Below are 56,691 nucleotides of genomic sequence, written 5' to 3' on the forward strand. Positions count from 1 at the left end.
TTGTACCCAGATAAACTTAAATTACGCTTGCCATATTGGAGATAGCACGAGCGGTCGTCGTCTAGCCTGGTTAGGACACAAGCCTTCCAAGCTTGCGATCACGGGTTCGAATCCCGTCGGCCGCACCAATTCTGCCCCAAAATCTCTTGCTGTTTGTACAGTTGCAGTTAGCTTGGTGTTAAATGGTGTGTCTGTTTTTGTGGGTGTTCATCTTTGTTGCATTTGTTTTTTGCGTAGGTCTCTGAATTTGTTGTAGTAGTCTATGGGTTGGAATACTGGCGCAAATGTTAATTGCTGCTCTAAGCCGCAAGCGCAGACAACGAAGACTTCTTGCTTTTTGTTGTCGGTTAAAATTTGTAGGCGCTCTTTGCGGCATTCAGGACAAAAATAAGGACCATTTATCATTTGTTTGGCTTCTTTTACAAGGATTTTGATGCTGGTGTTGCGGACTTTGCGGGTGGGCTTTGCGGGACACATTTTGTTTTCAACCTGATTTGCCTGTTTTAGGCGAGGCATAACTTGACTTGTGTTCCAGATATATTCTTCCCTTGTGGCAACTGTTTTCTAACATGTAACTTGCCTTTAGAGCCTGATTTGGCGGTAGTTGGAGCTGTTTGGTGAGGCTTTGGGTTATGCGGAGGGGTTGGCTGCTTGTTTTTATGAATAAATTTAGATACGTTGTAGTGTATATGGTGTGTTGGTGTGATGGGTATAGAGGATTTTCCTTCTGTAGTGTTTAGGGTTAGTCGTGGGGAAGCAAAAAGCGATCAGGAATGGCTTAAGAAGAAACTGGATTCTTTTGCAAAGTTGTGGCGTAAAGAGTCTCCAAGGCTTATGGGGAGAATTGAGGAGGGCTGCGGAGAGGTTTTCACTAACACCGCCAAAGCTGAGGGCATAACTGTGTTATGGTGCAAGAAAAACCAGGAAACCTCAAACGGCGCCGTACAAGAAGACGAACCACTAAAAATCAGCCTTTACCTGACAAAAACCGACACCTTAACCTCCATAAAAGAATCCCTCGTACACCTGCTTGTACACTCGCTAATATACCAGAAATACCAGTTCCACTTCAGGCTACGCGAACAAACCCTCTTTGAGGACATATTAGCCGACGAATTTCTCGCTTCAGTGGTTACCCTGATGGTTTTAGGCAAAAAATTCGGAAGAAAAACCTGTGAAGCCGCGTTAGACCAAGCCGTTCAAGAAACCGCGCAGCGTTTATCCCAGAAGAAAACCCGTAGCAAACTATTAAACGAGCTATACAACTTCACCGAAGGCTATACACGCAGCATCAAAAACAGAAAAACCGACATACTCACAGAAAGAGAAAAACTCATAGTGAACCTGCTCTCTTTGTTGCCTGAAACCGTATACTGCGAAAATCCCTAACTCCCTTTGAACTGCCCAAAAGATAGTTTGCGTCTGCCTTGGGTTGTTGCCTATAAAAGATGGCTGTATGGCGAAGAAAAATCGGTTCTTGGTTTAAAGTCCAAGTTCGATTAGTTTGGGCAGGTTGTTAATTTCGATGGCTTTTGTTCCCGTGAATATGCGGGAAAACTTTGAGCTAGCTTTGGATCCCATTGTGACAACTAAGTCGCCTTCATAGGATAAGGTAATTGTTATTCCTGCTTTTTTTAGGTCTTCAGCGATTTCGTCTAAAACTCCGCGCATTTCCCCAATGGATTTAATGCTTTTGGCTCCTTGGGCTATGGTTTTGGCTAAACCGTTTGTATCTTTGCCTTCTCTTAAGCTTGAAAGTACGTCTTTGATGAATGCCTTGTTTTTCGCGTTTACGTCAATTCTTTTGTTGCTTGCTGTTATTTCTATGTCTTCTTTGTTTTTAGTTGATACTGTGACTTTTCCTGATTCTATTATTTCTCCTAGTATCGTCACCAGTTGCATGTAGCGTCTGCCTGCCTGCTGCTTGCCTGGCTTTTAGCGGCTAACGTTTTACTTCTTTAGAATAAACAATATCTAAAACAATTGCTCCGTTCAACTTGGCTTTTACCACGCCAAGGTCCAAGCTTAAGTCTTCAAAGCTGAGTTTTATGTCAGATTCTCTGCCTGCAAGTTTATCCACCAATGCCAAAATCGTATCTGCCATGTCGTGGGCGGTTTTTTCCATATTACTAGTAGCTTTTTCAACGTTACTTTTTTCCATAAAAGACACCAAAGAACATTACGGGCGAGCACTAATATAGATTTGTGTTAACCTTTGAACATAAAATTTTATTCAAAAAACACAAAAACTTGGCTATATTTCAAGAACCAAATACGTGTTAACTGCATCGTACTCTTTACTTCAAAAACTGCTGCCAGCTTGCTTTGCGAAACCTTTTCTAACTGCCCCGTAGCTTTTCAGGTGAGGTTTAAGTTATGAACGACTGGGTATGTGTTAAGGTTCCTCATCACAAAGATGTTGCTCAAACAATCAAAGACCATGAAGCCTCTGGCTGGCGGCTTCACACCTACACTTGCGCCCAAGCAGGCATGGGAGAAATGATAAATCATTACCTGCTCTTCACAAAAGAACCCGCTAACAGCAAAGCATACGAAAAATCACAGCCTATATAATAACCCAAACTTTTTTCTTGAGCCGTAACGTGTTTTTGCTGTTTAGAAGGTTTCTATTAAATGGGGCTTTAGCTTTTTGAATGCCTCGGCTTGCTTGGTGATTTCTTCTTCTGTTTTTTCAGGGTCAAAATCTGCGGTTTCTTTTATGAACGCAGCTAGCCGTCCTGTCCATAGAATTCGCAGTGCATCAATTAGGATTTCTCTTTTTTCTTTGGGTGCTTTGTGGAAAGCTGTGATGAAGTCGTAAACGGTTTTTGCCCACAGCTCTCTTGGGAACGAATACGCCGACATGGTTTCAAGATCTTTGAGGTGTTCAAAAACTTCTAAGTCTTCAGGCTCCAAGATGGTTTTGTAGGTGGGTAGGTATTCGTTGAAGTTGCTACGGTACGTGTTTATCATGTTTGGCAGGTCAATGGGGATGGGTTTTTGCGAGTTAACGTATTTTTCTTCGCCTACTCCTTCCACTTCTGAGTAACCTTTCGCTTTTTTCCACACCGCTTCGTATTGTTCTAGACACGTAAACATTGTGCCTACTACCTGCCTAAACATCGGCGCCAAATGTTTGGTGGGGTCTTTTGCGTCATGGTCTTTAATGCCCAAGAATGCCTGTTTTATTTTGAATCCTTCTGCCAAGGCGGTGTGGGTTTCGAATATGTCTATGCCAAAGCTGCGGACTTCACGTATCTTCCACAGCGGGGACTTTAACAGTTTATCCACAAGTTCCATGGATAACCCGAAATCTCCGCCTATGGGTTGCCTGATGTTTTTGCCGTAAAGGCTTGCGGTGACTGGGTAGCACAGAAAGTTTGTTATGGTGCCGTCGTATTTGCGGCGGTTGTAGAATGGGACTACAAGTCCTGTGTCGTTTGACATTACGGGTGAGAGCAGCAGGTTCATCCATTCTGGGGTTATGCTGCGTAAATCTGAATCTACAAGGGCAACTGCTTTGACGCCTAAGAACTTGGCCGCTTCAAAAACCGCTTTGATTGCTGTTCCTTTACCTGAAATTCCCACATAAACAGCGGGTACAAGGTTCAGGTTGAAAGGTTGCCCTTGGGAGGGGAAATTAACTGTTTTCACAGACGTTAAGGTTCCGTCCACAGAGTTTCCGTCTGAAACAAAAATAACCGAGCTCATCTGGGGAAAATAAGTTTCAAGCCCTATAATTACTTGGGATATGACATAGCTTGCGGTAAGTACGTTGTTGTATGAGGGAATTCCAACTAATATGTCTGCTTTACCAATTCTTTGTAAATGACTGCACGCTTCACTTGACAGGGCAGAATCAATATCTCTTTGCACACAAAACCTCCAGCTGAACTTACTATATTTTCTAAACGGCTCTTTTTATGCGTTATCACACTAAAATTCACAAACTTTAAAGGTGACCTGCAGAACGAAAAAGTGAAAAGCAACGTTATGGTTGAACATAGTGCAGGTGCAATTGAATGAGTGAAGAAATGGACGTAGCAACCGTGCAGTTAAACGGCGAAAAACAAAATTTCCTACTTAGCAAAAAAGATTTCAAAACAGGAAGCAGAGGCTACCACTCCCAAGGAAAAATGATGGCTGGCGGCAAAAACTACCAAATCAACATTTTGTGCGTAGAAATCGGCTCCAAACCAAAAGAACCCAAAAAATCAGAGTAGCCCCTGATTCGGAGCCTTCTTTGGCTCTTGCCTAATTCTTTTTTAAAACCTGAAAAATAAAGAAAAGAGAGAAAGTTTAGGACACTATGGTTGCTCTGATCAAGGTGATTTCTTCAACTGGCTGGCTAAGTTCTCCTGTGTATGGGTTTGTAGTGACTTGCGCGTTGGCTATTGCGTCAACGACATTCATTCCCGAGATGACTTCGCCAAAAACCGTGTAAACCTCATCAAACAGTGTGCCTTGATTGTCTATGACGTTGTTTCCGTTGTCAACGACGTTTATGAAGAACTGGCTGGTTGCGGAATCGGGGTCATTAGTTTTTGCCATAGCTATGGTGCCTCTTGTGTTTCTGTTGTTGGTGCCTATTTCGTCGGGTATGGTGTCAATGTTTCCGTTGATTGCTCCGCCTTGAATCATGAAGCCCGCGATGATTCTGTGGAATATGGTGCCGTCGTATTTTCCTTGCTCAACTAGTTCTTTGAAGTTTGTTGAAGTTATTGGTTTGTCTTCCCGTAGCTCAACAGTAAAGTTGCCCATGCTTGTTTCAACCAAAACATCAATTGGTCCTTCCATGGGTGATGCAGATGGGCTGGGTGAAACACTTGCTGATGGGCTTGGACTTGTATCATTTCCCGAACTTGGAACAACGTCATTATTTGCAGAATTACCTAACATGATAAATGCCACAACCACAATGACCGCCACGACTGCTATAACGCTTACTATAGCTATCCTCTTGTTCCTGTTACGTGCCCTAATAGTTGAAGGTTTAACCTTACGGCTTGGACTCATGCCTCAAGTATCAAAGCTTTTTTATTTAAACTTTTCAAGCAACCCCACAAAACCCGCCAACACCAGATAAGACCAGACCAGCAAACAAAAACAGCCAACCCACAATAGACCTTGCGTCAACTTAAGCTTTCTTGACGCAAAATAAAAAGAAAAAGAGCTGTTTTGAAGTTTACTCTGTTGGGGTGGGGGTGTAGCGGGAGAGGTAGCCTTTGGTTATTTTGGGCGGTTTGGGTTTCCATGTTTGTAGGCGGCTGCTGATTTCCTGCTCAGATAAGTCCACGCTTAAGACGCGGTTGGGTATGTCTACGGTTATGACGTCGCCGTTTTGGATTACTGCTATGGGTCCGCCTTCTGCTGCTTCGGGGGCAACGTGTCCGATGCATCCGCCTCGGGTGGCTCCTGAGAATCTGCCGTCGGTTATGAGTGCGACGCTTTCGCTTAAGCCCATGCCGCTTATGGTTGCTGTTGGCAGCAGCATCTCGGGCATGCCTGGTCCGCCTATGGGGCCTTCGTAGCGTATGACGACCACGTCGCCTGAGGTTATTTCTTGGCGTTTCATGGCTTGGATTGCGTCTTTTTCGGATTCGTAGACTTTGGCGGGACCTGTATGCTTGAGCATTTTGGGTGAGACCGCTACGGCTTTGACGACGCTGCCTTTTGGCGCCAAGTTGCCCTTGAGTATGGCTATGCCGCCTTCTTTGTGCACGGGGTTGTTTATGGGGCGGATAACTTCCGAGTCGAGAATTTGGGCGGTTTGGATGTTCTCCGCCACGGTTTTGGTGGTCACGGTCAAAGCGTCTTGGTGTAGGAACTGTTTGAGCTGTTTTAGTATTGCTGGGATGCCGCCTGCAGTGTCAAGCTCTTCCATATCGTGAGGTCCGCTGGGAACCATGCTTGCGATATGGGGCACCTTGCGGCTGATGTCATCAAACGTCATAATCGGCAACGAAACCCCTGCCTCCTTTGCTATAGCTGACAGGTGCAGCACCGTGTTGGTTGAGCCTCCCAGAGCAGTGTCCGCAACAACTGCGTTCTCAAATGCCTCTTTAGTTAAAATCTTGGAGGTTTTCACGTCTTTGGCGACGAGTTCAACGATTTTTTCGCCTGTTTCTTTGGCTATGCTGGTTTTTTTGGCGCTGGTTGCCAAGGCGGTTGCACAGTAAGGTAAAGACATGCCTAACGCTTCAGTCATGCAAGCCATCGTGTTTGCGGTGAACATGCCATTACACGAGCCGCAGCCTGGGCACGCGACTGCTTCAAGCTCTGCAAGTTCTTGCTCTGAAATTTTGGAGGAAAACGCTTTGCCAACTGCTTCAAAAACTTGGTCAACACCCACTTTTTTTGTGCCCAGCTTGCCCGACGCCATGGGTCCACCCGTAACGGCTATTGCGGGTATGTCCAACCTGGCGGCTGCCATGAGCATGCCTGGGGTGACTTTGTCGCAGTTAGAAACCAAAACAACGCCGTCTAATCGGTGGGCTTGCACCATAACTTCTACAGAGTCAGCGATTAGCTCGCGTGAAGGCAAGGAGTAGCGCATGCCTGCGTGTCCCATGGCTATGCCGTCGCATACGGCTATAGTGTTGAATTCAAAGGGGGTGCCGCCTGCCGCTAAGATGCCTTCTTTCACGGCTTGTCCGATTCTTTGCAGATGAATATGCCCTGGAACTATGGAAGTGTAACTGTTTGCTATGCCAATAAACGGTTTAGTGAAATCTTTTTTTGTTAAACCCAATGCGGTAAGCAGTGCCCTGTGAGCTGCTCTCTCTACACCTTGCTTAACTTCGTCACTTCTCAACATGTAAACCTCACGACAACTATATGCGTAGCAGATTATGGCGGCAAGCAACTGTTAAGTCTTTTGCGAACCAAAACCCCACACAAAAACAAAAAACAAAAGAAAAAAGAAGAGCCGCATGCTTGGACGGGGTTAGGTTTGGGTTTTTTTGACGAGCTGTTTTGCCCAGTCATAAATCTCTCTGATGTTTCGTGTGTCATAGACGCCTGATGGGTTTTCCTTGAACGCTGCGGCGATTTTTGGTCTTTCGGCTTCCATGAACTTTTTCATTATCCAGGACATGTTGTTGTAGTCGTAGATGCCTCCAAAGAAACCCAGCGCGATGGGTTGTAGGTTGTATTTGGCGGCTTTTTCATCCAAGTATCGGTGTCTGGCTTTTTCTATTTCTTGGGGGTCTTTGTTGGCATCGTATGTTGCCGCAGAGCCACAGCAGACGAAGAGTGCCACCTTTTTTTGGGCGAGCTCTTTTTGAAATTTCTTGAGGAACTTTTCAGGCTCGCCAGTCCATTTGTTGATTTGAATGCCGCTGCCTACAACGACCAAATCGTACTGCGCGATGCTGTCTGTTTTCTCTTTTTTCGCATCCGCTACTTTTGCTTCAAGCCCCTCCTGACGCAGCGTCTGAGCAATATCCTCTGCCGTAGCCCTTGTTGAACCTGACCGCGTACCATAAACAATCAAAGCCTTAACCATAACCAATTCACCTGAAGTTGTATTGTTCATCCCTGCTTATAGCTTCTTACGCGGGTCTTAGCGGGCTACATCTTGACTTAGTGGATGGAAGTGTTTTAACCACAATTTTTATATGAACGCTCTATCCTCTTGAGAAGATTGAGAGATGTAAAATGGGGTATCGCTTTATCCAACCCTAATTGTTTCCCAGAAAAAGTGAAAATTTTAGACACCACCCTTCGTGATGGTGAACAAACTCCCGGGGTCTCGTTGACTCCTGAGAACAAGTTAAGAATTGCTAAACGCCTAGATGAGCTTGGAGTGGACATTATAGAGGCTGGTTTTGCCGCGGTTTCTCAAGGTGAACTTGAAAGTGTTGCGCTCATAGCCAAAGAAGGCTTAAAAGCGGAAATCTGCAGCTGCTCACGCGGTGTCATAGGCGACGTTGACGCAGTAGCCAAAGCCCAAGCCGACAGCATCCACCTCGTAATCCCAACCAGCGACTTACACATAGGCTCAAAACTCAAAAAAACCCGCCAGCAAGTCCTCGAAATCACCCAAAAATGCGTAAAACACGCCAAAGACCTCGGATTAGTCGTGGAACTCTCCGCAGAAGACGCCACACGAAGCGACAAAGACTACCTCAAGCAGGTTTTCACCACAGGCATTGAAGCTGGCGCAGACCGCGTAGTAGCCTGCGACACCGTAGGCGTCCTAACACCCGAGAAATCCTACGAGTTCTACCATGACCTTGCCTCATGCTTGACAGTTCCAGTAAGCGTTCACTGCCACGACGACTTTGGCATGGCCGTAGCCAACTCTGTCTCAGCACTTAGGGCAGGCTGTAGCGAAGTTCACTGCACCATAAACGGTCTGGGTGAACGCGCAGGAAACGCCTCGCTAGAAGAGATTGTGGTTGCGCTCAAATCCCTCTACAACGTCGACACCGCCATCAAAACCGAGATGCTCTTTAGCACCTCCCAACTGGTTTCTAGGCTCTCAGGCATACCCGTGCAGCCCAACAAAGCCATAGTTGGAGCCAACGCATTCACCCACGAATCAGGCATCCATACCCAAGGCTTACTTGAGAATCCCTCCACCTATGAATCCATCGACCCAAGCATGGTCGGAGTCTCCCGCCGCATTGCCCCCGGCAAACACAGCGGAACCCACGCCATACGCGCCTCCGTCGAATCCTTGGGCATAAAACCCACCGAAGAGCAACTCAAAGAAATCTGGCTCCGCGTCAAAACCGTCGGTGATAAGGGCAAGACTGTTTCAGATGCGGATTTGATGGCAATTGCCGAAGCGGTCACAGGATTAGCTAAACCCAAACCCATACAGCTTCAAGAATTCACCATAGTTAGCGGCAACAACGTCACCCCAACCGCGTCGGTGCGCCTTAGCCTTAACAAAACTGAGCTAACCGAAGCTGCCACAGGTGTTGGACCCGTAGACGCGGTCATAAACGCGGTCAAAAAAGCCGTTCTCTCCACCGAACCTATAACTCTTGAGCAGTACCACGTAAAATCCATCACAGGCGGAACAGATGCCATGGTTGAAGTAGTCGTGCGCATGCGCAAAGGAGACAAAACCGCCACCGCCACAGGAGTTCGCGAAGACATAGTCATGGCAAGCATGGACGCCGTACTCGCAGGCATGAACGTGCTCACCGCCTTAAACGGCAACAACAAAACCGCCGCTGAAAAGAAACCATAGCTCCATTTCTTTTTCTTTTTTGTTTTGTAGCGTTTTTGTTTGTGTGATGAAATAGATTATTAGTTTCTATGGTGTTTGTTGCTTTGTGTGTTGACTTGATTAGTAGAGTCCTGACTGGTTGCAGTTGTCTAGACGCCAAGTTGGATGGTGCGATTGCTCCTGAAACGGTTACTTTGATTTATGGGGAGCCTGAAACAGGGAAGTCGACGTTGGCTTTGCAGTGCGCCGTGAATTGTGCCCTGCAGGGTTATAAGACCTTGTTTGTGGACTGCGACAACACATTTTCTACAGAGCGCCTCATGCACCTTGCTCAGGACAGCTTCAACGACGTCGCACAAAGCATAATTCTCATGAAACCCGCAGATTTCGCTGAGCAAACCGCCGTTATCGACACCCTGCCTGATTGCATATCCCAAAATTTTGGTTTGGTCATATTTGACACGTTTAATTCGCTCTACCGCGCCAAGATGTGTGATGTTTCTACGCGGGCTTCGTTTGGCGTTAACCGCGAATTGAATCGGCAACTGGCAGTGATAGCAGAAACCGCGAAAACCCAGCATATACCCATTATTATAACCAGCCAAGTCACCAGCGTATTCAAAAAAACCCACGTAAGCATCGCCCCCGTAGCCACCCGCGTGTTACAGTTCTGGGCAAACAACACCATAGCCCTCAAACCCACCGAAAACCCCACCGTAATCAAAGCCTCCGTAGAAAAAAACCGCAAACCTCAAGAACCAACATGCTATTTGACAATAACAAACGCTGGCATAAACGACTGCCAAACCCCAAACCGCAGGTAAACAAGCATGGATATAGCCGCCATAATAATTCAAGCCTTAAAATTCATTTTTCCCGCGTACTGCGCAAACGCAGCTCCAGTGCTGGGCGGCGGCGGAAAACCCATGGATTTTGGAAAAAACTTTTTCGATGGCAACCGCGTCTTTGGCGCAAACAAAACCTTCCGCGGCTTCTTCGTGGGCTTAACCCTAGGCACAGCCATAGGCATCGTGGAATGTCTGCTTTTTGGGTATCCTTGGCTCTTTAGTGTACTCACTCCGCTGGGCGCGTTGCTGGGCGACTTAACAGGCGCTTTCCTAAAACGGCGGCTTGGAATTGCCCCTGGCGGTTTGCTCCCCATTGTTGACCAGATTGATTTTGTGGTGGGCGCTTTGGTTTTTGCGTTGCCCGTCATGACTATAAACGTAGAGTTAGCCCTGACTGTGCTGTTGCTTACGCCCCCGATTCACTTGGCAACAAACTTTGTAGCTTACAAGCTAAAACTCAAAAAGCACCCCTGGTAACCCGTAACAGAAACAGTTTGCTTCAAAAGCAAAATTGTTGTGAGAACTGCAGAAAATAGGAAAAAGTTTTGGTGTTGTTATACGCCTGCGATTTTTATTTGCATGACGTATTCGAGGAGTATGTATGCGATGAAGAGTAGTGATACGCCTATGGTGAAGGTCATGTATGCTTGTCTGGGTGTGCTGGTTTGTTTTGCGCTTCGGTACATGGCTAGCATCCCGATTAGTCCTGCGCCGTAGAGTATGACTGCTACGACGGTGTCGAACACGAACTGGTAACCTAAGCCGAGCGGGTTTAGGAAGTAAAAGCGGGTTCCTGAGTAGACTGCTGGTGGAGGCTGCAGGATAATGTCGTAGAGTCCTCCGCCGAAAAGAAACAGGGCTAAACCTAAAACAGCTGCGGTGATTACTACGTTAGGCGGTTTTGCGGTTGAAATTTTTTCGAACCAACTGCTAACTGAGAAGGACATAGACGAATCCTGCTGCTGTTTCTTACCTTTTTTAGTCATTTGACGCTTCCTCATTTTCAACCAGGTACTTGGCTACTTCTTTAACCCAGTCTCCTGCTAAAGTATGCTTAGCAATCTGACTTAAATATTCTTTCCAAGAACTCTCCAACGCCAGCACCCAAACCCTATAGCTACCAACCAAATTCTCATACGCCCCAAAATGCCGCCTGCAAAACCCCTCCACCAACGCTTCATGCTCACAGATTCTCCAATCCGTTTTTGCCGTGTTTCTTTTGCTTTTAGTGTGCTTCTCGTAATCCTTTAGTTATTGACTGGTCTTTTTTCTCGAAGGGAAGTTTTTGCTCTTTACTGTATTTCTCATATGTTTCTCGTAGAAAATCATGCCCTTCCCGTAAATACAATTGGCAAATTCTGTTCGCTTTTTCTTCTTGCCCAAATTCATACAATTTATTGACAATTTCTATGATCTGTTCTTTTTTATGCCATATGAAATGTTTTTCTGTTGTCAATTTATAGAGTATTTCCCCTACGGCTTCGGGTGTTTTTGTTGTGTGTTGCAAAAGATATTCTGGCATTGAAAATAGATGTTGTTCCTTTAGATGAGGGAGTGAAATCATTACTAAATTTAGAATCTCCTTATCTATCTTATCAACTAAAGAAAGCCACCATGCCAATTCAGCACGTATATAATCGTATTTTCTGTTTTTTTGTTCACTTTCTAGGAAATCTACTATTTTTTTCCAAAGAGGTTTGATTTTTTTTATTTTGTCTTTATTTAGTTTTTTTCTTAATCTCCATATGAACCTTACAGTCTCCGCAAGATACTCTGTATTTTCGGTCTGAATTAGTTTAGCTACTAGACTGTTTTTGTCCAATGATTCCAAATCGTTCAAGTAAGCGATGCATATTAGTTGAGGTAACTTAGCTGCTGAATTTTCGGGGAACTTGGCTTTTAATGCATATTCATAATGATTGTTTTCCCTGAGCAGGTGATACAAAGGTTTAGATAAATTGCTTGTGTAAAAAAGATAGCTTGAAAATCCGTCAATCCACTGTTGGCTGTTTTCCTGTGGAAATATCTTGTTGATGTTTTGGCTTAACCAATATTTATCTAAATAAGCAATTGTTGTGAGATGCTTTCCTAAGGTTATATTGAATTCGGTTGTCCTGTTGTTTAATAGGTGGTCATCAAAATATTTCCGTATCTCTTTTGGCCATTTTTGATCTGAATTTGTTTTGGCTAATGACGCGTATTTATATGAATAAGCTATCATAGCCGAATATGTAACTCCTAACGCTGAATTCAAAACTCTGTTGATTATGTCTGATTCATTTCCACTTACTTCAGTCTTTACGTTTTTTCCAAGCAGTAATAAAATTTTTTCACATTTTTCCAACTGCTTGATGTCTAGTGTGTGCTCTTCATTGGTAATGTGACTTAGTATTAAATCGCCAACAATATATGCGATTTTATTTTTGTACGAGTTTGTTTCTCCTTTTTCTCCCAAAAAAGACTGTTTCGATATGAGTTTAAATATGAAATCAAGTATTTCCCGCCATGAAAGCTTTTCTCCCTTCTTGGTTATTTCATATATTCCCCATAGAAGTCCGTACTGAAATTGTGGTGGAACATTTAAAAATGGACTTAAATCTGTGGCTAAGCTCTGATAATTCTCTATTACCGTTTTTCTAAAACTGCCTGCTGGACCTCCATACCCATCAAAAACCTCTTTGTCCTGCGGTGTCAATGTTCTTAAATAGTCTGCTATCTGATTGTTTGATCCATTGGTCACTTCTTTTGGCAAGGGTTTTGAGTCATCAACTGTTTCAATCACTGCGCCTGAAGACCAATAAAGATACCCAGGGTGTTCGATTGGTGTAGAATCAATCTGTGTGTACTCTTCATAGAGTTTTTTTATTTTTGGTTTATTTGATTCGATAACAGCTGTTAACCAAAACCTTTTTTCATGTACCCTATTTTTTTCCCCATCAGAGGAAACATTGTCTTCGGGTGGCTTGATTTTCTCTATCCATTCTATTAGTTTTTCGAATTCTTCAGTTGAAAAAAATTTGTAATTCGTTTTGAATAGCTCATAAACTTCGTGGGTTAACCCATGTTCGTCAAGGGGGTTGCCCTTCCATGACCACAATAAATGTCCTAGCTGTTTGTAGTGGTAATTTATTGTGTATATTCCTATTCTTTTTAGAATCTGTTGATGGCTTTTAATTAAATCTTTTGTGATGGCTTCTACTTTGGCAGGGGCTGCTTGTTCCAAAGCCGTCCTTAATACATATACTATTTGATCTCTGTAGCTATCTTCATCTGTTTGTGAACTCTTCTCAATTGTGTTGACCCAAAAGTCGTGGTTTTTGTTTCTGGCGTTGATTGCTTCAATTTGTTTTAGAATGACTTGTGCAATTTCTAATCCGCATATGTTAACTATTTTTTCTGTATATTTGTTAATTGCTTCTGATAGCCAATATTTTTCCATTAGTGGTTTTTCTTGAAAGAAAAAATCTGTTTCATCCTTTGGTTTTATTATTATTTCAATAAGTTTTAGCAATAAAACCTTGTTTTTCGCTTCAATAAGGCGTGGAATTATTGATTCGTATATCTCGGATGAAATAGGGATGTGGTTAGCAAATTTGCTTGATAACGCTGTTTCTATAAATTGAATATACTTTTCTGAAATATGTTCAACAGGTAACCTGAAAACTGTTCTAATAACCATCCAATCTGTGTATGGATTTTGTACCCTCTGGCCCGTTTTTTCGTCTCTAAAATCGATGATTGAATTAATGGTCTGAATTAATTGATGTAAAATGCCTTGGTTGAAGTCTTTTTCAATATGTTTCGCTACATTTTCTAAATAACCTAGGGCTGCCCAATAAGGATATGTATAGCTGTTGGTCTTTAGTTCGGGGGCTTTGTTGTTATTTGGTTCTAGATATTTACGTTTTTGTAACTCTTTAAACCATGGAAATGGATTATCTGTCTCAGCAAGTTTTTTAAAAAACCTCCTTTTAAACGCGGGGTCTCTGGACACATTGAGAAAAATTCTTTCTACCTTGTCAGTCATTCTAAGGTATCCACCGTTTCTTCCATCTCTTTAATATCTTCGTAAATAATTGGTGAAAGCTCCCTGAACTCTGTTTGCCATTTTTTAATCACTTTATGCAATTGTTTGTATCCTTCCTGGTCCTTTTTATAGCCAATAACGTTAATACCCATTGAATTGAAATAGGCTCTATCATATTTCAACAAATATTTTTCATCATTATAGTACGGTAAAAGAATCCAATGCTTTCTTTCTAAGTGTTCTTCTTCACTATATTTTTCAAGTAAAAAGTCAAGAACTTCATATTCATCCAAACCATACCCAATAAAAACAACAGAATATTCACTAAAAATTTTCTTGAGAAATTCTCTAAACGCTTTATTTCTATATCTTCTAAAATATTCAGGCAATGTGAGCACTATTGATTTTTCATCGTCAATTGTTCCATGTATTTTGTATAATTTATCCCGAACTATATTTTCAGGTGTGAATTCCTTATGGGTAATTCTTCCATCGAAAGTAGAATCAAAATATTTGTCTATATTCGTAGTTAAATAAACAGCTGAGATGCCTGCTAATTCATTATATACGTTACAGCTTGTAAGAAGGTCTTGTTTTGCTTCTAGTGCCCTCTCGATCTCTACAATGAATTCTCTCAAGTTCCCCTCGTTTTCTACAAAAATGTTTCTACATATGGTTATGGTCTTTTTAGGATTATTTATTCGTAAGATACTCTCTTTCTCTTTGTACGTGATAATATTCGTTTTCGAAGCATTTTTCAACTAATTTCTTGGCTAAAGTATCCCATCCTGCGCACCCAATTAACATTGATACTCCTGACCCTAAGAAAAAAGCTGCTTTCTTATCGTTTATTTTATCCCTTAATTCTGGAGGAATATCTGGTAGCTCTGGGATATCCACGCTTTCATTAGTCAAAGGGCTACACGTTTTTCATAATCTTATCCTTTATTTTAATTTTACTTATGGTGGATAGTGCCTTTTGAATTCGTTGTCTTCTTTGGGTTGCAGTCAGGATTGATGCATAGGTTCCATGGGCGTTTTCCGCGTAGCCAGACATGTACAGTTGACCAGCCGCAGTTTTTGCAGGTTTTACCCGAGGGTTTTACGGTTCCTTTTTGGGGCAACGCAAACGAAGTCGTGCAGGTTCCTTGGAAATAGTTGGTGCATCCCGCAAACCGTTTTTTAGTTTTCTTCGAATGCAAAATCACCAGTTTTCCATCCGCGCAGGTGGGGCATTTGCCTATTACTTTCTCCTCCAATTTGGCTTGCACTACCGCTTGGCTAAGCTGCTCCCCTATCGCCTTCTCATTTTCCTTCAACGCCGCCGTCACAGGCTTAAGTGCCTCCACAGCATCCGCAACAACCCCCCCTTTAGATTCTTCCCCACGCTGAATCCTCTCCATCCTCTCCTCCAACGTCCGCGTAAACTCTAACGAAACCACCGACGGACAATACTTCCCCAAAACCTCTGTTACTTCAAACCCCAAATCCGTCACCGCGATTTTGTCGCTGGCAATGTAGTTTCGGTCATACAATGTTTGGATGATGCCTGCGCGTGTGGCTTTGGTTCCTATGTTGCCCTGCTCCATTTTGCGAAGGATACTGCCTGGGTTGTATCTGGCTGGTGGCTTGGTGAACTCGTTTTTAACCGAGATTCTCTTTACCCCTACGTTTTCGCCTTTGCTCATAGGCGGCAGCATCGTGTCTTGCAAACGCATAAACGGTTGATAAAAAACCAGCCAGCCCTCCTCCACCGTCTGCTTACCCTCCGCCACAAACCGCTCCCCCGCAACATCAAACGTCGCCTTAACGCTTAGGCGCACCGCGGGCTCGCCAAAAACCGCAAAAAACCTGTGCACCACCAAATTCCAAATGTTCTTCTCCATGGCTGTTAGGGGCTTTTTGGGAAGTTTGCCTGTGGGGTAGATGGCGGGGTGGGCGGGGTCTTGCTTTTTTCCCTGCGTGGGCTTTAGTGTTGGTTTGGATAAGAGAGTTCCTGCAAGGTTTGTGTACTCGCGTACGGCTGAGAGCTTTTGCAGAATTTTCTTGTAGCCTATGCTTGGGGGGAGTTTTTGGCTGCTGGTTCGCGGATACGAAATCAACGCGTCCAAGTAGAGCCTTTGGGCAATGCTTAACGTACGCATAGGAGTGTACCTAAAAAATTTGTACGCTTCAGATTGCAAAGCCCCTAAATCAAACGGCACAGGCGGCATCTGCAAAACCCTGCTGGACTCCACTGCTTCAACTTCGCCGCTTTTCCCCCTGCACTTATCTGCTACTGCTTTGGCATACTTTTTCACTTCAAAAACCTTCGTGGCGTGCTCTGCAACTGTAGTTTCTTCGCCGATTTGCAGCTTCGCGTGTATGCTCCAGTACGGCGTGGGCACAAAACAGCTTATTGCTTTTTCGCGTGTGGCTAAGAATTTTAGGGTGGGTCCTTGTACGCGTCCTGTGCTTAGGGTGGCGTAGTGGTTGCTGTAGTTTTTTGCGGCTGTGGTTAGGGCGCGTGAGAGGTTTATGCCGTAGAGCCAATCTATTTCGTGGCGTGCTAACCCTGCTTCTATTAACGCAAAATCTAGGTGCGGAAGCAAGTTTTCGTAGGCGCTTTGCAGTTCTTCTTTTGTTAAGGTGGAATATTTCATGCGTTTTGCCGATTGGTCTTTGCCGTTGCAGGTGTACTTTAGTATGCAGTACCCGATTATGCTGCCTTCTATATCATAGTCGCAGGCATCAACAAATTCATCCGCGTTTTGCGCAAGGACCGATATCGCCTGCAGCCAACCCCTAACCCTCTGAGCTTTACGTTCCACCTCATAACGCGGTGCCCACTTCAAATCAAAAACAGGGTACCTGCTGCGTTTCTTTTGGCTAGTCACCGTGTAAAGGTGCCCTAACGCGGGAACAACCACGACTTTTTTGTCTCTTTGCGCTTCATAGTATGGCACGCCGTTTTGCTGCATCCGCCTTGGGTGCCCCTGAATATCTATAGCAGAAGCTATCTGGCTGGCTGCATCTGGTTTTTCCGTGACAATAAGCGTGTACTTTTGCACTTGCCCCACTACATCCTTAACTCAATACTTGCTGCTCAAATAAGACTTCTCAGCTAAACCCGCAGGCACTCCAAACCTGTTTTCGTACAGAACCCTTCTTGCCTGCAATAGTTTGCATCTGAACGCCAAGCAAGCCTTTGAAATGTAGCAACTGATAAATACGTTGTAGCGCTTCTTTCCATAAATCGCGAGGAAAACAAGATGCCGCAACGTGTCATATGCAATGATTGTAGCTTCTTGCTATACGAAGGTCCCGAGTTAAAACCTCCAGATGAAATAATCCACAAACACGGCGGCAAATGCCCCAGATGCGGCAAAAAGCTGTCTTTGCTGCCCATAAACGTTGAAGTGAAACCCTCGAAATAACGCTTTATTCTTGTAAAACGCTTCTTTTTTGCTTCTTTTGCGGCTTGCTGCTAACAATGTTTTGCTGCGCTGTTTTCTTTTTCTTTGGCTGTTTTTGCTGTTTTCTCTATCTTTGCGTTTGCAGAGTCTATTGTGATTTCTTGGAAAAGGCATATATGACTGGCATTGTGATATAACCCAATAACCGTAAAAATAATAAACTTCGCAACTAATCTGTGAGAAGAGATGGCATATATGGGGATGAAGCAGTCGCTTTCGAGAAGTTTCAAGGGTTTAGGGAAATTGCAGGCAAACAACGGTGCAATTCTGACCTTTACCGCGTTGATTTTGATTGTACTTATCGCTTTTACTGTACGCGCTTTACCTATTCGTTGGGAGATTCCTTCGGGTACGCTGGGGCTTAACGAGTTTGACCCCTACTACCAGTACTCATTAACCAACCACATGGTAAACGACGGTTTGCTCTCCCCATACTATCCTGAGCCATGGGTTAACTATCAGCAGATGCATCCGTTTGGACTGGACATGTCTCGTTCCCTGCCTTCTTTACCCATGACAGCTGCTGTACTGTACAGTGTTGTCTCGGGGTTAGGCGTAAATGTTGATTTAATGTCGTTCTGTGCACTTCTGGCGCCGATTCTTGGTGCTCTTGCCGTGTTCATCTTATACTTTGTCGGAAAAGACATGGGCGGAAAAACTGTTGGTTTGCTCTCTGCCCTTGTTTTAGCCCTAAGCCCCTCCGTTATCCAGCGGTCTTCCTTGGGCTTTTTCGATACAGAAACTGTTGGCATAGTTTCTCTTTTGCTGTTCATATTCTTCTTTTTGAGGGCAATTGAGCATAAGCGTTCGCTGCGTTCTATGATGCTTTACTCCGTGGGCGCAGCTTTAGCCTTAGCCTACTTCGCAGCTGGCTGGGGCGCAGCTTACTTCCTAATTGACCTCGTCGCGCTCTTCGTATTCATGATGCTTTTGCTTAAACGCTACAGCCAAAGACTCCTGCTCTCATACAGCATAACCTTCGGTTTGGGACTTTTCCTAGCCATCAACGTTCCCCTGCTCTCCCCCACTTACCTAACAACCGCAACTATCCTGCCCGTAGCAGGCGTTTTTGCTCTGCTTTGCTTAGCCGAAGTTATGCGCTCACAAATAGCTCCTAAAACCAAAACCATGATAACCGCCGCCTTTTTGGTGGTTTTGGTCGCTGGCTTTGTTGCCCTTATCGGCTTGGGCACAACTGACATAGCCGGCAAATTCCTCTCCGTACTTGATCCCTTCGAGCGTGCAAGCCAGCCCCTAATCGAATCCGTAGCAGAACACCGAATCACTGCCTGGGGCTCAATGTACTACGAACTAGGCATAAGCATCCTGTTCTTCCTAACCGGCATGTACTTCACCGTAAAGAACCCCACAAACCGAAACGTGTTCCTAATCCTCTTTGGCTTGACAACTCTGTACTTCGCTAGCTCCATGGTGCGTTTGCTTGTCTTGCTTGCTCCTGCCTTCGCGCTGTTGCTCGCTGTGGGAGTTGTTGGCATGCTAAAACCCTTCAGTGCTACCCTCAAGGAATCCGCAGTACGCGCCAGCGTAAAATCCAAACGCAGCATCAAACGCGTAAGCAAAGAATACGGCGCACTGGCAATCCTCATAATCTTCTTCCTGCTCATGTCCAACTACGCATTCACCATAACCAACGGCGGCACCCCCAGAGTTTACAACGCAGTCTACACCCCCATCACATTAAGCTCCGCAAGCCTCCCCCTCATCCCAAACGAACCCCTCCCAGAATGGGTAAACATGCTAAGCTACACCCGAACCAACCTAGACTCCACTTCCGTTGTCAGCAGCTGGTGGGACTACGGCTACTGGCTGGGAATCTTTGGCAACGTAACCACACTTTGCGATAACTCTACTGTAAACGCCACACAAATCGAAAACGTAGGCTACAGCATGATGGCAAACGAAAACCATTCCCTGCAGATGCTTGAAACTTACGACGCCGAATACGTCCTCGTGTTCACTACTTTGCAGTTGCAAGTTACAAACGACGGCACCTTAGCAGGCGTGCAGTTTGCAGGTTATGGCGACGAAGGCAAATGGGTCTGGATGGCAGACATTTCAGGCAACGCTAAAGACCGCTTTATAGACGCGGGCTTTATGACTGATGATTATCAGTGGTCAAGCAAGGTCGATTTTGGCTACAACGAAACCAGCGGTGTGAGCGAATGGAACGATATGGGTTTGAACTCGACAATCTATAAGCTGATGAGCTACGCTGAAAGCCAGTGGGCAGAAGAGTACGGTGTAACTACAGCTGAAACAGTTTCCATTCCCGAATACTTCACCCCCACATACATCTCCGGCTTAGAAATAACCCCCGAAGAAGCCTACCAGCAATACGGCTGGCTAATCCCGCTGGTTTGCCTCTACCACATTGACTGGGACGCCTACTACGCCGCAAACCCCGCAACCACCAGCCCATAGAGTGACACAAACGTGTGGCCCAAGGTTCCCGACCAACACAAACCCGGAAACCCACTTGTACCGTGGGGTCTAGGCGTGGTCTACGTCCTATTCGCCACCGTCTACATTTTTCTTATTTATTTTCTTGACCCTACAACCGCTAATGGCGTCTCTGCGCCCCTAACCTTAGCTGTATGCATCTTGTTTGGCGGCTTCATGGGCATGCTAGATGACTGGGTGGATTTGAAATGGCGCTACAAAACCTTCATGCCGCTCATCGCCGCGTTGCCGCTGATGTATTTTGTCATGGAAAACCCTGCCATGCGAACCTCCATAACCCTCCCCTTCATGGGCATGGTACAGTTTGGCGAACTATACTACTTCCTAATAATACCCCTGCTGGTCATGGTAATAACCAACACCATAAACATGCTCGGCGGACTCAACGGACTAGAAACCATCTGCCCCGCAATAATTCTCATCGGGCTCATGGCTTTGTCCACGCCTGATTTCCAGATACTCATGATTGGACCCCTAATTGTCTGGCTCATTTTGGGTGTCCTTAACTTCCAAGGCAAACTCTTTGTGGGCAACACAGGCTCTTTTGCCATTGGTTTGACCATAGCCGCGTTTGCCGTGCTAACCGACCTTAAATCCAGTCTGCTCATATCCATCCTGCCCTACGTCTTCAACTCCTCACTCATCCTGCTAACTGTTTTCATAACTCGCAAAAAAGCCGTAGTCAAATTCGACGGCAAAAAATTAGAAGCCAACCACAGACGCAGCCTAGTCACCCTCATCACCTACAAACGCCCCCTCACCGAAAAACAAGTCGTCATCATAATCAGCGCAATCATCGCAGTCTTCACAGCAATAACCCTCATCATCACCTAACAACACCAAACCCGAAAAACACGAACGCCACGCTTTTTACAGCAACAAACAAAAGCACTAAACTGGCAACTTGACGTATGCGTGTTAGATGAGAAGCTTTATTATTCTAAACCTCTGATTGACCTGAAAAGGAAGTAAAAACATGAAGGACCTCTCCACTGAAACTTTCTGGGAAGAAGCGGCAAGAACAAAGATGGGCAGTTACCTAACCAAGATAGAAACCGATTTTTTCAAAGAAGCCATCAGCAACTCAGATTACAAACTGGTCTGTGATGTCGGAACTGGCGCAGGGAAGTTTACGTTAATTGCCGTTGAAAAAAACTTGGAGACTGTTTCTTTGGATATTGATTTGCATGGCCTGAAACGGTTAAGGTTGTACACTAAAAAATCTCATTTGATTCAGGCTGACGCAAAAGCTTTGCCGTTAAAACCAGGAGTTTTTGACGCCGTTTTTTCAATGGAAGTTTTAGATTACATTCCTGAAACAGACAAAGTCTTAAACGAATTTCGCACCATTTCAAAAGATGGGGCAGGGCTCTTCTTTTCTTTTGGAAACCAGTCAAGCATAAAATCTAAAATCAGGAACATGCAAGGCAAAAACTACATGCACTCTTACGGCGAAGTTGCTGCTGGACTTGAAAAGGCAGGCTACAAAGTTTTAGGAAAAACAGGTTTTAACTGGATGCTCTTCAACCGAAGCTCTGAGAACAGCCTTATTCCTTTGCTGGGCAAACTTGAAAGAATAATTGGACTGCGCAAAATCGTAAGTTACAGCCCATGGGTACTAATAAAAGCAAAACTAAACAAACAAAACAGCTAACCACATTTTCTTTTGCCCCTTAACCGCTAAGAAAACAGAAGCAATTATTTCATTCCAAGTTTTGCTGCAATAGTTTTAATAGCGCTGTTTCCCTTTTTTGGGTTGGCGGGTAGGTGGACCTCCACCCGTTCCGCTAAGTTTAGAAATCCCGGTGTAGGAGGCAAAAAAGAGTGAAGTTTGATAGTAGAGATGTGACTTTAACTGCGGTTTTCGCAGCTTTGTACGTGGTTATTAATGTGGTGGAGTCGTTTGCGGTTGGCAGCCCCATTTTGGTTTATGGGCCTATTCAGCTGCGTGTTGCTGATTGTTTGATTGCTTTGGCGGTTCTGTTTGGTTGGCCTGTCGTGGGCGGCGTAACCTTGGGTTGCTTGGCAGCTAACGCGTATTACTTCTTGGGTACGCCTGATGTGATTTTGGGTCCTATTGCAAATCTGGTTGCAGCTAGTGTTGTGTTGTTTTTGCGCAAACACCGTTTAGTTGCCTGCGTTGCTGGAGCCCTGCCTGTAGGCGTCATAGTTGGCAGTTACTTGTGGTTCTTCTTCCCGTTCCTCTCGCCGCCTGAAATGCTTGGTTTTCTTCCCGCATGGGCAGCCATGATCCTAAGCCTAACCATAAGCAGCATACTCGCCATAGCCGTCATAGGCTACCTGTTACTTGCGGTGCTTAGCCGCCCAAACATACTCAAGCCTCTAAAATCCCGCGGACTAAAAACTATAGACCCCTAAGCTGCCCCGCTTAAGCAAGGAACCTCTCCAGCTTAGTTAAGCCGATGATTTCGTCAAAGCTCAGTCCCAGTGCGTCGAGAACCTGATCAAAAGTGCTGTGCAGGTACGCGATGTACTTGTCTACGTCTACGTCGTTTTTCGTGGCGAGCTCTACGGGTTTTACGTGGTCGCCGCTGCTGGTTTTTACGAAGCGTATGAGGTCGCCTGCGCGCATTTCTACGCCGCTTTCGTTTAGGATTTTTGCTGCTTTGACGTGTTGCGGGGTGGTTTTGGTGTATTTGTGCAGGTCCTCGCCTAACACGACGCTAAAAGCTAAGTCGTTGATGTCTGTCCATTCACGACGTTTAAGGCACATGTAGCGTCCGCGTACGATGCCTGCGATGTCTTTTTTGGCTTTCTCGAAATCCGCGGGGCTACGTACCTGCGCTAGACGCTGCTTCATCTGGTTAAACGCGTCCTTGATGAAAAGCGGTATGTGCTTTTTCTTGCCCGTTAAGCCCTTCACGTCCACGGTGCCGTCATCGAGTACGCCTAAGTAATTCTTTTTGCGGCTGCTAAAAACTGCGTAACGATACACCTTCTCTACGTCAATAGTCATTTTTAGTTGCTGCTCGGTCCAGTCTGCTAAACCTTTGATTTGCTCTTTGGATGGGTTTTTGAGAAACAAGCTGTCGGTGTCGCCGTAAAGCACTTGGATGCCTAGGTCTTCGGCGTGGCTGCGGATTTTAGTGATGGAGTGTCTGCCAATTGCGGCGGTGGCTTCTGCGACAGGTGGGCAGTACAAGTCGAAGCTTTCGGCTCCGAAAACGCCGTAGCTGGCGTTCAAGATGACTTTGAGGGCTCCTTGTCCGACGTTGTACCAACTGCGTTGCTCCGCCGATAAGCTTTGGTCTTTGGCTCTGGATTTGTACCAGTGAACCCTCAAATCACGCAGCGAACCAATCAGCAAGCTTTCCATGCCACGTTTTTTGGTGCACACCCAATGTGGCGTATTTGGGATTATGTTGCTGCGGCATTCAGGATGCGGACACAAAATGCTCTGGTACCCCAAATTCCACACCTTGATAATTGAGGGGTACAGGCTGGGGAAGTCCATGACAGCTACGTTGAAGTGTACGCCTGGGACGGGTTCGACGACTATGGCGCCTTGGTATTTTTTGCCTTTAATGATGGCTTTGGTGGAGATTTGTCCTTTGTTGGCGAGTATGTCTTGGCTGTTGGGTATTAGCATGTTTTTGTGGCGGTGTTCGCGGTGCATGAAATTGCGTATCCAGCGTGAGACGCCTTGGCGGCTGACGTCTTCCATGGGCATGCTGCTTATGCGCGTTAGGACCAAGATTAGTTTCATGGCGAGTTCGTCTTGGTAGCTGGTTAGTTTGTAAGTGATTTCCGAGTCCCTGAAGCAGTACGCTGCCAATTCAGTGTAGCTTTGCTCGCCTATGGCTTTATCCGACGTAAGCTTCTCCAACCCCAAAACGCCCTTGCCCACATCGTTTAGGGTGATGTCTCGGTAGCGGTAGCCGTAAGCGTAAATTTGGATGGCGCGGTTGAAGAAGAACTTGTAGAGGTCGATGTGTATGCCCGTTTTTAGAAGGCAAACTCGTCTGCCTATGTCGATGGGGACTTCTTTTTTGGGTATGCCAAGGTTTGCTGCGCGGTGCGAGAGATAGCGCAAATCGAAGTCGTCGCCGTTAAACGTTAAAACAAACGGGTACTCCCAAAGCACCTCAAAGATGGCTCTGAGCAGTTGCTCTTCGGTTTCAAAATAGTCCAAGTCCATGTCGGGTTCCAAAGGCGCGTTTCCTTGTTGCATACCTTTGCGTTTGAGCATCAACACTTTCTTTTGTCCATCCGACGAATACACCGAACAGCACACCACAGGATACACGGCTTCGCGTGAATCAGGCACCCGCGACGACAACGGCGCATAAACTTCAATGTCTATGGCAACTCGGCGAAACTTGGGCGCAGGATACTCAGTGAGCTTTGCCCACTCCACCAAGTACCCAAGCTCCTCAGCAGTAACTATCTTCGAGAATTTTTCTTTGAGCTTGCCAATTGCCTCTTCGGCTTCCCTGTCAACATACGGGGTCAAGTTGCCGTTTTTCACTTCAAAAATCATGCCCGGCAAAAACCGCGTATCGTAAATGTAGCTCTGGTAATACTTGATTTTGGCTTCCCAAACTTCGGCTTCTTTTTGCTGGGCGGAGAGTTCGGTGACGGTTTGGGGGTAGTCTTCGGGGATTATGTCGCGTATGCTTCCGTTCGGTTTGCCTCCAATTGCGAGGGGGTCGTTTGTTACGACCTTGGTTACCTTGACTTGTTTATCCGCCAACGCATCCAGCAACTCTATTTCTTCTGGATGGTCAAAGCCTTCATGCTCCACTACCCGCGGCATCTTTTCTAGCTCTTGCGGCGTCACGTTCGTTAAGCAGTACGGCTTGTGCCCCGTGTTGTCATACCAGAAATAGATTTTGCCCTCCTCAGGCTCGTAGAGTTTCACAACCGCCTTTTTTTGGCGACCATCATACGAAGCAGAAACAAAATACGACGGCGGCAGATTTTCAGGTGCCACAGGCGGATAAACGTGTTCACTACGGGTTTTTTTCTTGGCTGGTTCCATCGGTTTTTGAGGCTGCTGCTTTTTGACGGGTTCTGGCGCAGGCTCAACCGACGGCTTCTGCTCAGGTTTCTCCACTTCAACCTTTGTCGGCTCAGGTTTTTTCTGCGGCGAACCAAAATCAAACAAGCTTTTTTGCTTAGGCATCCTCTTTTGACCTTGTATTCTTCTATTAGCGTGGAACTAAAATCTTTAACGGAAAACCCCAACCACCTCTCCCCTAACGTTTTCTTCTAAAACTGGCTGGCACAACAAACACGCAAATATATTGTATATATAGAATATTGGTGGAATTTTTATTTGCCTGATTGCCTCTCTATAGATTTGTGCCAGCTAGGGTTCGTCCTCGAGTCGGAGCAACTTTGGCGAGCCACCTGTTGACGTGGGATATCTGTCCTTTGCCCCCGCATACTCGTTGACATGGTTCGCCAAAGTATTTGCCTCCTTTGCTGTTTTGGATTTGGTTTGTTTGTTTTGGTGCTGCTTGCTGTTTGTTGCTTGGTTTGTTTGGTTTCTTGCAGATCGTTTGTTCTATATATTTTAGGTTTGAAGCTATAGCCTTGGGAGACGCCTATAGATTACATCGAGAACCAATATGTGCCCTAAACCGCGTTTTTCTAGAACTTGACCAAGCCAGCCCAATTTGGTTTTGGTCGCAAGCACATATGGGTGAAAAAATGGAAAATAAATATCGAATCTTGGTTGCTACAATATTTGTGGCTGTTATTGCCGTGTCTATGATTGCCGTTCCCGCTTTTTCTGCAAATGCGGGGTTTGGTGCCAACAACAGGACAAAAAACGTAATTGTTATGATACCTGATGGCTGTTCTCAAAGCATAGAGACTTTGACTCGCTGGTACAATGGCGGCGGATTATACCTTGACACCATAGTCACTGGAACCGTTGCAACCTACATGTCCGATTCTGTAATTACGGATTCTGCTTCTGCTGGAACCGCTTTTGCTACTGGACACAAAACAACCGATGGCTTCATTAGCGTAGGACCTCGAACTGAAGACCTTCTCACTGGATTCATACCAACCGCTGACCCCTACGAACCCTTAGCCACCGTTCTTGAAGGCGCCCAGCTTGAAGGCAAAGCCACTGGCTTAATTGCCACTAGCCGAATAACCCATGCTACCCCAGCAGTGTACGCAGCTCACATCAACGACCGCAACAACGAAAACGAAATCATGGAGCAACTAGTCTACCATGATGTGGATGTGGTTTTGGGCGGCGGTTTCCGTCATCTGATTAACTCCACTGACAGCTACACAACCAGCTTTGGCGAAACATGGAATGGCAAACGTACTGACAGCGACAACCTCTACCAAACAATACTTGACCGCGGCTATCAATTTGTTGACAACAAAGACGACCTGCTAAGCGTTGATTCGGGTAAACTCTTTGGCATGTTTGCTGAAAGCCACATGGAAGCCGATATAGACCGTGCAGATTTTGCTGCTTATCAGCCTTCAATTGCCGAGATGACAAAGAAAGCAATTGACCTGCTATCCCAAGACAAAGATGGCTTTTTCCTCATGGTTGAAGGCAGCCAAGTAGACTGGGCAGGACACGCTAATGACCCCATACACATGGTTACTGACTTCTTAGCTTTTGATGAAGCTGTAGGTGTTGCCCTTGAATTTGCCGCGCAGGATAAGCAGACTCTTGTTTTGGCTTTCCCTGACCACAACACTGGAGGCTTAACCATAGGCAGCTACTACCAAGACAGCAACGCCATCGGACACGGCTACACCGACCTAACCGTTGAAGACATCGTAAATCCCCTGCTGGGCATGGAAATCACCTCTACAGGTCTGGTACGTGAACTCGCAGGCGTCACAGGTGATAATGATGCTGTCCGCGCAGTCTTTGAAGACCGCTGGAACATATCCGTAACCGACGATGACATAGCCGCTATGGACTTGACTGATTCCTACTCAATTTCTGAATACATAAGCCAAGCATACACTCCCTTTGGCTGGACCACCCACGGACACACTGGCGACGACGTTCCCCTCTGGGCTTACAGTCCATCAATACTAACCACCCCCATTGGACACTACGACAACACCGCGCTAGCTGAAATCTGCGCCGACGCATTAGGCTTTAGACTGGACCAAACAACCAATCAATTGTACGTTAACGTAGCCAGTATCTTTAGCGAAGACCAATGGAACCTAAACTTCACTGACCCACAAAACCCCGTTTTGGAAATCACTACAAACAACTGCTATGCAGAACTCCCCGTAAGCAAAGACAGCCTAACCATAACATCCAACAACGGTCATGTCCGCACATTTGAGTTAGAAGGCGTAGTAGTCTATGCTCCTATGAACGGAGACGTCTACCTCCCCTTCCAAGCAGCCCACCTCATACGATAGCCCTTCAACCTCCCCTTTCTCTTTATTTTTTTAGAATCTGCTTTTTGTTGCTTTATGCGCGGTTTGTTTTCTTTATTCTTATAAATGCCGCCATGCTGTGTTATGGCTGTGTATAGACTTTGCTAAGAGATGCTTGGACGCTTGCCATTGAAACCCTAAGCTGGATTGAACTGCAAAAACTCAGCGAACACATGGCATTTGCCAAAACCGTAAAACAACTATGCATAAACGACCCCGACGCAACTCGACTGGGATATGGCTTAGTTGTGGAGACGGTTAGACGAAAAAACCTCATCGACAAATTCATCAACAGCCAACTAAAAGACAAAACCCTTGACGAGTTCGACATGGGAATACAGGCGTTTTTGCGTTTGTACGTTTACCAGACCCGCATAACCCGCAACTGGGAAGGGTTTGACCTCAAAGAAGCTGAACACATAGCCAAATTAGCCCGTTCGATTCTGGGGTGGCAAGCCATGCGCCAAGTTGAATACGCCCTAGGTTTCTTGCTCACCCAACCCGTTCAGCCCCTCATAGACGCAGCAAAAGACCACGAAAAAGTCGCCCTGCAAACTTACCACCCCGCATGGTTTGTCAAATACTGCTTTGACTTGCTAGGCAAAGAAGAAGCCACTGCTTTTCTGCAAGCTAACCTGCAAGCTCTTCCTGTTTACCTGCGCCTAAACACGCTGCGCGGCACATCTGATGAGTTGCTGCAAAAACTCTGCGCCGACGGCATAACCGCAGAAAAAACCCCGCAACTACAGCACACTTACCGCCTAATCGAATCCAAAAAACCCCTAACCAAGACCGATAGTTTTCGCCTTGGACTCTTCTATATCCAAGACAAAGCCAGCTGCTTCGCCGCCCAAGCCGCAAACCCCAAACCCGACATGGCCGTCTTAGACGTCTGCGCTGCTCCTGGTGCCAAAACCACGTATCTTGCCCAGCTAATGCAAAACAAAGGCGTAATCTGCTCTGTGGATTACTCGCGAAGAAGACTAGCCGCTTGGCGTCAAGAAACCGCGCGGATGTGGATAGAAAACGCTCATCCCCTAATCGCAGACGCCTGCTTCCCGCTGCCGTTGGGCGTAGAAGCTGATGTGGTGATTTTAGACCCGCCCTGCACCAGCACAGGAGTCTTCGCAAAGCTGCCCGCAGCCAAATGGCGACTAACCCCAAAATCCCTAGAGAAAATGACGCAGATTCAATGGGCAATGATTTGCAACTGCGCAAACCACGTCAAATCTGGCGGCATCCTAACCTACAGCACCTGCAGCATAACCCTTGAAGAAAACGAACAAATCATACAACGCTTCCTAAACGAGCACCAAAACTTCCACCTAACCGACATCGACCCGCAGATAGGCGTGTCTGGACTTCAAGGTTTAGACAAATGCCAACGCCTCTACCCCCACCTGCACCAAAGCAACGGCTTCTTCATAGCCAAACTACAAAAACAATAAACCCTTCCTCCTTGGCTTTTCACCTTTTACCTGCAAAGCTGCTTGAACACAGAATTTGGCATCCTTAATAACCTATTTAGCGTCTATTTGGATGCTATTTTTTAATTGTATGCAGAAAAGGGGGGAGGGGGTCTAGTTTTTTGGGTTTTTTTGTTGTTTGGCTTGAAAAATGTGGTGTTGGTTTGTATTTGTTTTGGGTTTGTGGATATTTAGGTTACATATTTTCCAACTTTTTCTATGCGATACGTTTTATAGTTACGGTTGGGATTGCTCTCTAAAATAGTGGGGGATGTAAGTAAATGAGTGCGAGATGGAGAAGAAGTAAGAAACATCTTAAATGGTTGGATCTTAAGAACTTTCGCTTTAGCCCCAAGGACTCCAGCGGTAAACCCCCTCGGATAGAGACCGTTAAAGCGCAAAAGAAGACGTATCCCCCAAAGTATCGGTTGCCCAAAAAGTTTGGCAGAGACAAATGGCGTGCGCCTAAACCTCTTATTGACATGTTCCAGGATAACAATTGGGTAACTATAGTCGCCGAAGTTGCGGGTTTCAATCAGGAAACCGTGAAAGTCAACATCAAAAACCAAAAACTCATACTGTCTGCGAAGGCGACTGACCGTAAATACTATAAAAGTTTAAATCTTCCGAAGGTAGTGATTCCAAACGTCGCGCATAAGAATCTCAAGAACGGCGTGATTGAAATCAAGCTGAAAAAAGCGCAAAAGCAACAAACTCTAAAACAACAAGAAGCAGGTTTAAACGATGCCACATAAACTCAGAAACACCCGCAAAAAACGCGGTTCCCGAACACAAGGATACGGTAGGATAGGGCAGCACAGGGATGCAGGTTCGCGCCCGTACCGTAAAGTAGGCTTCCACAAACACCGATGGAGCTACATGCTAAAGAAGTTTCCAAATTACTTTGGCAAACACGGCTTTACTTCTCCGCAAAGCCTCAAACTAAAAGAGAACGTTATCAACCTAACCAAGCTTTGTGACATTGCCGCGGCATCTTCAGAGACCGAAATTGACCTTACCAGCATGGGTTACACCAAGCTTTTAGGCACAGGCAACATCAAGCAGCCCCTAACCATCACCGTCCCCCAATCCTCTGCTAAAGCCAAAGAAAAAGTAGAAGCTGCTGGCGGAAAAGTCATAACCACAGACGAAGACGAATTCGAAGAAGACGCCGAATTCGAAGAAGTTGCAAAGTAAGGTCGTTAACACATGGCAGGTAGATTCCTTAACCTCTTCAAACCCATCGGACGCATACTGCCCGAAATCAAGGTTCCCGAACGAAAGGTTAAGTTCAACGAAAAAATCTTTTGGACAGCCCTTGTCCTCATAATCTTCCTTGTCATGTCTGAAGTTCCCCTCTACGGCATATCCAGCCAAAGCTCACTTGACTTTAGTGCGCTTCGAGTAATTTTTGCTTCAAACCGCGGAACCCTCATGGAGCTGGGCATTGGTCCCATAGTCACCGCTGGGCTGATTCTCCAACTCTTGGCAGGTTCCCAAATCATAAACTGCGACATGTCCAAACCTGAAGACCGCGGACTCTTCACAGTCGCCAGCAAAGTCTTCTCCATTGGACTCACAGGCATACAAGCAGGCGCCTACCTCATCAGCGGCATGTACGGCTCCATAAACGACTTAGGCGTAGCCGCAGTGGTCATATTTGTTCAGCTTGTAGCCGCAGGCATAGTCGTTCTGTTACTTGACGAACTAGTCCAGAAAGGCTGGGGTCTAGGAAGCGGAATCAGCCTCTTCATCATGGCTGGAGTCGCACAGCAAATCCTGTGGTCATGCTTCTCGCCCTCCAACGGCTTGTTCGTCGGCACCCTACAACAGCTACTAGCAGGAAACATCACAATCGTAGACTGGATAGTAGGAGTAGGCGTCTACCCCTCACTCATCGGCTTAATCGCCACCGTAGGCACCTTCCTAGTAATCATATACCTCAACGGCTTCCGCATAGAGTTGCCCATATCCTACGCAGGCTACAAAGGCTTCCGCAGCAAATACCCCATCAAACTACTCTACGTCAGCAACCTCCCCGTCATCTTCGCCTCTGCACTGTTTGCCAACGTATACTTCTTTAGCCAGCTCCTATGGAGCACCCAAGGACAACCCGCCCCTGGACAAAACTTCTGGCTAGACATCGTAGGCAGCTACGGTTTCCCAAACAACGCCACCACCGCCCAACCCGTAGGCGGACTAGCATACTACCTCACTGCTCCACACAACGTTCAAACAGTCGCCGGCGACCCCCTGCGTGCACTGGCTTACCTTGGCGTACTCGTAGCTTTCTGTGCCGTGTTCTCGCTAATATGGCTTGAAGTCGGCGGTTTAGGACCCAACAAAGTTGCCAAACAACTAATGGACAGCGGAATGCAAATCCCCGGTTACCGGCGCTCTGCTAAACCCATCGAAGTCGTGCTTAAACGCTACATCCCAGTCGTCGCCGTGCTAGGCGGCATCATCGTTGCGCTCATCGCGGGTGTTGCGGACTTCTTTGGCACGTTTGGTTCAGGAGTAGGTATCCTGCTCGCTGTAGGCATCATCTACCAATACTACGAGTTGCTGATGCGCGAACGCGCCGCTGAAATGTACCCTGCCTTCAGAAGAATCCTGGGCGAATCCTAAACCCCTCCCTCTTTCCTTATTTATTCTAAAACGAAAAAGCAAAAATGGTTATATTCCAGCGTGATATTATTAGCTAAATCGCGTGCTAAGGACTGAAAAACAATGGACATTTCTATAATCCCCATCGCAACTTTGGTCATTCTGGGTATATCCGTTGCCCTTTCATTCATGAACATGACCCTCAACCGTGTGCTTATCTCACGTTTAATCGGCTGGAACGAATATCGTTCAATGCAAAAAGAACTCGCCGAATACAATTCCCAACGAATGACCGCCATGCGCGCAAACGACACCAAAACCCTCGAAAAACTAAAGAAAAAAGAGTCCCAAATGAACTCCATGCAAGCCAAAATGTTCAAGCCCCAAATGTTCCTGCTCCCCATAACCGCCATATACTTTGTCATCTGGCCCATACTAATTGGCTTCTTCCCTGGTAACGTCGTGTATATTCCTGGGCTTGGAGCGCAACCATTCTTTGCATGGTACATGATTTGTGCGTTCTTCTTTGGAACTATAGCTTCGCGTGTACTTGGTACAACTCCAATCCAATAGTTAAGAGGTCTTCGCTGTGAATGGTGCTGAGCAGACTGCAAATCCTGTAGCTAAGCGACTTGTTATTTGTATCTCTGGCATGGCTGGCACAGGAAAAAGCACCCTATCAAAACGGCTCGCAAAAAAGTACGGTTTACGATACTATTCGGGGGGCGATGCGCTGCGTGATTTGGCTTCTGCTCAAGGCTACGATTCCTCTGTTAATGGCTGGTGGGAAAGCCCCGAAGGTCTGCGGTTCTTGGAAAAACGCAAGGACAACCCTGCTTTTGACAAAGAAGTCGACTGCAAACTTTTGGATTACGCCCGTGAAGGCAACGTTTTGCTCGACAGCTGGACTATGCCTTGGCTAGCCAAAGACGCTTTCAAAATCTGGCTGTCCGCCTCAGCAGAAAAACAAGCCCAACGAATCGCCCAACGCGACCAAATGACCGCCAACGCCGCCATGCAAGCCCTAAAAGAAAAAGAAGCAAAAACCAAAGCCATCTACAAATCCCTCTACGGCTTCTCCCTAGGAGAAGATTTTGATCCTTTCGATTTGATTTTGGATACAGATGCCCTTTCCGCCGAAGCAGTCTTTCAGGTTCTGTGCAACGTCATAGATAATATTGTTCTCAAAACAAAATGAGCCTTCTCTAATTTTTTTTAACTATTTCCTTTGTGCAGCAGTTTTGGTTAACTGTGGCTGTTTTGCTTGTTTGCACTTACAGTTGACTTAAAAGCCTATCGCAAATTTTAAGAGCGCATTCTGTTGTAGATTCGGATTTAGAATTTAACTTAGGAAGAAAGGGGTGGGCAAAGCTGAAGTATAAAGGTGACCGTTTGTTTGTGCTTTTCCTTGCTGAGGTTATTACGTTGTGCCTGCTGGTTTCTTTTCGCCACATTAATGCCGCGTCTACGGTTACGCTTTTGATTTTTAACTTCCTCTTTGTTTCTCTCATTTTTCAGTTGCGTGGCTCGCGGCGTCTCAAACTTATCTTGTTGACTGTAGGAAACATTTTAGGTGTGTTTTGGAATTTTGTTTTCTTCTATTTTTCCGCAGCGGGAATTGAGCAGTTTGGAATGGGCTTTAACGTTTTTTATACTCTGGCTTTTCCTGTTTTGAATTTGATGTGGATTGTGCCGTTTTGGTCGATAAGCCTAGGTGTTCTTCCTAATCTGCCCACGGATAGTTTGGAGGTATGCGAAGGTACTAGTTGAGTTATCGCAGGCTATTTTCGTCTCCTGCACCTTGCTTATCATAGTTTACCTCATCCGCCACTACGTATTCACTTTCTCGATTCTGCGATGCCACAAGCATCCCAGCAAACCCGCGCCTACCAACATTATGTATGAGCCGACGGTTTCAATTCTTGTTCCTGCACATAACGAAGACCAAGTAATTGGTCCCTTGCTGCATAGGCTCTCTAGCTTAACTTATCCCCAGCGCAAGTTAGACGTTATAGTAATAGATGATGCCTCTTCTGATGAAACTGGCGTAATAGCCGATGAATACTCAAAACGTTTTCGTTTCATAACTGCGCTGCACAGAAACAAAAACAGCGGGGGCAAAGGAAAATCTGGCGCTATGAACGAGGGGTTAAAGCATGCTACGGGCGAAATTGTGCTTTGTTTTGACGCTGACTATTTTCCGCCTCCAAACATTGTCGAAAAACTCGTGAAGGATTTTGCTGACCCTCAAGTTGGTGCCGTGCAGGGACGCCCTGTTGTGGTGAATGAGCCTCAAAATCTTATTACCCGTTTGGTTGCGATGGAACGCATGGGCGGTTATGGGGTGGATCAGCCTGCGCGGGATGGGTTGGGTCTTATTCCGCAGTTTGGGGGCACTGTTGGCGGTTTTAGGCGCAGTGTACTAAACTGTATTGACGGGTTTGACGAGAACATGTTAACGGAGGATACTGATTTGACTTTCCAGATTTACTTGGCAGGCTACAAGATTCGCTACGTAAGAGATGCTGAATGCTATGAGGAAGCGGTGGCTAGTTGGGGAGCTTACTGGAGGCAACGTTACCGTTGGGCTAAAGGTCACATGCAGGTTTGCTTCAAACATTCCTTTAACGTTTTGAAAAGCACAAAGCTGAACTGGAAAGAAAAACTCGACGGAATGCTGCTTCTTAACGTGTACTTCATGCCCGTTCTCGCCCTGCTCTCTCTTATCTCAAGCGCCTTTCTAGTAATGAATCACTCTGTATACCCCATAGAGATACTGTGGTTTTTTGTACCCTTAGCCTTCTACAGTTGCGTGGGAAACTTTGCTCCCTTCTTCGAAGTGGGAATAGGCGCACACTTAGATGGGCGAACAAGAACCCAATGGCTCATGCCCCTTTTGCTCTTTGCCTTTCTCTACAACATACCCATATGCGCAAAAGCCCTAGCTGACGTTGTAGTCTCCAAACTTCTTCGACGGCAATCTGACTGGGGAAAAACAACCCACACAGGCAACAGCTACATGGACAACCTAAACTTGCGAGGAAAAAACAATGGCCTCTGAAGTATCGCTGCTGGTAACTTTGGGCGTTTTGCTGACTCCTTTTCTGCTTACCTTAATGTTTGTGCCCACTTTTTTGGAGTGGAAAAGACCCAAAGATGCAGGTCCACGTGTTATTGTGTCTGCTGCTGTTTTGGCTATGCCTAAAATGGTGGATATTGAGGAGCCTTATGAGTTGGATGTTTTGTTGGTTCCTTTGATTGATGATGCGCTTAGCTGTTTGCCCCGTCTGGATTAGCCGTTTGCTGTTAGATGAGGAGTTTTGCGTTTTTCCATTGTTCTTTGGCGAGTTCTATGTTTCCGTATGGTCCGCTGTGCAGGGAATAGAAGATGTAGCACAGGTATGTGCATTGGGTGCAGTCGTGGTAGACTTTGCGTAGGTCTTTGAATTCTTTGCTGTTCCATTTTTGGGGTAAGTCAAAGATTGATCCTGCAAAGTTGTGGCTGTGGCAGCCTCCGATTCGTCCCATGTGGTCTATGATGAAGAAGTCTTTGAGGGCTTGGCAGTTCCATGTGCGTTTTTCTTCTGCGTAGAGGTTGCGTAGGGCTTTTAGCAGCTTGTTGGTCATGAGTATGAGTTTGTTGTGCTTTTTCATCTCCATTAACTGGTCGCACAAATCAACCATAGCCTGCTTATCTTTTATGATAAACTCGTCTTTGGGTTTGCCAATCCTGAAAAGCTGCTTCTCATCTACGGACGTGTCATACGAGTAAAGGCAGTACCACACCGGAACACCCCTGCTGGTGAAGTGGTTGGTTATGTCCACGATTTCGTGTATGTTTTGCTGCGAGATAGTGGGGGTTACGCTAACGTTTATGCCCTCTTCTTGCAGTGTGTCCACTGAATGTAACGCTTTATCCAAAGAGCCCTTCACGCCCTTGATGTAATCCATCTTTTGCGGGTCCAAACTGTCAATGGATATAGCCGCAAAATCCACGTTGCGCAACGCATCAACCTTCTTTGCCGCCATGCTGCCGTTATCGTAAACCGTCGTTACAAAATAACGTGACGCATACTCGATAATCTCCTGCGCGTCCTCACGCAACAAGGGGTCACCGCCAGAAAAAACAATCTCTACAATACCCAAATCCCTAAGGATGTCCAAGCCACGTTTAATCTCCGCAGCTGATAACTCTTCCTTGTTCTGTTCGTTCCAAACATTACAGCCCCTGCAACGGTAATTACATTTCCTAGTGAGCAACCACTGTGCATGATGAGGCTTGTTTGGAGAAAGCGAACGTATAGCCACATTCGCGGCTTTACCCAAATTCAAACAAATGCTCCCTTTGAAGTCCTTTTGACACACAGTATCCCAGCAGACCTATAAAAACCATAACATCCCCCACCCAAACTTTCCATCCACTCCCCACAGCTAAATCCGCCACCAACCAAACTTTACCAACTTCTATAGACCCCCTCCCCCTATGGTTTCTGCATACAATTAAAATTAGCATCCTAATAGGTTGGTGTTTGCGGCTGGTTGATGGGCTTTTTGGGTGTTGTGCGGGGAAATGTTTATACCGCTTTTATAACAGTGTTATATTATGGTTGGGGTTTAGGAGTCGCTGGTTTGAAACTGTCTCTTTGACGGTTTTAGCTAACTGCTCTTGCCTCAGCGAATATAAGTATAGTGAAGGTGATATGTGTGCAAAAATGGAAAACCTTTGCAGTCTTGGCAACCATTGCAGCGCTAACTATAACACTAGTTGGCTTTGCATCTGCCTACGTCGCTGCTCCAGTACAAGACCCAAACGCGCCTCGCCCCGTCGCTTCAGATGACGGTTTTTGGGGCTGGATTGGGAACTGCTTTGGATTTAACAGTGGTCACCCGCACGGCTATGGCTATGTGTATCAAACAGGAAATGGCACCGTTGTAACCCCAAGCTACCCAAGCCAAGACGGCTACTACCCCTACGGACACGGCTGCTGGGGCGGCTGGTAAAACCACTCTTAAACCGTGCTTCCCATATTTTGTTTAACCTCTCTTTTTCGTGTTTGTCTTGCGTGGTTGTTTTTTATCGTCAGGTTTTTAGGTTTGAATTGTGAGAAGCATAGCGCAGTGTTTGCGAGACGAGTTTATGGAATCTGTAGATGTTGTGCTGTTGACTCTTAACAGCGACCGTATGCTAGAACCCTGTGTTGAATCAATTTACAGAAACGTCCCCGTAAACCAGCTCATAGTTGTGGACGGCTTCTCAACTGACAACACCCTAAGCATACTGAAAAAGTTCCAGCGCAAACACCACAACATCAAAATAGTCTTCGACAAAGGCACCCGCGCCACCTCCCGCCAAAAAGGCATAGAAAACGTCTCCTCTGAATGGTTCTTGTTTGTTGACAGCGACGTGGTTTTGTGCAAGGACTGGTACAAAAAAGCCTCGCGGTGCATGGGTTCTGATGTGGGGGCAGTGTGGGGCATCGAAGTTTGGTCCACCATCAAGAAACCCTCTGCGCTTAAGATGTTCTTGTGGGTTACCATGAAGATTTTTGAGTTGCGTGGCGGAACGCATGATACGTTGATTCGAACTCGCGCTGTTAGGGATATTAGAATTCCTGCCGGGTTGCATGTGTTTGAGGACGCGTACATTAAGGATTGGATAACCAGCAAGGGCTACCGAGTTGTGGCATGTTATGACCCTTACTGTGTCCATTACCGCCCCAAGACTGTGTGGACGTTTAGAGGCAGCTTAGGCTTGATTGCTGATGCCGTGCGCTGTGGCAGCGTCAAGCTTTTAGTCAAACTGGTTTTCGCCTACGGCTTCTATACCGCCTACTCCATATCCCAAATGCTCTCACGCCCAAGCAACACCAAAACATAGCTCCATCCGATTCGTCGTCTATGGCTTGAGCCAAATAAGTTATTATGCAAAGAGGTCTCAATACATCTATATACGTTAACCACATGAGCTTCCACCACGAGCTTGAGGCGCAAAGATGCAGGAAATCGACGTTGTCATGCTCACTAAAAACAGCGAGCACCTTCTACGCAAATGCTTATCAAGCATCTACCAGAACGTCCCCGTAAAACGCCTCATAATCATCGACGGCTTCTCAACCGACAGCACCCTCCAAATCCTAAAAAAATTCAACGCGAAATACGGCAACATCAAAATCCTAACCGTTGCGGGTTCACGTGCTAAAGCTCGCGAAGAAGGCATTGCCCAAGTACAAACCCCCTGGTTCTTGTTTGTTGACAGCGACGTGGTACTGTGCAAAAACTGGTATTTGCGTGCCCAAAAAAGCATCCGCGACGACGTAGGCGCAGTTTGGGGCGTAAACATTGACGTGATACCCAACATGCATGACCGCCGCGTGCTGCACCTGCAAACCGTAGTCGCCAAACAATGCTTTGAACTAAGGGGCGGAACCCATGACACCCTCTTGCGCACTGACCTTGTTCGTGACATCAAAATCCCAGAGCACCTACACACCTACGAAGACGCCTACATCATAAAACACCTCAAAAACAAAGGCTACCAAGCCGTCATAGGCGACGACATCTACTGCCTACACTTCAAACCCCCCGCAAACTGGAACCTGAAAAACGCCGCCACAGAAGCCATCCTAGAACTACGATGCGGCCTGCTGGGGTCAAGAAACTTTTCCTACGTCATATACTACCCGTTCTTCATATCCTACTGGATACTACAGCTCGCTTTGAAGGGCATGAAAAGCTTCACTGGCGGGATAGCGCCGCCCAAAGATGATCTGAAGAAGGACGAGGCAAAACCGTCTCTTTGCCACCTGCGCAAATAAGCTTCCTCTCCGCTGGGTTCTCCACGAATTCTCCTATGACCGCGGCTTTCACGCCAATACCGTTTAAGCTCGCTATGACCTGTGGTGCCTCTTGAGGTTGAGCAGAGACAAGCAACGCACCTGAACTAATCAACTGCAGCGGGTCAACACCAAAAAACCCGCAGATTTTTGAGGTTTCCTCCTCTACAAAGATTTTGTCTGCAGCGACTTTGACGCCTAAGCCTGCGGCATCTGCCATTTCGTGGATTCCTCCTGCAACGCCGCCTTCGGTTGGATCATGCATGGCGTGAACCGCTCCTGTCTTGTATGCGGTTAGGGCTTCTTTGACGATGCTTATGCGACTGTAAAAGCCTTTGGCGCTTTGAAGCCCCGCGAAAGTCAAAGCCTGTTTGAGTTCGGCTTCTCGGTCCCACGCCAGGATGGCTGTTCCTTCGATGCCTGCGCTTTTTGCCAAAATCAGGGCATCTTTGGCTTTCGCGTTTGCCGCCGTAACATACTTGCCCTTGGCTGTTGTGCCAACTGCGCAGCAAACCACTATGGGGTTTTGCAGTTTAGGCGTGGATTCGCAGTGTCCTCCCACAATTGCCATTCCCAACTCTTTTGCGGCGCTGCCCATCTGCGAACTAATCGCCTCCACCATAGTCTTATCCGCGCCCTGGGGCAGCATCAAACACGAAAACAAAAACGCAGGCTCCACCCCAAACGTCGCCACATCATTCGCGTTCACGTTCACAGCCAACCAGCCAATACGCTCCACTGCCCCTGTAATTGGGTCCATAGAAACAACCACCGACTTTTCGCCTAAATCCAAAACTGCACCGTCCACACCAGCCGCGGGACCCAACACAACTTCCTCTCTGCTTGCACCTAGATTCTTGAAAACAACGTCTTTGAGGATGTCTACGGGAATTTTTCCAGACGGCAACTTCATTTTTGACAAGTCTCCTTTTTAGTTTTTGAGTTGGGGAAATACTTTGGTAACTGTGTGTACTATGGGGATTGCTATGATTAACCCAACGGTCATCTGCACCAAGCTAAAGGGCACTTCGACGGCGGCAACTGCAACAGGGTACCCCAACACCACTACTTCATACACAAAGTAACCTGCAACCATCTCCAGTCCACCCGCAACGGTGGCTATAACTGCGCATACGCTGCGGTTTTGGATGTGGCTTCGCAGTTTTTTGTACAAAAACCCCACTATGGCGCCTTCAATTAGTTTTATGCCCAAGGTTCCAGGTGCGAAGTGTCCGTACCCCAGCAGCATGTCCGCGGTCATGGCGCCTATGCCTCCTGAAAGCGCACCTGTTAGGGGTCCAAAGAGCAGGGCTGCGACGTAGATTATGCTTTCTCCAAGGTTGAAGTAGCCGCTTGTAGAGGGTATGTTTACAGTAAAGGAGTACGTTGCGACGAAGACTAACGAGGCGAAGACTGCGGCGGCGGCAAGCTGAAGCGTCGCGGACAACTTTTTCTGCTCAGACATCTTTTGGCACCAAGCTACACGCTATATCTTAAGACGGTTGCTTTTAACCCTATTTTGTCTTTCTTCTCTACCTGCCCAAAGAGGGGATAAATCTAAAAGCGTGCCCTGCGGTATTTTTGTATACTGTTGTGATGTTGATGAGCGAGAAAAACGTGAAAGAAGACCCCATTAAAATGCACAAGGACGCTAATGCCCTAATGGATGATGGCAAATACGAAGAAGCCAAAGACCTGTTCGTAAAAGCCGCCGAGCTCTACTATAAAGGACAAAACTACTTCGGCGCCGCCGAGATGTACTACAAAGCAGGCGAATCCTGTTTTGCCAGCAAAAAACCCAAAGAAGCTCTTGAGTTCTTCACCAAATCCTCAGAAATCTCCTTTGACAAAGGCTACGACCGCTACGGCATGAGCGCATTAGACTACGCCCGCGACTGCCAAAAAGCATTAGGCAACACCAAAGAAGTCGAAGAACTCACCAAAAAAATCAAAGAACTCAAAGAAAAACTCGACAGCGCATTCTAAACGCGCCACCCCCTTTCATCTAACCTGTTTTGCTGCGCCGCCCATAAAAAGCACATATAAGCCAGTTATATCCCTACATTGTTTGAGGGCGCCGATGTGAATTTACCTGATGAAGCAGCGTTTGCCAAGGATTTTTACAGCCGCCAAGTCACCCTAAAAGAACTCGGGCAAGTAGGGCAAGACCGGCTCTGCAAATCCAAAGTCGCCGTCGTAGGCGTAGGCGGTTTAGGCACCGTATCCTCCATGTACCTCGCCCTAGCAGGCGTAGGCTATTTGCGGCTTATAGACCAAGATGTGGTTGAAACCAAAAACCTGCACAGGCAAATCCTCTACAGCCCTGACGATGTGAACTATCCCAAAGCCGAAATGGCTGCACAGAGGCTGCAAAAACTTAACCCCTTGGTAAACGCCCAAGCGGTTTGCGAGAATATCCACGCAGAAAATGTTGAACGATTGTTGTCGGGTGTGGATTTGGTGGTGGACGGCTTAGACAACATGGCAACCCGCTACCTTGTGAACCGCGCCTGCGTGAAACTCGAAATTCCCTATGTTTTTGGAGCTGCCATCGGATTAGAAGGCAACCTGTCTGTGTTTGCGCCGCCCCAAGCTCCCTGCCTAGAATGCGTTCTTCCAAACATCTCTGATAACGACATGCTAAAATGCAGCAGCCGCGGCGTCTTAGGCGCAACCCCTGGCATAATAGGAGCCATGCAAGCCCTCGAAGCCATCAAAGTTCTCTCAGGCACAGGAACCCCCCTAAAAGGCAAACTCATGATTTGCGACTTCACCGACATGTCCTTCACCACCATAGATGTCTTCAAACGCGACAACTGCCCCGCCTGCACCAAAACCCCGCCATCCACAAAAACACAACAACGCATCGCTTGGCTTTGCGGAAAAAACACCGCCAACATAAACCCCCAAACCGCTCTGACGCTAAACCTCGATTTAATTTGCGATGCCTTGGAACGGCTAGGTTTTCCTGTCAAGCTGCGGTCACGGCTGGCTCTACTATTTAACTACAAAGGCTTAGACGTTAGCTTATTCAACAATGGGCGCATGCTCATCAAAAACGTCCCCGACGAACAAGTTGCCCTAACTGCGTACCAAGAAATCGCCAAAACCCTGGGCTTAACAGGTGCGCAAACTTAGCGAATTGCCTCTATTAGGGCTTTGACCTGCTCTATCCACTGCGAAATCTTCTCTACGTTTTCTCGTTGTTTTTGCGAAATCTTGCCCAACCCTTGAATCTCTGTACGCTGATGCTCATAATAACTTGCCAACGCCTCCAAAGGTTCAACATAGCTTGCCGCCGCCAAGTTCAGCTCAAGCTTATTACCCAAACCATCCAACGCCGAAAGCATCTCCTCCACTCCCATCTGCGTGTTCTTCTTAAAATCCTGCATCAACCACTGACGATGAATCAAATTCCGCTTCTTCCAATCAGACGTCTGCTCCGTAAACGTCCTAAACACCCCCTCATAAAGCCCCCACACCTGACTATCCCCTGCAACTTGACCCGCCACAGCCACCGCAGCTACAGGAACAACCATGCCACTTTGAGCCTCAGGGGGAACTTGGCAGTTCAGCTCCGTGGAAACCATAACGCTTGCCGAAAGCCTAAACGGCGCATCCAACGCCCCCCAAAGCCTGCTCAACTCATCCAACCCCAACAAATCCAGCCGCAACACAAAACCCGCTTTTCCCGCCTCATCACCAGAAACAACAGGGTTCGCCAAAGCCGCCTGAATCAGCTTCCCCAGCAGCAGATGGTCTTTTTCCTCGCTTCCAGTGCAAGGCACCACAAGATAACGCAAAACAAAAGGCACCTGCGCTATTGAAGCTCCTTCGGGATTCGCCTTGGCGGGTGTGTTTTTTGGGGTGGCTTGTGGGGTTATGCTGTAGAGGAAAAGCAGTAGTTTCTTGCTTGCGGGGGCATCTTTGGGTGAGGTGACTGCGATTTGCGTTTTACTGGTTATGACGCTCTTGGCTGCCGCGTCGTTTTTTAGTTGTTCCCAAATAAAATCGGTCAATGCCCTGTCCATATCCACCACGAAGGCGTAATCACTCATCATAATCCCCAGATTACTTTTCGCAGCCCCCTAAAAGACTTTTAGCTAAACCCCTTTGCCGTTTGGGCGTGGCTGTTTTTGCTGAGTTTGTTTTTTGAAATTACATTTTAGGTGCGAGCTAAAGGTATAAATTTCGTGCAGAGGGATAGAAGAGAGGAACGGGGTGCAATGAGAAAATCTGTTTTTCTCAAGTTAGGCGTTCTTTTGTTTTGTATGCTGATTTTTTCAGCGCCCTCCAACGTAGGCAACCACGCTGTTGAAGACGCCAGTTACACGGCTGTTTATGATGACCTCTACGTGGTAGTGCACCTCAACGATGATTTGGAGCCCGAGTTGATCCATCAGATGCTTGATGAGTTAGAAGTAGTCACGGGTGTGCAGCTTTGCGTTTGGGTTGGTGACAACAACACAGGTGCTATATGGGACGCAAAAGGACGCTTGGAACGTTGGCTGCCTGAATTTACCCAATACAAAGTTGTCATACAGTGTGATTACGCGTTTGAACAAAAATACGGTTACTATGAGCGTCCGTTTTGGAAGTACAACAGCACCGCAACTTTGAGCCCGCAGTGGTACCAAAACTGGTATGGCAACCTAAGCCAAACCTTGGGCAACTACAGCAACGTTGTCTTAATGGTGGGTTTTAACGAACCCTACAACCACTTCACCACCAAAGCCCTAGCCCAGCAAGTGCTTAAAACTGAATACCAAACCTGGAAAAACCTCAGCAGCATCCCGTTTAGCACCGAATTTCTAATGCCCTACAAGTACTGGGCAGACCACTGGAACTTCCCCCTTGACCCCTCCACCGAAAACGACTGCGTCCCCTACTGGGCAAACTACTCCGACTACATCGGCATAAACCTGTGGGTAGACAACGTCCCCCCGCAGTACCAACAAACCCCCGGCGCATACCAACGCATGCAAGCCGTCATAAACATGTGCGAATACTACTCAAACCTGCTAGACAAACCCATACACGTCAACGAATTCCCCGCATGGGACCCCCAAACCCTAGCATACCTTGCCAACAAAACCATGCAAAGCCCCAACATCGGACAAATCTACCAGCTCTGGTACTGGAGCAACCAAGAAGACCCCCACATAGACGGCTGGTCATACGGACTCTACACCATAAACCCCAACACCCACCAAACAACCCCAACCCAAATCTCCTACGACACCTTCAAACAAACCCTCAACCCCCACCCAAACCCATAGCTCTACTAAGAATATTTTTATGCCAGACCCCACTAAGGTACCTAACCCGCAATACAAGCTGGGGTGGCCGAACGGTTCAGGCGGTAGCCTGCAGAGCTGCTCTATATGGGTTCAATTCCCATCCCCAGCTCCAATTTTGCCTTTTGCGTGTTGACAATGTTCTTATCAGCTTGTCCTCTCATATGCTCTTGGGGTTGAGTTGCGTGACTAAAATTGTTGTAGTTTATGATTCGCAAACGGGTAATACTCAGGTGATGGCAGATGCTGTTGCCAAAGGTGCAAAGAAAGCTGGAGACGTTGAAGTTGTCCTAAAGAAAGTCTCTGAATCCACTAAATCTGATTTGCTTGATGCTGACGGGGTGATACTGGGGTCGCCAACGCATTACGGGTTAATGTCTACAAACATGAAGGCTTTCATTGATCATGGAGCGGTTTGGCAGCAGCTTGCGGGGAAAGTTGGTGGAGCGTTTACTAATTCCGCGGGGGTAGCTTCAGGCGGAGAAACCACTTTGCAATCTTTGGTTATCGCTATGTTTATTCATGGCATGATAGTTCCGGGCAGAGCTGATGATATGCATTATGGCGTAGCTTTAACTGGGGCACCTGATGAAAACGGGCTTGCCCACTGTGAAGAACTAGGAAAAATTGTTGCCTCTTTAACACTTAAACTCCATACTAAATAGAAAATAGTCCGAGATTTTTCCCTTATTATTTGCTGTCGCGAAAGCGTGTGGTATTTGCGGGTTTGGGTTAGCTAGTAGAAAGCAATAACTTGTTTTGGGTTATGTAGGATGCGTGTTTGGAGTGGTTGGCGTGGGGTTTGGGACGGTTATTAATTGTATTGATGGGCGGGTGCAGTTGCCTGTCCTTGTTTACTTGAAAAGCAGATTCAGTGTTGATTTTGTTGACGTTATCACTGAGCCTGCTCCTGTGAAAATCATTTCTGAAGCCAAAGACGCAGCTAAACTGGATTCTATCTGGGAGCGTCTAAAGATTTCGCAGGAAAAACACGGTTCACGCTGCTTGGCTGTTGTTGCTAACTACGATTGTGCCGCAAACCCCGTTAGCAAAAACACGCAGCTAAAACAACTCCAAAAATCCCTATCAACACTTCGCCAGCAGGGCTTTAATGGGCACCTTTTGGGCTTGTGGGTTGATGAGAACTGGACAGTTCATGAAGTACCACAAAACCAAAAATAAGCATCAAACATCACACGCGTTTAACGCAAATCAACAACTTGGGCTCTTCCAAACCAAAAACCAATTTGCCTTGGCATCCTCAAAACCACGCACAACCCAAACGCCGCAACTCTGCCTCTAAAACATCTAACAAAGATTTGCAGGGGATTTGGTAGACCCTCCCCCTATAGGTTTCTGCATAGAATTGCTATTTGCCATCTATTAGGCTGTTAATAGGTTAATAGGTTGGTGTGGTGTTATTCCAGTTTTTTTCTTGTTTCTTCTTGGTCTTCTTCGATCATTTTGATGGCGTGTTTAGCTTTTGATTTGGCTAACTCAATCTTTTTGAGTGCTTCTTCCAAGTTGTCGGTCATGTTCATTACACCTTCCTTCACTTATTTTCTTGTTTCTGTTTAATATCTCCTTCTGCATCTTCTATGATTTTTAGTACTTCTTTGAATTGGTCTTTGTATGCGCAGAGTTTTTGGTTTACATTTGCTATTTCTTTGAGTTTTTCTTTTTCAGTTTTGTCTCTTTGCGCTCTTGCTGTTTCCGCTGCGGCTTCGGCTCTTTGCGTTGCGGTCTCTGCTACTGCTTCAGCTTTCTCCGCAGCTTTCTCAGCAGGTATCCTCCCAAAATAGTACCCTATTACAACTCCACCCCAACCGCCTAAAACAGCAAAAATCGCCTGTGCACTAGTCGCATCCGCAGGAGAAGCCAAAAGAGCAGGCGCAAGAAAAACCAGTATAGCCACAATAATAATTATTGCCAGTGACGCTGCTACGCCCTCTTTTAACCAAATTATTCCCGAGGTCGTTTTTTCTTTCTTTGCATTTTCAGAAGAACTCATTAACTGTCACATCTTCCCTTCTCTTTGCGTTGCGTATATAAGGTTTTCAATTAAAAGGTTTTACCTGATGCCTTAATGTTATGTTTTGGCGTTTATCATTCAATGACCTGTGGATTTGCCCTTGTGTGATGCTACCGTTTGTGGCGAGCGCCTGCGGGAAGGCTAATTAGCGTTTGCGTGTACTGTTGGGTATGACTGATGTGTTTTCTGCGGATTTGGTTGCGCCATGCGGCATGAACTGCGGCGTCTGCAAAGCATATCTTGCGTATTCACGCAAAGTGCCCTACCAGAAGGGCTTGGTGTCGCATTGCAGCGGCTGTTTGGAGCGAAACAAAAACTGCGCGTTCATCAAAAAGGGCTGCGTGAAAATCCGCAAAAACCAGCTGCGCTTCTGCTACCAATGCCCCGACATGCCCTGCGAAAACCTCTCCAAAATCGACGCACACTACCAAGCCCGCTACGGCATGAGCATGATACAAAACCAAAAAGACATCCGCGACAAAGGCATGGACGCATTCCTAAAAACCCAAGCCCAACGGTACCGCTGCCCCAACTGCGGCGACATAACCTCCGTGCACGACGGCAAATGCTACAAATGCAACTACCAAGCAGCCAAACCCAAAGGCACCAACCCCAAACACCGCTGGGTACCAAACAAAAAATAGCCTTTCACCGACTGTTGTTTATATCCTAAACTGTTAATAGTTGGTTGGTAGATGGAGCGGTGGTGGTTGCTTTGGTTGTTGAAGTGGTTTTGTCGGGTTTTCTGTTCTGGTTCATTATAGTTACTAACGTTGCGAGCGGCAGGTTTGGCTATGAGACCTTTAGCAGTTTAGATGCGCAGGCGCAACTGCAAAAAATCGCTTCTGACCAAAGGTGCTTTAAAACCGCAACTGCTCTAATCCTCGCCGAACACATGGGTATACTTGCTTTGGCGCTCTCGCTGTTCTTAGCTTTTAACGTCTACAGCTTACTGCTTGCCGCCCTCTGGGTTATTTTCCGTAGCACCGAAGCCGCAATCCAAATCTACAACAAAAAAAGCTACTACCAACTCCACAAACTCGCACGCCAACACCAAACCGCAGACAAAACCCAACAACATATCCTCAGCAGCCAAGCCCACGGCATACTCAAAACCAAAAACCACGTTTTCCTACTCGCCCAACTTCTCTTCTCCGCTGGCACCCTCGCCTACTCTGCCCTCTTTGTTGTATACGCCACTTTGGTGCCGCCGCTTATTGGCTGGTTTGGAATCGCCGCAAGCATCACCTACGCCATAGGCAACGCAGCTGCCCTTGCAAAGCCCCACGTCAAAGCTCCTTGGAATTTTGGTGCCTTGCTAATTTTGGTTTTTGAAGTAATCTTGGGTACTTGGTTGCTGCTGTCTTTTTTGCTGTAAAAAGGAAAAGGGTGTGGGGCTAGTTGTTGGTTTGGTTTTGGAAGATGAAGAGTTCGTCTATGGTGGTTTTGAGGGTTTGGGCTATTTGGTGGGCGAGTATGAGTGAGGGGTTGTATTTGCCTTTTTCAAGGTAGAGGATGGTTTCTCTTCGTACGCCTACGGCTTTGGCGAGGTCGTCTTGGGTCAGGTCGTATTTGGCTCTGAATTCTTTGATTCGGGTTTTGAACTTCATTGTTTTCAGGGTTCTCCTTTTTTGGCGTAGTACCAGCTAAGCAAGCCAAACGAGATTCCGTCTACTATCATTATGGCAATTACCGTCCATCCCGTTTCCAACTCAGGCAAATTCAAAAACTCTTTACCAAATATGATCCATATCAACGTTGAAACCATAAACGCAAGAGTAATCCAGTAAGTCCCCATCGCCGCTTTTCCCTGAATCTTTACCGTTCGTTCATCTTTTGTCGGGTAACCTGCTTTCCTGTCCTTTTGTGTTTTCCAAACCGCAAATACCCCCAGCAGGATAATTAGCACCGCGTTGGCGATGAAAATTGTTGGCCATTCAAACCCCGCCATGTCTAGTTGCCTCCTTTGGTCATTGTTTTTCTTTGGGTTGAAATTAAGCCGATTCCAATGATTACTAGTACGGTGGCGATGCCTGTTGTTGTTTCCCCAAAAACTGCACCCTCAGCCATTAGCCCTGCTCCAGCTAAACAGACTGCTATGCCCAGAAAGAATAGTGCTTTTCTGATTTTTTCCATTGTGTTGACCTCTGTTTAAGTTAACCCAAATTATGGGTTATATCTAACATAAGGTTATGTATTTCTAACTATTAAGTGTTTTTGGCAGCTTCTACGCCTCACCAAACTGGCTCCTAAAACAAGTGTTTTATTTTGCAGGTTGCGTTAGAATAAGTGGTGGAGCGTTTGACTGTGCAGAAGGCAGTTTTGGCTTTCCTGTTAGCGGCGCTGGTTTTGTCTTCTAGCCTAGCCCTTGTAGATGCTCAGGTTGCCTCTTTAGAAGTGGAGTGGGAACAGTTCCTCTCAGGTATCGACGGACAAAAAATCCTTCAAACCTCCGATGGCGGCTACTTGATTTTAGGGCAAAACGCGTCAGTTTTAACCAGAGATGACCAACCCTACTTTGGCAACTACGCCTCAGTTCTGTACAAACTGGATTCACAAGGAAACCTGCTCTGGCACAAAACCTACCAAATCCAAGGCGCCGCACCTAAACTGCAATGCATAATCCAAACAAACGACAAAGGCTACCTAATAGGCGGCGGCGTAGTAGTCGACTACACCGACCAAAACCTTCACATCATCAGCCGATTTTGCCTCCTAAAAACCGATTCCAACGGAGAAATCCAATGGACCCAAACCTACGCCGACCCCGAACCCATCGGCAACGCAGCCATACACAGCCTAACCCAACTCGACGACGAAAGCTACGTCCTGTTTGGCGACTACGATTTAGCCGCAGGATACACCTACCCCAAATATGTTCCGCTACTGTTTTTTGCGCAAGTCACCTCCTCAGGGGAATTGCTGCTAAACAAGACCTTAGGCAACGGCGGAACACCCACTCTTCTCCAAGCTAACAGCGAGAGCTTCACGTTTCTTTCATATTTTCCCAGTAGCGGAGGCGGCTCCCACAGCGCCCTTCTAAACGTTAACCTTGACGGCAGCGTAAACTGGACCCAAGAATACACCAACCCCAACCGCGTCTCTTCACATCTGCAATGCGCAACCTTGGCTTCTGACGGAACTGGTTTTCTGCTGGGCGGCAGCTACATAGCCCAATCCCCCAACCAACAATACAGCTGGCTAATCAAAACAGACCCCCAAGGCACAATCCTTTGGAACCAAACATACCACCAAACCAGCACAATCCACGACATCACCCCAGCATACGACGGCTACATAATCTGCGGCAGCTTCAACGGCGGCTGGATAGCCCACCTCGACAACTCAGGCAACATAAACACCGAACTAAACACAGGCTCCGGCGTCCCCTACAGCATCACCCAAACCAACGACAACAGCGGCTACATCTGCACAGGAACCTGGAACCAACAAAACACCCAAAACATATGGACAACAAAACTCGCTCCTGCCACAACAACCCCCCAGTTTCCAACAGCTATACTTTTGCCCCTAACCTCTGCAATAATACTTATCGCAGTTGCAATAAAACTCAAAACACGCAAAAATTCTATCCATAATAAAACCTGTACTCCTCACAATTATAAAATTTACCTAACAAACCAACAAACAGCAATAACCTTCTATCATCAAAAACCCGTAACACCTCACAGTATATCCTGTGAATGTTTATTTGATTGGTTTGATTGTTTGTGTGTGGGGGATGATGTTGCCGTCCCAGTCTGACGGGGAGATGATGATTGCTTGGCGCAGACCCCATTTATCGCGGTGTGGTGTTTTTGTGTTTTGGGAGAAAAGAAAAATATGTGGTGTTTGTATTTTGTTGTTGTGATGTGTTGTTTATGTTGAAGTGTGGTTCTTGTGGTTGTGATGTTTCGGAGGAGGATGCTGTTGAGTTTCGTGGTGGGGTTTTGTGTGAGGATTGTTATATGGAGGAGTCTCATCCGCCTCAGGCTTGTGACCCGTTGGCTGTGGCTTCGGCTTTGTCTGTTCGTAGGCAGATGGGGCAAAAAGGCGCTGAGGGTTTAACGGAGCAGCAGACTAAAATTTATCATTTCATAATGGAGAACCGCAGAGTAACCAAAAAAGAAATTCTAGAAGCTCTGAACCTAAAACCTGAAGTTTTAGATTCTGAATTCGCCATACTAAGGCACTGCGAACTTATACGCGCCCACAAAGAAGGCAGCAACATCTACCTAACCCTCTGGTAACTTTTTGGTCCTGAGTTGATGAGCAGCCAAACCCTCACCCTGCCCGACGGCAGACAACTCGGCTACCTAACCCAAGGCACAGGCACCCCAGTGGTTTACTTTCACGGAACCGCAAGCAGCCGCCTAGAAACCCTGCTTCTAAAACAGCTAACCCCGCACGGCATACAATTAATCGGCGTAGACCGCCCCGGATACGGTTTGTCCACATTCAAAAACCGCAGCCGCCTACGAGACTTCGCCCCCGACATCAACGCCCTCACAGAATACTTGGGCATCGACAAATTCAATGTGCTAAGCTGGTCCGGAGGCGGAACCTTCGCCTTAGCATACGCCGCCTTAAACCCCAAACAAATAAACCACGTAGTTGCGGTCGGTTGCCCTTCTTTGCCTTTTGACCCCTCCACAGCGCACAACGGTAATCCACTTGTCAAGTTCGCCATGAAAAACTCTTTGATTGCAAAGTTTGGGTTGAGCATGTTTCGCAAATCCGTTTTTAATGCTAACCGTGATATTGAGGGTTATTTGGAGTCGCGTGGCGGGAAGGGTATGGTTGCTGATTGGCCTGCAGCTGATGCCCGTTTTTTTTCTGACCCCAACTGGTTAAGGCTTATGTATGGTGCAGTGGAGGAAGGGTTTAGGCAAGATGGCTGTGGGGTGAAAGCGGTTTACCAAGAGCACATGCTGTTTTTAAAGCCCTGGAGTGAACCTTTAGAGCAAATTCCCAAAGGCGCCGTCACGCTCTGGCAAGGCAGCCAAGACAAAACCTGCCCCACAAAAAACGCCCACCAACTCGCCAAACTCCTCCCCGACGCCAAACTCGAAATCTTCCCCAACGATGGACACTGCGTCATGTTCGCCCACACCGCCAAACTCGCCGCCGCCCTAAAACCCTAACTCCACAGCTGGCAGTGATTGTAAATACGGTTAACTGCATATTTTTGCCTAGTTGAAATGCATTTCACGTAAACATAGGGTTGTTTCGCCGACAACTCTGAAATCGACATCGAATTAGCCCTACGCCTCTTAGATGGTGATAAACGAAAAATCTTAGCGAATCGCCCAAGCCACGGCGAAATCCTCCCAGTCCCCTACACACCCAAACAGGTTCCCCAAAGCCAAATCACTTGCACCCTAGACTACCTCAAACCAAAGGACTCATAACCCGCAAAAGCCACGGCGCGACCAACAAAATCATAATCAACAAAACCAAACCCTGCAACTAAACCAAAAGTGGGCCGTACCGGATTTGAACCGGTGATCTTCGCCGCGTGAGGGCGACGTCCTAGCCAACTAGACTAACGGCCCCAAAACAGGAGCACCCAAGAAACAAACTACGCACCTCACCAACATAAAACCTTTCCCCTCTATTCTTCACTACGAGCCCAAGTATCTGGTTTGTGCATTCAGAAAACTTTAAAGCACATCACTTTACTTTTGATTTGGTAACTCCCAAAGCTGCGTGCCGAGGTAGCTCAGCCTGGGAGAGCGCTCGGCTGAAGACCGAGTTGTCGCATGTTCAAACCCTGCCCTCGGCACCACACCATCCTTCTCAACCTGTGCTTCAAAGTTTATTCTCTTAACGTTGGATTTTGCGGCTTCTGTTTTACTGTGTTGTTTTTTGGTTGAGGTTGTTGTTCATTATTTTTTGTATGGTTTGGTTGATGTTGTGTGGTGTGTTTTTTTGTTGTATTGTTTTTTTGATGTGGATGTGTATGGTTGTGAATATGTTGTCGAGTGCCGTGTTGGGGTTGTCTGTGGGTATGATTGGGATGTCTGCTTGTTTGGCGTTGGTGCATTGGATTTCTTGCATTATTCGGTATTTGTATAGTGCTTCGATTAGGCGTTGGCCTTTTCCTTTTAGGTGTGAGGAGGTTTCTCTGTCTTCGAGCCGTTTTGTGTGTTCTTCTTTTGAGTCCAACCTAAGCACAATAGGAATTACCCCGGGGTAACGTAGAACTTCTTCTTCATATTGTGTGGGCAAAAAATGAAGGTACTCAATAACCATGCTCTCCCCGTCACGAATTCCCCTATCCGCCACAATCTTTTGCATAAGCTTATTCATCAAAAAAGCCTGCGTGTAAAATCCCTTAGAGATGTTTTCTTTTGTTTGGGTTTTGTCTCCGACAACTTTGTATGCTTCGTATACGCTGCAGAAAAATTCGGGGTGCTCCTTCTCACTAATTAACGCCCTGAACGCGGCTCTCATAGCATCGCCGCCCATGACGTTTCCTATTCCAAAGGCGGTGGCGATTTCGCGGGCAACCGTTGTTTTTCCCACACCTGGAACTGCTGCGATTATCGGAATAAGCGCATCTTTTACTTCTCCTGCTTGCACGAGTTCGGTGTATTCTCTGTAGGTTTGGTACCTTTCGAGGTATTTTTCGCCAAACTCTAAGAGTTTATCCTCAATATCGCGTGAAGATAGAACTGTTGCGATTTTTTCTAAGTCCAGACCTGTTGCGAGAAGTAGTTCTGAGCGGTTTTTGCTACCATATATCATCAAATCACATCTGGTTTGTTACTTTTGCTCCCGATGCTACTTTGTACTCTGTTATGGCGTGTCCTTTTTTGGTTAGTTCGGCTTTGACTTTGTCGGCGTCCTCGCCCCATGTGAAGATGTTTATGACTTTTCCTCCACCTGCCGTCCAATAGCAGGATAAGCCCTGTTTTCGCAAATCCTCCACGTCAATAACAACGTTCATCATCTCTTTTCTTCTTGAACGAAGCCCAACTGACTCGTACAGATAATGCGCGTTTGCACAGTTTTCCTCTGCAACAGCAAATACCGTGTCCCAGTCTTTATGCAGTAGACCCAGTTTGATTTTGGCAATCCACTGAGGTATCATCTCAAGGCGGTACTTGTAGAACGGGCTGCTTCTTGTCGCGTGAAATATCTCTTCTGCTGAAACTCTTGAAGGGTAATCAAAGCCAACTGCAAAAATCTTTAGCTCCTCTAAGTCTTTTTTGTCTGCGACGAGTTTCCCATACATTTTTGGGTAGCCGTCAACGTTGATTTCGCTAATTCCCCCATACATGGCTCGGATGGCTGATTCTGATAGTATCTGGGAAACATCAGAGAGTTCGTCTTGGGTCATGCTTGTTTCAAATAGTTCGTTTAAAGCAACAACCAGTGCCGCTGCGCCCGCATCACTGCTGCCCGAGTAGACCTTGTGATTATCTGAGGTTATACTCAATCCAACATTGGCGTTTCCAGATTTCTTCTCAAACACCTTAACAAGCCTGCGCATGTCTTCTTGTTTTTCTTTAGAAACCTCGCCGTTTAGTACGAACTCAAGCTTTCTCCTCTCAGGGATAACCCTAACTATTGTTTTAACCCTTGTTTTCTCTTTAACATCTGTAACTGCAAGCCCCATACTGTTATGAAGCGGAATCCTATCAGGATGAACTGACGACACAAAAACAATCGGAATCGTCGGATAAGCCACAGCAGTAACGCTACTTCTCATACAAACCCCAACACGCTTCTTTATTCCAAAAAATCAACTTAAATGTTGTTATAACCTACTCAACCATAACCTTGTACATGCTTCTGGTTTTACTGTTGCCTGCTCTGGTTTTTGCTGTTTACGTGTTGGTGAGTTTGCCGTCTTTCATGTGCAGGGTTTGGTCTGCGTGCTTGGTGATGTATTCTGCGTGGGTGGCGGCTATGATGGTTTGTCCGTGTTGTTTGCTGGTTTGTTGGCAGAGTTGCATGATTTGTTTTCCTGTTTGGGTATCGAGATTGCCTGTGGGTTCGTCAAGGAGTAGGATTTTGGGGTTGTTGGCTAAGGCTCGGGCGATGGCTACTCTTTGCTGTTCGCCTGCGCTAAGCTGCACGGGTAGCTGGGTGCTTTGCCGCTGCAACCCCACCAGTTCTAAGAGCTCTTGAGCGCGTTGTGCCTGCTGCTTTGCTGGCGTACCCGTGGGAGCAAGGGCGGCTTGCACGTTCTCAGACGCCGTCAGTGTCCCAATCAGGTTGAAGGCTTGAAAAACAAACCCCACCATCCGCCGCCTAAATCTTGTCAACTCAGACTCCCCCAACGCTGAAACCTCCGTGCCCGCCACAACCACTTTGCCCTTTGTGGGTTTGTCTAAGCCTCCCAACAAGTTTAGCAGCGTGGTTTTGCCGCTTCCCGACGCCCCAACAACAGCCAAAAACTGTCCCTCAGGAACTTCCAAATCAACGTTGTCTACAGCGTTTATTTTGGCGCCGTTTTTTATTTGGTAGGTTTTGGTGAGACCGTGGGCTTGGATGATGTTTTCTGGCATTTTTGTTCTCTTCTTTGTTATATTGTTCTTAGGGCTTGGGCGGGTGTTAGTCGGGCGGCTTTCCATGATGGATACAGCCCCGCAACTATGCCGCTTAGGAGTGCTACTGTGAATCCGACCAGCAAGACTGTGGGGTCAACAACTGCTGTGCTTCCCGCAGTAGTGGACAGGAAATACCACGCAACGCCGTATCCTGCGATGCAACCTACAACGCCACCTATGACGCCTTGAAGCGCGGATTCAATAAATATCTGGCTGACAACATCGCCGCTGCTCCAGCCAATCGCTTTTAAGATGCCAATTTCGCGTGTGCGTTCTGAAACCGCCGACACCTGCGAGCGAACCGTAAACAAAACCGCAACCACCGCCACAGCTATAGAAATGTACCATGCAGTTTCTTCCCCGATGGTTATGACCTCAGAGGTTTTGGCTGCTAAATCCGAAGCTGCAATTGGCGTTGCCCCCAACCATCGACCCGCCAACTCGTCAGATACTTGGTCTACATCTCGGGGGTCATCCACACTAATCAAAGCCACGTTAACTAGTCCTGTGCTGTCTTCGGGAAGCGATTTTTGACCCACTGGCAAATTCACGTAAATGTGTGACTTCAAAATGTTTGCGGCGTCCACGTTGACTAAGCCGACGATTTCGTATTTGCCTTTCATGTAAGCTACATTCGAGCCTACGGTTAGGTTGTTTAGCTGGGCGTATTCGTTGTCAACTAGAGCTGCTGCGCCGTCGTTTTGGGTTAGGAAGCGTCCTTCTACTATGTCGCGTGGCAAAACTGCGTTGGTTTGGGTGTGGGTGGGGTCTATGCCTGTGAATACTATGGCTCCCATTCTGTGCATTAGAACGGGGACAGAGTTTTCTACGCCGTCAACTTGTGCGATTTCGTCAATGATGCTTTGGTTGAACGGGAACGAAAAGAGGTGGTTAGCTATGTAGCAGCCTGTGCCTGATGGGACCACTGGTGCCGAGTAAATCAAAATCAAATCCGTGCCAATGTCTTTAAGAGGCGTTGCGGTGGTGGATTCCCAGCCCTGCGCTGCGCTAACCAACGCAATCAATGTGGCAACAACCAAAACAAACCCCAAAACATTAGTTACTGTGCGAAACTTTCGCCGCCGCATCTCCCTAAAAGCGTACACGTGTGGCATCATCGTGTTTTAACTCCATTTCCACAAGATGCAATGGCGCATATTTAATTTTTGGAAATCTCTTTAGGTGCAACTTTTTGTTTGGTGCGACCTGTTTACATGCTTGGGGTCTCTTGGGTTTGTGGCTGTTCCTGCGGCTGTGTTTCTTGGATGGGTTCTTTTTCGATGCGTAGGGTGATTCCTGCGACTATGAATGATAAAGCTGCGAAAAGCAGAAACGGAAGCATCTGTGCCACGACGTTTAGCTGGACGTAGCTTGCGGGCGCAAAGCTTGTGGTTAGTCTGATGATGTTGTATTCTATGAATGCTGAGACAACTGCGAAGACCAAGCAGGTTATCCCAAAAGCCGTGGCTATTTTGCCGATAATTTTCCAGTTATCCATCTGCTCTACCGAGTGCTCTCTATGCCCATGTTTGCTTTAAAGCCTTACTATAAACCGCTCAAACAACAGAGTTGACCCGAAAAAGATTAACTGTGCCCCTAACTACCTTAGCTTGGATGAAACGCTTTGACAAACCCCACGCCACAACCTGACCAGAAAACTTGGGTCTTTCGAGGCTCTGACCTGCGACCCATTCAAGTAAAAGCTAAGAACATGCAAATTCGAAAAATCGCTGCCATGGACTTAGCCACCAGCTTGCCCTTTGGCTTGGATGTCCCAGAGGAAGTTCCCGTAGAGAGCGTTAAAGTCGGACAAGCCTCCATAGTGCGACTAAAAATCTACACTGCACAAACCGTTGAAGACGTTGCCCCCGAATACGCTGAACTCTTCAAAACCCAAAACGCAGACCAACCCACAGAAAACTTTCTCAAAGCATACTGGCTCTACCCCAAACACATAAAATTCGAACTAACCGAAATCCAACAAACCTAACCCCCACGGCAAAACCAAAAAAAGAAGACGCTGCTTTCACAGCATGTAACCTTTTCTTTTGTCGCGAATTTGCTGGAATGCATCTGCCTGTGGTTTATTTGATTTCTTTTAGGGCTTGCTCGATTTTTTGGTAGTCGGGTTCTACGTTGGGGTCTTCGCTTATCCAGACGTAGCGGATTATGCCGTTTTTGTCCAAAACGAATATGCTGCGTTTTGCTGTGCTGTATCCTTTGAGTCCGTTGTAGTCGGGGCTTTCTAGGTTGTAGTTTTTGATGACGTCGCGGCTGTGGTCGCTAAGAATCGGGAAGGCTAATTTGTTGTTTTCTGCAAATGCCTTGTTTGTGAAGGGGTCGTTGACGCTTATGCCTAAAATTTGCGCTTCTAAATCCATTAAATGCGCCATGGAATCCCGAAAACTACACATCTCCATGGTACAAACCTTCGTGAATGCTCCTACAAAGAAGGCTAAAACCACTTTTTTTCCTTGGAAATCTTCTAGTTTGCGG

Annotated in this window: 64 protein-coding genes and 4 tRNA genes (1 of these 68 running past the window's edge); 39 read left to right on the forward strand and 29 right to left on the reverse strand. The window is 46.6% G+C overall.

The window, feature by feature from the left end:
• Positions 1–50 precede the first annotated feature (50 nt).
• Positions 51–128: transfer RNA gene (locus NWF04_10035), tRNA-Gly, on the forward strand.
• A gap of 79 nt (positions 129–207) precedes the next feature.
• Here the strand turns inward: NWF04_10035 and NWF04_10040 are convergent.
• Entirely contained in the window at positions 208–477 is a 270-nt protein-coding gene (locus NWF04_10040; GenBank protein ID MCW4006911.1) for a hypothetical protein, read from the reverse strand.
• A gap of 225 nt (positions 478–702) precedes the next feature.
• Here NWF04_10040 and NWF04_10045 point away from each other — a divergent pair, with 225 nt between their 5' ends.
• Entirely contained in the window at positions 703–1,389 is a 687-nt protein-coding gene (locus tag NWF04_10045) for a hypothetical protein (protein ID MCW4006912.1), read from the forward strand.
• 93 nt (positions 1,390–1,482) lie between these two features.
• Here NWF04_10045 and NWF04_10050 read toward each other — a convergent pair whose 3' ends face one another.
• Together NWF04_10050 and NWF04_10055 are read right to left on the reverse strand one after the other, a co-directional pair.
• Complete coding sequence (locus NWF04_10050) at positions 1,483–1,902, reverse strand: hypothetical protein (protein MCW4006913.1); 420 nt, start codon at positions 1,900–1,902, stop codon at positions 1,483–1,485.
• 40 nt (positions 1,903–1,942) lie between these two features.
• Positions 1,943–2,161 carry a hypothetical protein gene (locus NWF04_10055; GenBank protein ID MCW4006914.1) on the reverse strand — a complete coding sequence of 73 codons (219 nt, stop codon included), beginning with the start codon at positions 2,159–2,161 and terminating at the stop codon, positions 1,943–1,945.
• Between the two features lie 215 nt (positions 2,162–2,376).
• Here NWF04_10055 and NWF04_10060 point away from each other — a divergent pair, with 215 nt between their 5' ends.
• Positions 2,377–2,574, forward strand: coding sequence for a hypothetical protein (locus tag NWF04_10060; protein MCW4006915.1), 198 nt, complete (start codon positions 2,377–2,379; stop codon positions 2,572–2,574).
• Between the two features lie 42 nt (positions 2,575–2,616).
• Here the strand turns inward: NWF04_10060 and NWF04_10065 are convergent, their stop codons facing one another.
• Entirely contained in the window at positions 2,617–3,876 is a 1,260-nt protein-coding gene (locus NWF04_10065) for a hypothetical protein (GenBank protein MCW4006916.1), read from the reverse strand.
• Positions 3,877–4,022: 146 nt separating this feature from the next.
• Here NWF04_10065 and NWF04_10070 point away from each other — a divergent pair, with 146 nt between their 5' ends.
• Positions 4,023–4,223 (forward strand): hypothetical protein, encoded by a 201-nt coding sequence (locus tag NWF04_10070; protein MCW4006917.1) that lies wholly within the window; start codon positions 4,023–4,025, stop codon positions 4,221–4,223.
• 76 nt (positions 4,224–4,299) lie between these two features.
• Here NWF04_10070 and NWF04_10075 read toward each other — a convergent pair whose 3' ends face one another.
• Positions 4,300–4,797 carry a peptidylprolyl isomerase gene (locus NWF04_10075; GenBank protein MCW4006918.1) on the reverse strand — a complete coding sequence of 166 codons (498 nt, stop codon included), beginning with the start codon at positions 4,795–4,797 and terminating at the stop codon, positions 4,300–4,302.
• Here NWF04_10075 and NWF04_10080 point away from each other — a divergent pair.
• A complete protein-coding gene (locus tag NWF04_10080) occupies positions 4,796–5,086 on the forward strand; it encodes a hypothetical protein (protein ID MCW4006919.1) in 291 nt (96 codons plus the stop codon). The genes NWF04_10075 and NWF04_10080 overlap by 2 nt on opposite strands.
• Positions 5,087–5,185: 99 nt before the next feature.
• Here NWF04_10080 and ilvD read toward each other — a convergent pair whose 3' ends face one another.
• Positions 5,186–6,814: a dihydroxy-acid dehydratase gene (gene ilvD, locus NWF04_10085; GenBank protein MCW4006920.1), complete on the reverse strand. Its 1,629-nt coding sequence runs from the start codon at positions 6,812–6,814 to the stop codon at positions 5,186–5,188.
• Positions 6,815–6,946: 132 nt separating this feature from the next.
• Positions 6,947–7,507, reverse strand: a complete 561-nt coding sequence (locus NWF04_10090; GenBank protein ID MCW4006921.1) for a flavodoxin domain-containing protein — start codon at positions 7,505–7,507, stop codon at positions 6,947–6,949.
• Between the two features lie 195 nt (positions 7,508–7,702).
• Between NWF04_10090 and NWF04_10095 the strand changes: the two genes are divergently transcribed.
• The 3 genes from NWF04_10095 (at position 7,703) to NWF04_10105 (ending at position 10,509) form a co-directional block, all read left to right on the forward strand.
• Positions 7,703–9,205: a 2-isopropylmalate synthase gene (locus tag NWF04_10095; protein MCW4006922.1), complete on the forward strand. Its 1,503-nt coding sequence runs from the start codon at positions 7,703–7,705 to the stop codon at positions 9,203–9,205.
• Positions 9,206–9,288: 83 nt separating this feature from the next.
• Positions 9,289–10,008, forward strand: a complete 720-nt coding sequence (locus tag NWF04_10100) for an AAA family ATPase (GenBank protein ID MCW4006923.1) — start codon at positions 9,289–9,291, stop codon at positions 10,006–10,008.
• A gap of 6 nt (positions 10,009–10,014) precedes the next feature.
• A complete protein-coding gene (locus tag NWF04_10105; protein MCW4006924.1) occupies positions 10,015–10,509 on the forward strand; it encodes a CDP-2,3-bis-(O-geranylgeranyl)-sn-glycerol synthase in 495 nt (164 codons plus the stop codon).
• 77 nt (positions 10,510–10,586) lie between these two features.
• Here the strand turns inward: NWF04_10105 and NWF04_10110 are convergent, their stop codons facing one another.
• The 6 genes from NWF04_10110 to topA form a co-directional block, all read right to left on the reverse strand.
• Positions 10,587–11,018, reverse strand: coding sequence for a hypothetical protein (locus tag NWF04_10110; GenBank protein MCW4006925.1), 432 nt, complete (start codon positions 11,016–11,018; stop codon positions 10,587–10,589).
• The gene (locus NWF04_10115; GenBank protein MCW4006926.1) at positions 11,011–11,160 is read right to left on the reverse strand and encodes a hypothetical protein; all 150 of its coding nucleotides are present in this window, start codon (positions 11,158–11,160) and stop codon (positions 11,011–11,013) included. Before NWF04_10115 ends, NWF04_10110 begins: the two co-directional genes overlap by 8 nt.
• 97 nt (positions 11,161–11,257) lie before the next feature.
• A complete protein-coding gene (locus NWF04_10120) occupies positions 11,258–14,059 on the reverse strand; it encodes a hypothetical protein (protein MCW4006927.1) in 2,802 nt (933 codons plus the stop codon).
• Positions 14,056–14,697 (reverse strand): SIR2 family protein, encoded by a 642-nt coding sequence (locus tag NWF04_10125; protein MCW4006928.1) that lies wholly within the window; start codon positions 14,695–14,697, stop codon positions 14,056–14,058. Before NWF04_10125 ends, NWF04_10120 begins: the two co-directional genes overlap by 4 nt.
• A gap of 55 nt (positions 14,698–14,752) precedes the next feature.
• On the reverse strand, positions 14,753–14,974 hold the full coding sequence (locus NWF04_10130) for a hypothetical protein (GenBank protein MCW4006929.1): 222 nt from the start codon (positions 14,972–14,974) through the stop codon (positions 14,753–14,755).
• Positions 14,975–15,015: 41 nt separating this feature from the next.
• Entirely contained in the window at positions 15,016–17,109 is a 2,094-nt protein-coding gene (gene topA / locus NWF04_10135; GenBank protein MCW4006930.1) for a DNA topoisomerase I, read from the reverse strand.
• A 201-nt stretch (positions 17,110–17,310) separates the two neighbouring features.
• Between topA and NWF04_10140 the strand changes: the two genes are divergently transcribed.
• The 5 genes from NWF04_10140 to NWF04_10160 all read left to right on the forward strand — a co-directional run bounded on the left by NWF04_10140 (position 17,311) and on the right by NWF04_10160 (position 22,374).
• Entirely contained in the window at positions 17,311–17,475 is a 165-nt protein-coding gene (locus NWF04_10140) for a hypothetical protein (protein MCW4006931.1), read from the forward strand.
• Positions 17,476–17,757: 282 nt separating this feature from the next.
• Positions 17,758–19,956, forward strand: coding sequence for a hypothetical protein (locus NWF04_10145; protein MCW4006932.1), 2,199 nt, complete (start codon positions 17,758–17,760; stop codon positions 19,954–19,956).
• A 12-nt stretch (positions 19,957–19,968) separates the two neighbouring features.
• Positions 19,969–20,829 carry a hypothetical protein gene (locus NWF04_10150; protein ID MCW4006933.1) on the forward strand — a complete coding sequence of 287 codons (861 nt, stop codon included), beginning with the start codon at positions 19,969–19,971 and terminating at the stop codon, positions 20,827–20,829.
• A 142-nt stretch (positions 20,830–20,971) separates the two neighbouring features.
• Positions 20,972–21,649 carry a class I SAM-dependent methyltransferase gene (locus NWF04_10155; protein MCW4006934.1) on the forward strand — a complete coding sequence of 226 codons (678 nt, stop codon included), beginning with the start codon at positions 20,972–20,974 and terminating at the stop codon, positions 21,647–21,649.
• Positions 21,650–21,819: 170 nt separating this feature from the next.
• The gene (locus tag NWF04_10160) at positions 21,820–22,374 is read left to right on the forward strand and encodes a QueT transporter family protein (protein ID MCW4006935.1); all 555 of its coding nucleotides are present in this window, start codon (positions 21,820–21,822) and stop codon (positions 22,372–22,374) included.
• Positions 22,375–22,384: 10 nt separating this feature from the next.
• Here NWF04_10160 and NWF04_10165 read toward each other — a convergent pair whose 3' ends face one another.
• The gene (locus NWF04_10165) at positions 22,385–25,141 is read right to left on the reverse strand and encodes a DNA-directed DNA polymerase I (protein MCW4006936.1); all 2,757 of its coding nucleotides are present in this window, start codon (positions 25,139–25,141) and stop codon (positions 22,385–22,387) included.
• 530 nt (positions 25,142–25,671) lie between these two features.
• On the opposite strand from NWF04_10165, the gene NWF04_10170 reads away from it, so the two are divergent.
• The 10 genes from NWF04_10170 to NWF04_10215 all read left to right on the forward strand — a co-directional run bounded on the left by NWF04_10170 (position 25,672) and on the right by NWF04_10215 (position 34,768).
• Positions 25,672–27,381, forward strand: a complete 1,710-nt coding sequence (locus tag NWF04_10170) for an alkaline phosphatase (GenBank protein ID MCW4006937.1) — start codon at positions 25,672–25,674, stop codon at positions 27,379–27,381.
• A gap of 119 nt (positions 27,382–27,500) precedes the next feature.
• Entirely contained in the window at positions 27,501–28,847 is a 1,347-nt protein-coding gene (locus tag NWF04_10175; protein MCW4006938.1) for a hypothetical protein, read from the forward strand.
• A 299-nt stretch (positions 28,848–29,146) separates the two neighbouring features.
• Positions 29,147–29,620 carry an Hsp20/alpha crystallin family protein gene (locus NWF04_10180; GenBank protein MCW4006939.1) on the forward strand — a complete coding sequence of 158 codons (474 nt, stop codon included), beginning with the start codon at positions 29,147–29,149 and terminating at the stop codon, positions 29,618–29,620.
• Entirely contained in the window at positions 29,610–30,062 is a 453-nt protein-coding gene (locus NWF04_10185) for a 50S ribosomal protein L15 (protein ID MCW4006940.1), read from the forward strand. Before NWF04_10180 ends, NWF04_10185 begins: the two co-directional genes overlap by 11 nt.
• Before the next feature lie 12 nt (positions 30,063–30,074).
• Positions 30,075–31,493 (forward strand): preprotein translocase subunit SecY, encoded by a 1,419-nt coding sequence (secY, locus tag NWF04_10190; protein ID MCW4006941.1) that lies wholly within the window; start codon positions 30,075–30,077, stop codon positions 31,491–31,493.
• Between the two features lie 102 nt (positions 31,494–31,595).
• Positions 31,596–32,045, forward strand: coding sequence for an EMC3/TMCO1 family protein (locus NWF04_10195; GenBank protein ID MCW4006942.1), 450 nt, complete (start codon positions 31,596–31,598; stop codon positions 32,043–32,045).
• A 16-nt stretch (positions 32,046–32,061) separates the two neighbouring features.
• The gene (locus NWF04_10200) at positions 32,062–32,670 is read left to right on the forward strand and encodes a cytidylate kinase family protein (GenBank protein MCW4006943.1); all 609 of its coding nucleotides are present in this window, start codon (positions 32,062–32,064) and stop codon (positions 32,668–32,670) included.
• Between the two features lie 194 nt (positions 32,671–32,864).
• Positions 32,865–33,242, forward strand: coding sequence for a hypothetical protein (locus NWF04_10205; protein ID MCW4006944.1), 378 nt, complete (start codon positions 32,865–32,867; stop codon positions 33,240–33,242).
• A 31-nt stretch (positions 33,243–33,273) separates the two neighbouring features.
• Positions 33,274–34,533: a glycosyltransferase family 2 protein gene (locus NWF04_10210; protein MCW4006945.1), complete on the forward strand. Its 1,260-nt coding sequence runs from the start codon at positions 33,274–33,276 to the stop codon at positions 34,531–34,533.
• A complete protein-coding gene (locus tag NWF04_10215) occupies positions 34,523–34,768 on the forward strand; it encodes a hypothetical protein (protein ID MCW4006946.1) in 246 nt (81 codons plus the stop codon). The genes NWF04_10210 and NWF04_10215 overlap by 11 nt, the downstream gene beginning before the upstream one ends.
• A 10-nt stretch (positions 34,769–34,778) precedes the next feature.
• Here the strand turns inward: NWF04_10215 and NWF04_10220 are convergent, their stop codons facing one another.
• On the reverse strand, positions 34,779–35,804 hold the full coding sequence (locus NWF04_10220) for a radical SAM protein (protein ID MCW4006947.1): 1,026 nt from the start codon (positions 35,802–35,804) through the stop codon (positions 34,779–34,781).
• Positions 35,805–36,176: 372 nt separating this feature from the next.
• Between NWF04_10220 and NWF04_10225 the strand changes: the two genes are divergently transcribed.
• The 3 genes from NWF04_10225 (at position 36,177) to NWF04_10235 (ending at position 38,287) form a co-directional block, all read left to right on the forward strand.
• A complete protein-coding gene (locus tag NWF04_10225) occupies positions 36,177–36,473 on the forward strand; it encodes a hypothetical protein (protein MCW4006948.1) in 297 nt (98 codons plus the stop codon).
• A 100-nt stretch (positions 36,474–36,573) separates the two neighbouring features.
• Complete coding sequence (locus tag NWF04_10230; GenBank protein MCW4006949.1) at positions 36,574–37,350, forward strand: glycosyltransferase family 2 protein; 777 nt, start codon at positions 36,574–36,576, stop codon at positions 37,348–37,350.
• 115 nt (positions 37,351–37,465) lie between these two features.
• A complete protein-coding gene (locus NWF04_10235) occupies positions 37,466–38,287 on the forward strand; it encodes a glycosyltransferase family 2 protein (GenBank protein MCW4006950.1) in 822 nt (273 codons plus the stop codon).
• Here the strand turns inward: NWF04_10235 and NWF04_10240 are convergent.
• Both NWF04_10240 and NWF04_10245 read right to left on the reverse strand, forming a co-directional pair.
• Positions 38,208–39,218: an AIR synthase family protein gene (locus NWF04_10240; GenBank protein ID MCW4006951.1), complete on the reverse strand. Its 1,011-nt coding sequence runs from the start codon at positions 39,216–39,218 to the stop codon at positions 38,208–38,210. The genes NWF04_10235 and NWF04_10240 overlap by 80 nt on opposite strands.
• Positions 39,219–39,236: 18 nt before the next feature.
• Positions 39,237–39,770 carry an ECF transporter S component gene (locus NWF04_10245; GenBank protein MCW4006952.1) on the reverse strand — a complete coding sequence of 178 codons (534 nt, stop codon included), beginning with the start codon at positions 39,768–39,770 and terminating at the stop codon, positions 39,237–39,239.
• 137 nt (positions 39,771–39,907) lie between these two features.
• Here NWF04_10245 and NWF04_10250 point away from each other — a divergent pair, with 137 nt between their 5' ends.
• Positions 39,908–40,291 (forward strand): tetratricopeptide repeat protein, encoded by a 384-nt coding sequence (locus NWF04_10250; GenBank protein ID MCW4006953.1) that lies wholly within the window; start codon positions 39,908–39,910, stop codon positions 40,289–40,291.
• Between the two features lie 96 nt (positions 40,292–40,387).
• Positions 40,388–41,443 carry a HesA/MoeB/ThiF family protein gene (locus NWF04_10255; GenBank protein ID MCW4006954.1) on the forward strand — a complete coding sequence of 352 codons (1,056 nt, stop codon included), beginning with the start codon at positions 40,388–40,390 and terminating at the stop codon, positions 41,441–41,443.
• Here NWF04_10255 and NWF04_10260 read toward each other — a convergent pair.
• Positions 41,440–42,363: a DUF4255 domain-containing protein gene (locus tag NWF04_10260; GenBank protein MCW4006955.1), complete on the reverse strand. Its 924-nt coding sequence runs from the start codon at positions 42,361–42,363 to the stop codon at positions 41,440–41,442. The two genes, NWF04_10255 and NWF04_10260, sit on opposite strands and share 4 nt — an antisense overlap.
• Before the next feature lie 168 nt (positions 42,364–42,531).
• Here NWF04_10260 and NWF04_10265 point away from each other — a divergent pair, with 168 nt between their 5' ends.
• The 4 genes from NWF04_10265 (at position 42,532) to NWF04_10280 (ending at position 44,784) form a co-directional block, all read left to right on the forward strand.
• Complete coding sequence (locus tag NWF04_10265) at positions 42,532–43,584, forward strand: hypothetical protein (protein ID MCW4006956.1); 1,053 nt, start codon at positions 42,532–42,534, stop codon at positions 43,582–43,584.
• A gap of 57 nt (positions 43,585–43,641) precedes the next feature.
• Positions 43,642–43,717, forward strand: a tRNA-Cys gene (locus NWF04_10270).
• A gap of 70 nt (positions 43,718–43,787) precedes the next feature.
• On the forward strand, positions 43,788–44,267 hold the full coding sequence (locus tag NWF04_10275) for an NAD(P)H-dependent oxidoreductase (GenBank protein ID MCW4006957.1): 480 nt from the start codon (positions 43,788–43,790) through the stop codon (positions 44,265–44,267).
• A gap of 112 nt (positions 44,268–44,379) precedes the next feature.
• On the forward strand, positions 44,380–44,784 hold the full coding sequence (locus tag NWF04_10280; GenBank protein MCW4006958.1) for a hypothetical protein: 405 nt from the start codon (positions 44,380–44,382) through the stop codon (positions 44,782–44,784).
• Positions 44,785–45,154: 370 nt separating this feature from the next.
• Here the strand turns inward: NWF04_10280 and NWF04_10285 are convergent, their stop codons facing one another.
• Positions 45,155–45,613, reverse strand: a complete 459-nt coding sequence (locus NWF04_10285; protein ID MCW4006959.1) for a hypothetical protein — start codon at positions 45,611–45,613, stop codon at positions 45,155–45,157.
• Between the two features lie 191 nt (positions 45,614–45,804).
• Here NWF04_10285 and NWF04_10290 point away from each other — a divergent pair, with 191 nt between their 5' ends.
• Positions 45,805–46,278, forward strand: a complete 474-nt coding sequence (locus tag NWF04_10290) for a DUF3795 domain-containing protein (protein ID MCW4006960.1) — start codon at positions 45,805–45,807, stop codon at positions 46,276–46,278.
• 71 nt (positions 46,279–46,349) lie between these two features.
• The gene (locus NWF04_10295; GenBank protein MCW4006961.1) at positions 46,350–47,012 is read left to right on the forward strand and encodes a DUF4386 domain-containing protein; all 663 of its coding nucleotides are present in this window, start codon (positions 46,350–46,352) and stop codon (positions 47,010–47,012) included.
• Positions 47,013–47,031: 19 nt separating this feature from the next.
• Here NWF04_10295 and NWF04_10300 read toward each other — a convergent pair whose 3' ends face one another.
• The 3 genes from NWF04_10300 to NWF04_10310 are packed head-to-tail and all read right to left on the reverse strand — an operon-like array spanning position 47,032 to position 47,770.
• Complete coding sequence (locus NWF04_10300; protein ID MCW4006962.1) at positions 47,032–47,244, reverse strand: helix-turn-helix transcriptional regulator; 213 nt, start codon at positions 47,242–47,244, stop codon at positions 47,032–47,034.
• A gap of 5 nt (positions 47,245–47,249) precedes the next feature.
• Positions 47,250–47,585, reverse strand: coding sequence for a DUF2178 domain-containing protein (locus NWF04_10305; GenBank protein MCW4006963.1), 336 nt, complete (start codon positions 47,583–47,585; stop codon positions 47,250–47,252).
• 2 nt (positions 47,586–47,587) lie between these two features.
• Positions 47,588–47,770 carry a hypothetical protein gene (locus tag NWF04_10310; GenBank protein MCW4006964.1) on the reverse strand — a complete coding sequence of 61 codons (183 nt, stop codon included), beginning with the start codon at positions 47,768–47,770 and terminating at the stop codon, positions 47,588–47,590.
• Positions 47,771–47,935: 165 nt separating this feature from the next.
• Here NWF04_10310 and NWF04_10315 point away from each other — a divergent pair, with 165 nt between their 5' ends.
• The 3 genes from NWF04_10315 to NWF04_10325 all read left to right on the forward strand — a co-directional run bounded on the left by NWF04_10315 (position 47,936) and on the right by NWF04_10325 (position 50,778).
• Positions 47,936–49,399, forward strand: coding sequence for a hypothetical protein (locus tag NWF04_10315; protein MCW4006965.1), 1,464 nt, complete (start codon positions 47,936–47,938; stop codon positions 49,397–49,399).
• Between the two features lie 203 nt (positions 49,400–49,602).
• Positions 49,603–49,884: a hypothetical protein gene (locus NWF04_10320; GenBank protein MCW4006966.1), complete on the forward strand. Its 282-nt coding sequence runs from the start codon at positions 49,603–49,605 to the stop codon at positions 49,882–49,884.
• An 18-nt stretch (positions 49,885–49,902) separates the two neighbouring features.
• On the forward strand, positions 49,903–50,778 hold the full coding sequence (locus tag NWF04_10325) for an alpha/beta hydrolase (GenBank protein ID MCW4006967.1): 876 nt from the start codon (positions 49,903–49,905) through the stop codon (positions 50,776–50,778).
• Between the two features lie 337 nt (positions 50,779–51,115).
• On the opposite strand, the gene NWF04_10330 is transcribed toward NWF04_10325, so the two are convergent.
• Positions 51,116–51,189: transfer RNA gene (locus NWF04_10330), tRNA-Val, on the reverse strand.
• A gap of 156 nt (positions 51,190–51,345) precedes the next feature.
• Here NWF04_10330 and NWF04_10335 point away from each other — a divergent pair.
• A tRNA-Phe gene (locus NWF04_10335) sits at positions 51,346–51,422 on the forward strand.
• 65 nt (positions 51,423–51,487) lie between these two features.
• Here the strand turns inward: NWF04_10335 and NWF04_10340 are convergent.
• From NWF04_10340 to NWF04_10360, 5 genes are all read right to left on the reverse strand, one after another.
• A complete protein-coding gene (locus tag NWF04_10340) occupies positions 51,488–52,384 on the reverse strand; it encodes an AAA family ATPase (protein MCW4006968.1) in 897 nt (298 codons plus the stop codon).
• A 4-nt stretch (positions 52,385–52,388) separates the two neighbouring features.
• On the reverse strand, positions 52,389–53,351 hold the full coding sequence (locus NWF04_10345; GenBank protein ID MCW4006969.1) for a hypothetical protein: 963 nt from the start codon (positions 53,349–53,351) through the stop codon (positions 52,389–52,391).
• 118 nt (positions 53,352–53,469) lie between these two features.
• Positions 53,470–54,153, reverse strand: coding sequence for an ABC transporter ATP-binding protein (locus tag NWF04_10350; GenBank protein ID MCW4006970.1), 684 nt, complete (start codon positions 54,151–54,153; stop codon positions 53,470–53,472).
• Between the two features lie 17 nt (positions 54,154–54,170).
• Positions 54,171–55,313, reverse strand: coding sequence for an FtsX-like permease family protein (locus NWF04_10355; GenBank protein MCW4006971.1), 1,143 nt, complete (start codon positions 55,311–55,313; stop codon positions 54,171–54,173).
• A 92-nt stretch (positions 55,314–55,405) separates the two neighbouring features.
• The gene (locus NWF04_10360; protein MCW4006972.1) at positions 55,406–55,693 is read right to left on the reverse strand and encodes a hypothetical protein; all 288 of its coding nucleotides are present in this window, start codon (positions 55,691–55,693) and stop codon (positions 55,406–55,408) included.
• Positions 55,694–55,819: 126 nt separating this feature from the next.
• On the opposite strand from NWF04_10360, the gene NWF04_10365 reads away from it, so the two are divergent.
• Complete coding sequence (locus NWF04_10365) at positions 55,820–56,185, forward strand: hypothetical protein (protein MCW4006973.1); 366 nt, start codon at positions 55,820–55,822, stop codon at positions 56,183–56,185.
• Between the two features lie 94 nt (positions 56,186–56,279).
• Here the strand turns inward: NWF04_10365 and NWF04_10370 are convergent, their stop codons facing one another.
• Positions 56,280–56,691 carry the 3' portion of a peroxiredoxin gene (locus NWF04_10370; protein ID MCW4006974.1) on the reverse strand. The gene runs 86 nt beyond the window's last position, so the window shows 412 of its 498 coding nt (coding positions 87–498); its start codon lies beyond the right edge, outside the window; its stop codon occupies positions 56,280–56,282.

The organism is Candidatus Bathyarchaeota archaeon, from assembly GCA_026014465.1.
Classification (GTDB): domain Archaea; phylum Thermoproteota; class Bathyarchaeia; order Bathyarchaeales; family Bathycorpusculaceae; genus JADGNF01.

Coding starts and splice junctions, on each gene's coding strand:
- NWF04_10040 (MCW4006911.1), bottom strand. CDS start 477: ATGTGTCCCGCAAAGCCCACCCGCAAAGTCCGCAACACCAGCATCAAA.
- NWF04_10050 (MCW4006913.1), bottom strand. CDS start 1,902: ATGCAACTGGTGACGATACTAGGAGAAATAATAGAATCAGGAAAAGTC.
- NWF04_10055 (MCW4006914.1), bottom strand. CDS start 2,161: ATGGAAAAAAGTAACGTTGAAAAAGCTACTAGTAATATGGAAAAAACC.
- NWF04_10060 (MCW4006915.1), top strand. CDS start 2,377: ATGAACGACTGGGTATGTGTTAAGGTTCCTCATCACAAAGATGTTGCT.
- NWF04_10070 (MCW4006917.1), top strand. CDS start 4,023: ATGAGTGAAGAAATGGACGTAGCAACCGTGCAGTTAAACGGCGAAAAA.
- NWF04_10080 (MCW4006919.1), top strand. CDS start 4,796: ATGGGTGATGCAGATGGGCTGGGTGAAACACTTGCTGATGGGCTTGGA.
- NWF04_10075 (MCW4006918.1), bottom strand. CDS start 4,797: ATGGAAGGACCAATTGATGTTTTGGTTGAAACAAGCATGGGCAACTTT.
- NWF04_10090 (MCW4006921.1), bottom strand. CDS start 7,507: ATGGTTAAGGCTTTGATTGTTTATGGTACGCGGTCAGGTTCAACAAGG.
- NWF04_10105 (MCW4006924.1), top strand. CDS start 10,015: ATGGATATAGCCGCCATAATAATTCAAGCCTTAAAATTCATTTTTCCC.
- NWF04_10110 (MCW4006925.1), bottom strand. CDS start 11,018: ATGACTAAAAAAGGTAAGAAACAGCAGCAGGATTCGTCTATGTCCTTC.
- NWF04_10120 (MCW4006927.1), bottom strand. CDS start 14,059: ATGACTGACAAGGTAGAAAGAATTTTTCTCAATGTGTCCAGAGACCCC.
- NWF04_10140 (MCW4006931.1), top strand. CDS start 17,311: ATGCCGCAACGTGTCATATGCAATGATTGTAGCTTCTTGCTATACGAA.
- NWF04_10155 (MCW4006934.1), top strand. CDS start 20,972: ATGAAGGACCTCTCCACTGAAACTTTCTGGGAAGAAGCGGCAAGAACA.
- NWF04_10165 (MCW4006936.1), bottom strand. CDS start 25,141: ATGCCTAAGCAAAAAAGCTTGTTTGATTTTGGTTCGCCGCAGAAAAAA.
- NWF04_10170 (MCW4006937.1), top strand. CDS start 25,672: ATGGAAAATAAATATCGAATCTTGGTTGCTACAATATTTGTGGCTGTT.
- NWF04_10180 (MCW4006939.1), top strand. CDS start 29,147: ATGAGTGCGAGATGGAGAAGAAGTAAGAAACATCTTAAATGGTTGGAT.
- NWF04_10185 (MCW4006940.1), top strand. CDS start 29,610: ATGCCACATAAACTCAGAAACACCCGCAAAAAACGCGGTTCCCGAACA.
- secY (MCW4006941.1), top strand. CDS start 30,075: ATGGCAGGTAGATTCCTTAACCTCTTCAAACCCATCGGACGCATACTG.
- NWF04_10195 (MCW4006942.1), top strand. CDS start 31,596: ATGGACATTTCTATAATCCCCATCGCAACTTTGGTCATTCTGGGTATA.
- NWF04_10215 (MCW4006946.1), top strand. CDS start 34,523: ATGGCCTCTGAAGTATCGCTGCTGGTAACTTTGGGCGTTTTGCTGACT.
- NWF04_10235 (MCW4006950.1), top strand. CDS start 37,466: ATGCAGGAAATCGACGTTGTCATGCTCACTAAAAACAGCGAGCACCTT.
- NWF04_10240 (MCW4006951.1), bottom strand. CDS start 39,218: ATGAAGTTGCCGTCTGGAAAAATTCCCGTAGACATCCTCAAAGACGTT.
- NWF04_10245 (MCW4006952.1), bottom strand. CDS start 39,770: ATGTCTGAGCAGAAAAAGTTGTCCGCGACGCTTCAGCTTGCCGCCGCC.
- NWF04_10250 (MCW4006953.1), top strand. CDS start 39,908: ATGAGCGAGAAAAACGTGAAAGAAGACCCCATTAAAATGCACAAGGAC.
- NWF04_10260 (MCW4006955.1), bottom strand. CDS start 42,363: ATGAGTGATTACGCCTTCGTGGTGGATATGGACAGGGCATTGACCGAT.
- NWF04_10265 (MCW4006956.1), top strand. CDS start 42,532: ATGAGAAAATCTGTTTTTCTCAAGTTAGGCGTTCTTTTGTTTTGTATG.
- NWF04_10285 (MCW4006959.1), bottom strand. CDS start 45,613: ATGAGTTCTTCTGAAAATGCAAAGAAAGAAAAAACGACCTCGGGAATA.
- NWF04_10290 (MCW4006960.1), top strand. CDS start 45,805: ATGACTGATGTGTTTTCTGCGGATTTGGTTGCGCCATGCGGCATGAAC.
- NWF04_10300 (MCW4006962.1), bottom strand. CDS start 47,244: ATGAAGTTCAAAACCCGAATCAAAGAATTCAGAGCCAAATACGACCTG.
- NWF04_10305 (MCW4006963.1), bottom strand. CDS start 47,585: ATGGCGGGGTTTGAATGGCCAACAATTTTCATCGCCAACGCGGTGCTA.
- NWF04_10310 (MCW4006964.1), bottom strand. CDS start 47,770: ATGGAAAAAATCAGAAAAGCACTATTCTTTCTGGGCATAGCAGTCTGT.
- NWF04_10320 (MCW4006966.1), top strand. CDS start 49,603: ATGGAGGAGTCTCATCCGCCTCAGGCTTGTGACCCGTTGGCTGTGGCT.
- NWF04_10325 (MCW4006967.1), top strand. CDS start 49,903: ATGAGCAGCCAAACCCTCACCCTGCCCGACGGCAGACAACTCGGCTAC.
- NWF04_10340 (MCW4006968.1), bottom strand. CDS start 52,384: ATGATATATGGTAGCAAAAACCGCTCAGAACTACTTCTCGCAACAGGT.
- NWF04_10345 (MCW4006969.1), bottom strand. CDS start 53,351: ATGAGAAGTAGCGTTACTGCTGTGGCTTATCCGACGATTCCGATTGTT.
- NWF04_10350 (MCW4006970.1), bottom strand. CDS start 54,153: ATGCCAGAAAACATCATCCAAGCCCACGGTCTCACCAAAACCTACCAA.
- NWF04_10355 (MCW4006971.1), bottom strand. CDS start 55,313: ATGATGCCACACGTGTACGCTTTTAGGGAGATGCGGCGGCGAAAGTTT.
- NWF04_10360 (MCW4006972.1), bottom strand. CDS start 55,693: ATGGATAACTGGAAAATTATCGGCAAAATAGCCACGGCTTTTGGGATA.